55 protein-coding genes and 1 rRNA gene (1 of these 56 running past the window's edge) are annotated in these 57,671 nt (G+C 40.3%); 25 read left to right on the top strand and 31 right to left on the bottom strand.

Annotated features, from left to right (window positions below):
* Both ACFSKL_RS01750 and mltG read right to left on the bottom strand, forming a co-directional pair.
* Window positions 1–98: the beginning of an acyl-CoA thioesterase gene (locus tag ACFSKL_RS01750; RefSeq protein ID WP_376882916.1), read on the bottom strand. 310 nt of this gene lie to the left of the window's left edge; the window shows 98 of its 408 coding nt (coding positions 1–98); its start codon is at window positions 96–98; the stop codon falls past the left edge of the window.
* A 1-nt stretch (window position 99) separates the two neighbouring features.
* The gene (gene mltG / locus ACFSKL_RS01745) at window positions 100–1,143 is read right to left on the bottom strand and encodes an endolytic transglycosylase MltG (protein WP_376882913.1); all 1,044 of its coding nucleotides are present in this window, start codon (window positions 1,141–1,143) and stop codon (window positions 100–102) included.
* Between the two features lie 77 nt (window positions 1,144–1,220).
* On the opposite strand from mltG, the gene ACFSKL_RS01740 reads away from it, so the two are divergent.
* From ACFSKL_RS01740 to ctlX, 6 genes are all read left to right on the top strand, one after another.
* On the top strand, window positions 1,221–1,625 hold the full coding sequence (locus tag ACFSKL_RS01740) for a (deoxy)nucleoside triphosphate pyrophosphohydrolase (RefSeq protein WP_376882910.1): 405 nt from the start codon (window positions 1,221–1,223) through the stop codon (window positions 1,623–1,625).
* A 64-nt stretch (window positions 1,626–1,689) separates the two neighbouring features.
* Window positions 1,690–2,319 carry an L-threonylcarbamoyladenylate synthase gene (locus tag ACFSKL_RS01735; protein WP_376882908.1) on the top strand — a complete coding sequence of 210 codons (630 nt, stop codon included), beginning with the start codon at window positions 1,690–1,692 and terminating at the stop codon, window positions 2,317–2,319.
* Between the two features lie 273 nt (window positions 2,320–2,592).
* Window positions 2,593–3,213, top strand: a complete 621-nt coding sequence (locus tag ACFSKL_RS01730; protein ID WP_376882906.1) for a WbqC family protein — start codon at window positions 2,593–2,595, stop codon at window positions 3,211–3,213.
* 80 nt (window positions 3,214–3,293) lie between these two features.
* Entirely contained in the window at window positions 3,294–5,828 is a 2,535-nt protein-coding gene (locus tag ACFSKL_RS01725; RefSeq protein WP_376882903.1) for an ATP-dependent Clp protease ATP-binding subunit, read from the top strand.
* 160 nt (window positions 5,829–5,988) lie between these two features.
* Window positions 5,989–6,897, top strand: coding sequence for a hypothetical protein (locus ACFSKL_RS01720; protein WP_376882901.1), 909 nt, complete (start codon window positions 5,989–5,991; stop codon window positions 6,895–6,897).
* A gap of 24 nt (window positions 6,898–6,921) precedes the next feature.
* Window positions 6,922–7,857, top strand: a complete 936-nt coding sequence (gene ctlX, locus ACFSKL_RS01715) for a citrulline utilization hydrolase CtlX (RefSeq protein ID WP_376882899.1) — start codon at window positions 6,922–6,924, stop codon at window positions 7,855–7,857.
* Here ctlX and ACFSKL_RS01710 read toward each other — a convergent pair.
* Window positions 7,854–9,419 (bottom strand): SulP family inorganic anion transporter, encoded by a 1,566-nt coding sequence (locus tag ACFSKL_RS01710; protein WP_376882896.1) that lies wholly within the window; start codon window positions 9,417–9,419, stop codon window positions 7,854–7,856. The two genes, ctlX and ACFSKL_RS01710, sit on opposite strands and share 4 nt — an antisense overlap.
* Window positions 9,420–9,620: 201 nt before the next feature.
* Window positions 9,621–10,967 (bottom strand): adenylosuccinate lyase, encoded by a 1,347-nt coding sequence (purB, locus tag ACFSKL_RS01705; protein ID WP_376882894.1) that lies wholly within the window; start codon window positions 10,965–10,967, stop codon window positions 9,621–9,623.
* Window positions 10,968–11,303: 336 nt separating this feature from the next.
* Between purB and ACFSKL_RS01700 the strand changes: the two genes are divergently transcribed.
* Both ACFSKL_RS01700 and ACFSKL_RS01695 read left to right on the top strand, forming a co-directional pair.
* On the top strand, window positions 11,304–12,410 hold the full coding sequence (locus tag ACFSKL_RS01700) for a 2Fe-2S iron-sulfur cluster-binding protein (protein WP_376882892.1): 1,107 nt from the start codon (window positions 11,304–11,306) through the stop codon (window positions 12,408–12,410).
* Window positions 12,411–12,416: 6 nt separating this feature from the next.
* A complete protein-coding gene (locus ACFSKL_RS01695; RefSeq protein ID WP_376882890.1) occupies window positions 12,417–12,911 on the top strand; it encodes a hypothetical protein in 495 nt (164 codons plus the stop codon).
* 300 nt (window positions 12,912–13,211) lie between these two features.
* Here ACFSKL_RS01695 and ACFSKL_RS01690 read toward each other — a convergent pair whose 3' ends face one another.
* The 8 genes from ACFSKL_RS01690 to ACFSKL_RS01655 all read right to left on the bottom strand — a co-directional run bounded on the left by ACFSKL_RS01690 (window position 13,212) and on the right by ACFSKL_RS01655 (window position 20,947).
* Window positions 13,212–14,669, bottom strand: a complete 1,458-nt coding sequence (locus ACFSKL_RS01690; RefSeq protein ID WP_376882887.1) for an SLC13 family permease — start codon at window positions 14,667–14,669, stop codon at window positions 13,212–13,214.
* 527 nt (window positions 14,670–15,196) lie between these two features.
* Entirely contained in the window at window positions 15,197–16,138 is a 942-nt protein-coding gene (locus ACFSKL_RS01685) for a DUF4097 family beta strand repeat-containing protein (protein WP_376882885.1), read from the bottom strand.
* An 11-nt stretch (window positions 16,139–16,149) separates the two neighbouring features.
* A complete protein-coding gene (locus tag ACFSKL_RS01680) occupies window positions 16,150–16,944 on the bottom strand; it encodes a hypothetical protein (protein ID WP_376882883.1) in 795 nt (264 codons plus the stop codon).
* A gap of 40 nt (window positions 16,945–16,984) precedes the next feature.
* Complete coding sequence (locus tag ACFSKL_RS01675) at window positions 16,985–18,010, bottom strand: hypothetical protein (protein ID WP_376882880.1); 1,026 nt, start codon at window positions 18,008–18,010, stop codon at window positions 16,985–16,987.
* A 20-nt stretch (window positions 18,011–18,030) separates the two neighbouring features.
* Window positions 18,031–18,783, bottom strand: a complete 753-nt coding sequence (locus ACFSKL_RS01670) for a hypothetical protein (protein ID WP_376882878.1) — start codon at window positions 18,781–18,783, stop codon at window positions 18,031–18,033.
* Entirely contained in the window at window positions 18,776–19,345 is a 570-nt protein-coding gene (locus ACFSKL_RS01665) for an RNA polymerase sigma factor (RefSeq protein WP_376882875.1), read from the bottom strand. Before ACFSKL_RS01665 ends, ACFSKL_RS01670 begins: the two co-directional genes overlap by 8 nt.
* 293 nt (window positions 19,346–19,638) lie before the next feature.
* Complete coding sequence (locus tag ACFSKL_RS01660; protein WP_376882872.1) at window positions 19,639–20,028, bottom strand: hypothetical protein; 390 nt, start codon at window positions 20,026–20,028, stop codon at window positions 19,639–19,641.
* A 241-nt stretch (window positions 20,029–20,269) separates the two neighbouring features.
* Window positions 20,270–20,947, bottom strand: coding sequence for a ComEA family DNA-binding protein (locus ACFSKL_RS01655; RefSeq protein ID WP_376882870.1), 678 nt, complete (start codon window positions 20,945–20,947; stop codon window positions 20,270–20,272).
* A 234-nt stretch (window positions 20,948–21,181) separates the two neighbouring features.
* Here ACFSKL_RS01655 and hemA point away from each other — a divergent pair, with 234 nt between their 5' ends.
* The 5 genes from hemA to ACFSKL_RS01630 all read left to right on the top strand — a co-directional run bounded on the left by hemA (window position 21,182) and on the right by ACFSKL_RS01630 (window position 26,543).
* Window positions 21,182–22,450, top strand: coding sequence for a glutamyl-tRNA reductase (gene hemA, locus ACFSKL_RS01650; protein WP_376882867.1), 1,269 nt, complete (start codon window positions 21,182–21,184; stop codon window positions 22,448–22,450).
* Between the two features lie 103 nt (window positions 22,451–22,553).
* Window positions 22,554–24,119: a WG repeat-containing protein gene (locus tag ACFSKL_RS01645; RefSeq protein WP_376882865.1), complete on the top strand. Its 1,566-nt coding sequence runs from the start codon at window positions 22,554–22,556 to the stop codon at window positions 24,117–24,119.
* A 306-nt stretch (window positions 24,120–24,425) separates the two neighbouring features.
* Entirely contained in the window at window positions 24,426–25,187 is a 762-nt protein-coding gene (locus ACFSKL_RS01640; protein WP_376882862.1) for a UDP-2,3-diacylglucosamine diphosphatase, read from the top strand.
* Window positions 25,184–26,014, top strand: a complete 831-nt coding sequence (locus ACFSKL_RS01635; RefSeq protein WP_376882860.1) for a hypothetical protein — start codon at window positions 25,184–25,186, stop codon at window positions 26,012–26,014. Before ACFSKL_RS01640 ends, ACFSKL_RS01635 begins: the two co-directional genes overlap by 4 nt.
* 82 nt (window positions 26,015–26,096) lie before the next feature.
* Window positions 26,097–26,543, top strand: a complete 447-nt coding sequence (locus tag ACFSKL_RS01630; RefSeq protein WP_376882858.1) for a hypothetical protein — start codon at window positions 26,097–26,099, stop codon at window positions 26,541–26,543.
* A gap of 104 nt (window positions 26,544–26,647) precedes the next feature.
* Here the strand turns inward: ACFSKL_RS01630 and ACFSKL_RS01625 are convergent, their stop codons facing one another.
* Entirely contained in the window at window positions 26,648–27,076 is a 429-nt protein-coding gene (locus tag ACFSKL_RS01625) for an FKBP-type peptidyl-prolyl cis-trans isomerase (RefSeq protein WP_376882855.1), read from the bottom strand.
* 211 nt (window positions 27,077–27,287) lie between these two features.
* On the opposite strand from ACFSKL_RS01625, the gene ACFSKL_RS01620 reads away from it, so the two are divergent.
* Both ACFSKL_RS01620 and ACFSKL_RS01615 read left to right on the top strand, forming a co-directional pair.
* On the top strand, window positions 27,288–28,670 hold the full coding sequence (locus ACFSKL_RS01620) for a sigma-54-dependent transcriptional regulator (protein WP_376882853.1): 1,383 nt from the start codon (window positions 27,288–27,290) through the stop codon (window positions 28,668–28,670).
* Entirely contained in the window at window positions 28,660–30,003 is a 1,344-nt protein-coding gene (locus tag ACFSKL_RS01615) for a sensor histidine kinase (RefSeq protein ID WP_376882851.1), read from the top strand. Before ACFSKL_RS01620 ends, ACFSKL_RS01615 begins: the two co-directional genes overlap by 11 nt.
* A gap of 132 nt (window positions 30,004–30,135) precedes the next feature.
* On the opposite strand, the gene ACFSKL_RS01610 is transcribed toward ACFSKL_RS01615, so the two are convergent.
* A complete protein-coding gene (locus ACFSKL_RS01610; RefSeq protein ID WP_376882849.1) occupies window positions 30,136–30,594 on the bottom strand; it encodes a hypothetical protein in 459 nt (152 codons plus the stop codon).
* A gap of 210 nt (window positions 30,595–30,804) precedes the next feature.
* On the opposite strand from ACFSKL_RS01610, the gene ACFSKL_RS01605 reads away from it, so the two are divergent.
* The 4 genes from ACFSKL_RS01605 to ACFSKL_RS01590 all read left to right on the top strand — a co-directional run bounded on the left by ACFSKL_RS01605 (window position 30,805) and on the right by ACFSKL_RS01590 (window position 36,233).
* Window positions 30,805–31,671, top strand: coding sequence for a UDP-2,3-diacylglucosamine diphosphatase (locus ACFSKL_RS01605; RefSeq protein ID WP_376882846.1), 867 nt, complete (start codon window positions 30,805–30,807; stop codon window positions 31,669–31,671).
* A 4-nt stretch (window positions 31,672–31,675) separates the two neighbouring features.
* Entirely contained in the window at window positions 31,676–32,842 is a 1,167-nt protein-coding gene (locus tag ACFSKL_RS01600; protein ID WP_376882843.1) for a glycosyltransferase family protein, read from the top strand.
* Window positions 32,843–32,989: 147 nt separating this feature from the next.
* Window positions 32,990–35,659 carry an MGH1-like glycoside hydrolase domain-containing protein gene (locus tag ACFSKL_RS01595; protein ID WP_376882841.1) on the top strand — a complete coding sequence of 890 codons (2,670 nt, stop codon included), beginning with the start codon at window positions 32,990–32,992 and terminating at the stop codon, window positions 35,657–35,659.
* Entirely contained in the window at window positions 35,634–36,233 is a 600-nt protein-coding gene (locus tag ACFSKL_RS01590) for a ribonuclease HII (RefSeq protein ID WP_376882838.1), read from the top strand. The genes ACFSKL_RS01595 and ACFSKL_RS01590 overlap by 26 nt, the downstream gene beginning before the upstream one ends.
* Window positions 36,234–36,236: 3 nt before the next feature.
* On the opposite strand, the gene ACFSKL_RS01585 is transcribed toward ACFSKL_RS01590, so the two are convergent.
* From ACFSKL_RS01585 to ACFSKL_RS01550, 8 genes are all read right to left on the bottom strand, one after another.
* On the bottom strand, window positions 36,237–37,250 hold the full coding sequence (locus ACFSKL_RS01585; protein WP_376882836.1) for a threonine aldolase family protein: 1,014 nt from the start codon (window positions 37,248–37,250) through the stop codon (window positions 36,237–36,239).
* A 268-nt stretch (window positions 37,251–37,518) separates the two neighbouring features.
* A complete protein-coding gene (locus ACFSKL_RS01580) occupies window positions 37,519–38,478 on the bottom strand; it encodes a glycerophosphodiester phosphodiesterase family protein (protein WP_376882834.1) in 960 nt (319 codons plus the stop codon).
* Window positions 38,468–38,914, bottom strand: a complete 447-nt coding sequence (locus ACFSKL_RS01575; protein WP_376882831.1) for a DUF2721 domain-containing protein — start codon at window positions 38,912–38,914, stop codon at window positions 38,468–38,470. The genes ACFSKL_RS01580 and ACFSKL_RS01575 overlap by 11 nt, the downstream gene beginning before the upstream one ends.
* A 100-nt stretch (window positions 38,915–39,014) precedes the next feature.
* Window positions 39,015–40,121, bottom strand: a complete 1,107-nt coding sequence (locus ACFSKL_RS01570) for a hypothetical protein (RefSeq protein ID WP_376882828.1) — start codon at window positions 40,119–40,121, stop codon at window positions 39,015–39,017.
* 430 nt (window positions 40,122–40,551) lie between these two features.
* Window positions 40,552–41,370, bottom strand: a complete 819-nt coding sequence (locus ACFSKL_RS01565; protein ID WP_376882825.1) for an anti-sigma factor domain-containing protein — start codon at window positions 41,368–41,370, stop codon at window positions 40,552–40,554.
* Window positions 41,370–41,903: an RNA polymerase sigma factor gene (locus ACFSKL_RS01560; RefSeq protein WP_376882823.1), complete on the bottom strand. Its 534-nt coding sequence runs from the start codon at window positions 41,901–41,903 to the stop codon at window positions 41,370–41,372. The genes ACFSKL_RS01565 and ACFSKL_RS01560 overlap by 1 nt, the downstream gene beginning before the upstream one ends.
* Before the next feature lie 97 nt (window positions 41,904–42,000).
* A complete protein-coding gene (gene lpdA, locus ACFSKL_RS01555) occupies window positions 42,001–43,401 on the bottom strand; it encodes a dihydrolipoyl dehydrogenase (RefSeq protein WP_376882821.1) in 1,401 nt (466 codons plus the stop codon).
* A gap of 254 nt (window positions 43,402–43,655) precedes the next feature.
* Window positions 43,656–44,051: a GxxExxY protein gene (locus ACFSKL_RS01550; RefSeq protein ID WP_376882818.1), complete on the bottom strand. Its 396-nt coding sequence runs from the start codon at window positions 44,049–44,051 to the stop codon at window positions 43,656–43,658.
* 290 nt (window positions 44,052–44,341) lie between these two features.
* On the opposite strand from ACFSKL_RS01550, the gene fabG reads away from it, so the two are divergent.
* The 4 genes from fabG (at window position 44,342) to ACFSKL_RS01530 (ending at window position 47,829) form a co-directional block, all read left to right on the top strand.
* A complete protein-coding gene (gene fabG / locus ACFSKL_RS01545) occupies window positions 44,342–45,088 on the top strand; it encodes a 3-oxoacyl-[acyl-carrier-protein] reductase (RefSeq protein WP_376882816.1) in 747 nt (248 codons plus the stop codon).
* Between the two features lie 177 nt (window positions 45,089–45,265).
* Window positions 45,266–46,573 (top strand): peptidoglycan DD-metalloendopeptidase family protein, encoded by a 1,308-nt coding sequence (locus tag ACFSKL_RS01540; protein ID WP_376882814.1) that lies wholly within the window; start codon window positions 45,266–45,268, stop codon window positions 46,571–46,573.
* Window positions 46,574–46,752: 179 nt separating this feature from the next.
* Entirely contained in the window at window positions 46,753–47,601 is an 849-nt protein-coding gene (locus tag ACFSKL_RS01535) for an SPFH domain-containing protein (RefSeq protein WP_376882811.1), read from the top strand.
* Between the two features lie 57 nt (window positions 47,602–47,658).
* Window positions 47,659–47,829, top strand: a complete 171-nt coding sequence (locus tag ACFSKL_RS01530; protein ID WP_376883067.1) for a type II toxin-antitoxin system antitoxin — start codon at window positions 47,659–47,661, stop codon at window positions 47,827–47,829.
* Window positions 47,830–47,863: 34 nt separating this feature from the next.
* Here the strand turns inward: ACFSKL_RS01530 and ACFSKL_RS01525 are convergent, their stop codons facing one another.
* From ACFSKL_RS01525 to ACFSKL_RS01515, 3 genes are read right to left on the bottom strand one after another with little or no spacing between them, the layout of a single operon-like run.
* The gene (locus tag ACFSKL_RS01525; RefSeq protein ID WP_376882808.1) at window positions 47,864–49,351 is read right to left on the bottom strand and encodes a TolC family protein; all 1,488 of its coding nucleotides are present in this window, start codon (window positions 49,349–49,351) and stop codon (window positions 47,864–47,866) included.
* Complete coding sequence (locus ACFSKL_RS01520) at window positions 49,344–50,672, bottom strand: ABC transporter permease (protein WP_376882806.1); 1,329 nt, start codon at window positions 50,670–50,672, stop codon at window positions 49,344–49,346. The genes ACFSKL_RS01525 and ACFSKL_RS01520 overlap by 8 nt, the downstream gene beginning before the upstream one ends.
* Window positions 50,669–52,015: an efflux RND transporter periplasmic adaptor subunit gene (locus tag ACFSKL_RS01515; protein WP_376882804.1), complete on the bottom strand. Its 1,347-nt coding sequence runs from the start codon at window positions 52,013–52,015 to the stop codon at window positions 50,669–50,671. Before ACFSKL_RS01515 ends, ACFSKL_RS01520 begins: the two co-directional genes overlap by 4 nt.
* A 212-nt stretch (window positions 52,016–52,227) precedes the next feature.
* On the opposite strand from ACFSKL_RS01515, the gene ACFSKL_RS01510 reads away from it, so the two are divergent.
* Window positions 52,228–52,989: a class I SAM-dependent methyltransferase gene (locus ACFSKL_RS01510; protein WP_376882802.1), complete on the top strand. Its 762-nt coding sequence runs from the start codon at window positions 52,228–52,230 to the stop codon at window positions 52,987–52,989.
* A gap of 1 nt (window position 52,990) precedes the next feature.
* On the opposite strand, the gene ACFSKL_RS01505 is transcribed toward ACFSKL_RS01510, so the two are convergent.
* Genes ACFSKL_RS01505 through ACFSKL_RS01485 form a run of 5 tightly spaced genes read right to left on the bottom strand, consistent with a single transcriptional unit; the run spans window position 52,991 to window position 57,215 of the window.
* Window positions 52,991–53,962: a glycosyltransferase family 2 protein gene (locus ACFSKL_RS01505; protein ID WP_376882800.1), complete on the bottom strand. Its 972-nt coding sequence runs from the start codon at window positions 53,960–53,962 to the stop codon at window positions 52,991–52,993.
* Window positions 53,962–54,924 (bottom strand): glycosyltransferase family 2 protein, encoded by a 963-nt coding sequence (locus ACFSKL_RS01500; protein ID WP_376882798.1) that lies wholly within the window; start codon window positions 54,922–54,924, stop codon window positions 53,962–53,964. Before ACFSKL_RS01500 ends, ACFSKL_RS01505 begins: the two co-directional genes overlap by 1 nt.
* A 9-nt stretch (window positions 54,925–54,933) precedes the next feature.
* Window positions 54,934–55,455, bottom strand: coding sequence for a DUF4199 domain-containing protein (locus tag ACFSKL_RS01495; RefSeq protein ID WP_376882795.1), 522 nt, complete (start codon window positions 55,453–55,455; stop codon window positions 54,934–54,936).
* An 8-nt stretch (window positions 55,456–55,463) separates the two neighbouring features.
* Window positions 55,464–55,976 carry a DUF4199 domain-containing protein gene (locus tag ACFSKL_RS01490; RefSeq protein WP_376882792.1) on the bottom strand — a complete coding sequence of 171 codons (513 nt, stop codon included), beginning with the start codon at window positions 55,974–55,976 and terminating at the stop codon, window positions 55,464–55,466.
* Window positions 55,977–57,215, bottom strand: a complete 1,239-nt coding sequence (locus ACFSKL_RS01485; RefSeq protein ID WP_376882790.1) for a dihydroorotase — start codon at window positions 57,213–57,215, stop codon at window positions 55,977–55,979.
* 143 nt (window positions 57,216–57,358) lie between these two features.
* Here ACFSKL_RS01485 and ACFSKL_RS01480 point away from each other — a divergent pair, with 143 nt between their 5' ends.
* On the top strand, window positions 57,359–57,571 hold the full coding sequence (locus tag ACFSKL_RS01480) for a hypothetical protein (protein WP_376882788.1): 213 nt from the start codon (window positions 57,359–57,361) through the stop codon (window positions 57,569–57,571).
* On the opposite strand, the gene rrf is transcribed toward ACFSKL_RS01480, so the two are convergent.
* A 5S ribosomal RNA gene (gene rrf, locus ACFSKL_RS01475) occupies window positions 57,571–57,671 on the bottom strand; the annotation flags it as partial. The two genes, ACFSKL_RS01480 and rrf, sit on opposite strands and share 1 nt — an antisense overlap.

Genomic DNA, 57,671 nt, shown 5'->3' with positions numbered 1-57,671 from the left:
GCCACCTCAAAATACATGGCATAATTGCCATAATATACATAACCCATTTGATCAGTCTCTGCATACCTTACCCTGATTTGTGTCTCTGCTTTGAACATCTCAATATATTTTAGCTTGGTTCAGTGCGTTTTGGTACCTCCTTGCATTGTTTAGGTGCTCTGCCAAATTAGTGGCAAATGCGTGGTAGCCAGAGAAATCTTCTTTGGCACAAAAATACAGATAATCATGATCCTCATAATTCAATACTGCATCCAAGGCGGAAATCTCGGGAAGGTTTATCGGACCTGGAGGCAAGCCCAAATACTTGTATGTATTATATGGACTATCGATTTCCTTGTGGATGTTCAATACCCTCTTGATGCTAAAATCCCCTACAGCAAATACCAATGTAGGATCTGCCTGCAAAGGCATATTGATCTTCAATCTGTTCAAATACACTCCCGCCACCCTAGGCCTTTCGTCAGATTTTTGGGTTTCAGCTTGAACTATCGATGCCAAGGTGGAAACCTCGTTTTGACTTAAGCCTAACAGCCTCGCTTTCTCCTTTCTTTCCTCTGTCCAAAATTTACCATATTCCGTATGCATCCTGTCAAACAGATTCTCAGCACTTGTATTCCACCAAACTTCATAGGTATTTGGGATAAACATCGCCATGATCGTCTCTTCCTCAAAACCAAACTTCCTGATGTTGACAGAGTCAGTCAACAAGTCCAAAAACTGTTGCTCGGATATCTCGATCTTATTGCTGATTTTTTCTGCCAAATCCTCCTTTGTCCTCACATTGTTGAATGTGATCCTGACAGGTGTCTGATTCCCTGACCTCAGGAGCTTCACCAGATTCATATTGTTCATTCTGGGGTTGATTTTATAAAGTCCCGGCTTGACAGCTTCCTGATACCCCAACGTCTTGGCGACAAAACTAAATGTGATCAAATCATGGATTGTTTCATCCTTGTACAAGCTATCAGAAACCATCTTGAAGGTGGCATTGGTAGGTATTTTCAGCATGTATGGCTCTTCTTTTTCCAAGAGTACATTTGGGCTGAAAAAAGCCTGATAGAAATAAAATGACAACGAAGTCAACAACACCGAAAACGTGATAACCGCAATGAGATAATATTTGGTTTTTTTATCTTCAAGCATAATTTTTATGGAAAACTCTTTGATTGAGCGCAAAAATAGGGAATTTTGTTCATCAGGCTTACCAAAATTTAAAATTGATGCAAGCAATCATCCGCGTCACTTGTGCGATAATCATCGTCAACGATAAAATCCTTTGCGCACAAAGAGGCAAAAACATGTCCCATCCCCTTCTGTGGGAGTTTCCTGGTGGAAAAATCGAAAAGGATGAAAGCGCAGAATCATGCATCAAAAGAGAAATCATGGAAGAGCTGAATCTGGAAATCGGCATAGTACAAAAGCTAAAAAGTACACAACACAAGTACAGCGAGAACAAAGAAATCGAACTTATTCCGTTTATTTGTAGCTATATAAGTGGGGAATTGAAGCTCAAAGAGCATCATGAAGTCAGGTGGATATCAGCCTGTAGCCTAAATACCCTAGATTGGGCAGAGGCTGATCTTCCGATTGTGAGGAACCTGATAGAAAACAATTATGGTGATTGACCGATAAACAAATCACCGGCAACCGCTCTGGGGAAGCAATCAAGCCTATTAAACTACAGAAACTATGGCAGCAGAATTCATAAAATTATATCCTGAAAACCCGGACCCTAAAAAAGTCCAAAAAATTATAGATGTTTTGAGAAATGGTGGCGTGATCATTTATCCAACAGACACGGTCTATGGGATGGGCTGCGATATCCACAACCAAAGGGCAGTGGAAAGGATTTGCCAAATAAAAGGGATCAAGGCTAAAAAACACAACTTCTCATTTATCTGCTATGACCTGAGCAATATCTCTGAATATACCAGGGCACTGAGTACGCCGGTATTCAAAATAATGAAAAAGGCACTTCCAGGTCCCTATACATTTATTTTGGAAGCCAATAATTCTGTACCTAAAATCCTCAACAGCAACAAAAAGACCATCGGTATTCGGGTACCCGACCATCCTATCCCCAGGCTATTGGTCAAAGAATTGGGGCAGCCTATCCTTACCACATCCATCAGGGATGAGGATGACGTGATAGAATACAGTACTGATCCAGAATTGATCTTTGAAAAATACCAAAACTTGGTAGATATCGTTATTGACGGAGGGTATGGCAACAATGTCGGCTCTACTATTTTGGATTGTACCAATGATGAGATAGAAGTAGTAAGGCAAGGACTTGGAAACCTGGAAGATATCCTTTGATTTCCCGATCGAAATAAAAAATTGACTGGAGAAGTCTTTTGAAAGTAAACACATACATCTAAACGGGAAAATCGTTGCGTAAATAGTTTCAAATTGAGGAATCATTCAAGGGTTGACCTTTTGGTCTGTGAGGACACGAACCATAGTTTTTCTTGGTCTGTGGCGGCACAAACCAAGGGCTAGGGCTAATGGTCTGTAAGGACACAGACCAAGATCGTCTACATTGAAGGTTTTTCAGGCTAAAAGCGATTTTCCTGTACCTATAAATATTACATGGCAATTATTACTGAATTATTCTACTTACCCCCTATCGAATATTTTGTAGCCATCCAGAAAGAGGAAAAAATCTTATTGGATACTGGTGAAAATTATCAAAAGCAAACATACAGAAACCGCAGTCAAATAAGGTTGGCAAACAAGGTGGAAACCCTGAGTATCCCCGTGATAGGTGGCAACAAAAAAGTGAAAACCGGACTGCTTAAAATAGACCACCAACAGAAATGGATGAATGTCCATCTACGTGGAATTCAAAGTGCTTATGGAAAAGCCCCTTTTTTTGAATTTTATTTTCCCTATATTGAACAAGTATATCAGAAGAACATTGACTTATTAGCCGATTTCAACAGTGAGCTACTGACAGTTTGTCTGAAACTGTTACAATTGGACATCAAACTTGAAATTCTTGGCGAAACCGACCCAGATAGCCAATTAAATGACATAAGAGGCAAAATCAGCGCAAAAACAAGCTTTGAAGAAAGGAACATCTATCAGCCAGCACCGTATAGCCAATTGTTTGGCTTAGACTTTGTTCCAAACCTGAGCATAATAGATTTATTATTTTGCGTTGGGCCAGAATCAAAAAATATTTTGGCAAAGTCGCAAAAAATTCATTGAACAATCTCCAAAAGAATTGTGTTTTTAAAACAAATTCTTTAACATTAGTAAAGAATTCAAATCATTTAGAAAGGATATAAATGGAAGCAAAATTTTCAAACAGAGTCAAAGAGGTGATCTCCTTAAGTCGCGAAGAGGCTTTGCGCTTGGGACATGATTACATTGGTACGGAACACCTCTTGTTGGGTATGATTCGTGAGGGTGAAGGCGTGGCTGTTTCCATATTGAAAAAGTTAGGCGTTCCTTTGGACGAACTGAGGAATTCTGTGGAGCGTGCCGTAAAAGGATCCGCCAACCACAACGTAAAAAACCTTGCCAACATCCCATTGACTAGGCAATCAGAAAAAGTACTGAAAATCACCTATTTAGAAGCGAAAATATTCAAAAGTGCATTGATAGGCACTGAACATTTGCTGCTCTCTATTCTCCGTGATGAAGACAATATAGCGACACAGATTTTACAGAAATTTGATACCAATTACGATTCTGTGAAAGAAATGCTTGAGTTCCAAACCGATTCTGGCCCCCGCTCAAAAGCAGAGGCTGATGACCCAGATGAAGATGGAAGCAAATTGTTTGGATCATCATCAGGTGGTGGGTCTTCCAGCGGCTCATCCAAGCCAGGTGCTGAGAAATCAAGGACACCGGTTTTGGATAATTTCGGGAGAGACCTCACCAAAATGGCTGAGGATGACAAGCTTGACCCTATCATCGGTAGGGAAAAGGAAATCGAACGTGTAGCCCAAATCCTGTCGAGAAGAAAGAAAAACAATCCAATCTTGATCGGTGAGCCTGGGGTAGGTAAGACTGCCATTGCAGAAGGACTTGCCTTAAGGATCATCCAGAAAAAGGTTTCTAGAGTGCTTTTCAACAAGCGCGTGGTGACTTTGGATTTGGCTTCATTGGTGGCAGGAACAAAATATAGGGGACAGTTTGAGGAAAGAATGAAAGCCGTCATGAACGAGCTTGAAAAATCCCCAAATGTGATTCTATTTATCGATGAGCTCCATACGATTGTAGGAGCTGGAGGAGCAAGTGGCTCTTTGGATGCATCCAACATGTTCAAACCTGCATTGGCCAGGGGAGAAATCCAATGTATCGGTGCCACTACCCTGGATGAGTACAGACAATACATCGAAAAAGACGGCGCATTGGCGAGAAGATTCCAGATGGTGATGGTAGATGCTACCACTCCTGAAGAGACCGTTCAGATTCTAAACAATATCAAAGACAAATACGAGGATCACCACAATGTAATCTATTCCAATGAGGCTATAGAAGCTTGTGTGAAACTTTCAGACAGGTATATTTCAGACAGGTTCCTTCCTGACAAAGCCATTGACATCTTGGATGAAGCGGGTGCACGTGTGCATATCAACAACATCCATGTACCGGAAGAGATTCTCAAACTGGAAGAAGAAGTAGAGCAGATCAAGGTTGAGAAAAACAGGGTTGTCAAAAGCCAGAAATATGAAGAAGCTGCCCAACTGCGCGACAAAGAGAAAAAACTCTTGGAGCAACTGGAGACAGCAAAAGTAAAATGGGAAGAGGAAAGCAAATCCAAAAGGTATAGAGTCGAAGAAGACAATGTAGCCGAAGTGATTGCGATGATGACAGGGATTCCTGCCAAAAGAATCGCCCAAAAAGAAGGTGCAAAACTTCTGAACATGGCTGAAGAGCTCAAAGGTAAAGTGGTGGGCCAAGAAGACGCCATCAAGAAACTTACCAAGGCTATCCAAAGAACAAGGGTTGGATTGAAAGATCCCAAAAAGCCAATAGGTTCATTTATTTTCCTAGGGCCTACAGGTGTCGGGAAAACTGAATTGGCAAAAATGCTTGCCACCTATCTATTCGACAAGGATGATTCCCTGGTGAGAATCGACATGTCAGAATATATGGAAAAATTCTCCGTATCCAGACTTGTGGGAGCACCTCCAGGATATGTAGGCTATGAAGAAGGTGGCCAGCTTACCGAAAAAGTAAGAAGAAAACCCTATTCGGTAGTCCTATTGGATGAAATCGAAAAAGCCCATCCAGACGTATTCAATATCCTGCTCCAAGTATTGGATGATGGGATTCTGACAGATGGATTGGGAAGAAGGGTTGACTTCAGAAATACCATCATCATCATGACTTCAAATATTGGCGTAAGGGACCTGAAAGATTTCGGCGCAGGAATTGGTTTTGCCAACAAAGCCAAAACCGACAATATGGATGAAGTGATGAAGTCCACCATCCAGAGTGCTTTGAAAAAAGCATTCAGTCCAGAATTCTTGAACCGATTGGATGATGTGGTTGTATTCAACTCACTCGAAAAATCCCATATCCACCAAATCATCGAAATCAGCCTTAAAAAGCTGTTCGGCAGAATTACAGATTTGGGATACAATATTGAATTGACTGATAAGGCAAAGGACTTCTTGGCTGAAAAAGGATATGACCAACAATATGGCGCAAGACCTCTGAACAGGGCTATCCAGAAATATCTGGAAGATTCACTGGCTGAGGAAATCCTAAAAGGTGAACTTTCCGAAGGAGATATCATCACTGCCGACTATTCCGGTGAAGGAGAGGAACTCACCATCACAGTAAACAAAAAAGAAAAAGCTGAGTAAAACCGAGCTTAATAATCCATATATCAAAAGCAGCTAGAAATTCTAGCTGCTTTTTTTTGACAAAATGACAAGATTCCAGTAGCATATTTTGTTTAACAAGGTTTAACTTTACTTGCAATTATTAGGCTTGGGTTTTGCCGTCACCTCAAACATGAATACAATGATGAATTATCTATTCAGGGCTTTCTTGGTCATTTTCTCCATACCTATGTGGCTGGGACAGATCGCCCCACAGACAAAGAAACTCCCCCTCATCCCCATCTACCAAGATTCTATCTATTCCAACCCCCAAAAAATGGGAATACTGGAGAACAAAAAAATAGATGAAGCCAGCGGATTGGCATTTTCAAGAAAGCACCCCAACCTCATCTATACCCATAACGACAGTGGTGGAGAGCCCCATGTATTCCTGATCGACACTTTGGGAAATGATAAGGGAAAAATTATTTTGGAAGGTATCAAAAACAGGGACTGGGAAGACATTGCTGTGGGTCCGGGACCAGACAAAAATGCTTCCTACGTGTATGTCGGTGAAATTGGAGACAACCAAGCAAAATATTCCTCCATCAAAATCTACAGGTTTCCAGAACCCTCCAAGCTATCCAAAGACCAATCCATCAAACCAGAAAAGCTTACCCTGACCTACCCAGGTGGGGCGAGGGATGCTGAGACCTTGATGATTGACCCAATAGAGAACACCATTTATATCATTTCCAAAAGAGACAGCTCAAACACATTGTACAGGGCGCCGATCGATGCCTTCAAAGAGAAGGAATATGAACTTGAAGAAGTGATGCAACTCCCATTCACCATGGCAGTGGGCGGAGATATTTCAGCTGATGGCTCGCAAATCATTGTCAAAAACTATCTGAGTGTATTCTATTGGGAAAGAAAGACTGGCGAATCAATTGCAGAGACATTGAAGAATCCCCCTCTAAAACTTCCCTACAAACCCGAACCCCAGGGTGAAGCCATTGGCTTTTCCCCACAGGGAAACAGCTATTTCACATTGAGCGAAAAACGGTTCAATATCCAGCCAACACTTTATAGATACGAAAAAAACAGGTAAATTTAGGCTCAACCAAAATCCCCCATGCCTACTCAAACCACCTCCACCGTCCTGATGGTTCGGCCTGCCAACTTTGGTTTCAACCCTGAAACTGCGGCCAACAACTTCTACCAGCAAAATGATGACAGAGACAGTCAAGAAATAAACAAAATTGCACAGAAGGAATTTGATGGATTTGTCTCATTGTTGGAAAAGAATGGGATCAATACAATCGTGGTACAAGACAGTGCAGAACCAAAAAAACCAGACGCCATCTTTCCAAACAATTGGTTTAGCACCCATGAAGATGGCAAAGTGATCATCTACCCAATGTTTTCCCCAAACAGAAGGTTGGAAAGAAGGAAAGACATCATAGAAAAACTCATCCAAACAGGCTATCAAGTCAATGAAATCATTGATTTGGGTTTCTTTGAAGAGGACGAACAATTTCTAGAAGGCACTGGAAGCATGATATTGGACCGTGTCAATAAAATCGCCTATGCGTGCAGATCCCTAAGGACCCACCAAGTTCCCTTGCAGTATTTTGGAAGGCTATGTGGCTATGAAATCATTGATTTTGAAGCCAGCCAAACCATCAACGACATTTCCACTCCAATCTATCATACCAATGTGATGATGCATGTCGGTTCTGAGATTGCGATAGTATGCTTGGATAGTATAGCAAATACTTCTGAAAGGTTGGCCTTACATTCCAAGTTTGAAAATTCGGGCAAAAAAACCATCCCTATCACCATAAAACAGAAGTTTAACTTTGCAGGAAACATGCTGGAGGTTCACAATAGACAAGGCCAAAAAATCACCATTATGTCAAAGACTGCATTTGATTCCCTGAATAAATCACAAAAAGAGACCATCAGCAAGCATACCCAAATCATCACTCCCAATATCCCCACGATCGAAAAGCTCGGTGGGGGGAGCGTCAGATGTATGATGGCTGAGATATTCCTCCATAGGGATTAATGCAAGCCCCCAATTTTTACTGATTTGATTTTGATGGTATCTACTTCGATATCTCTTTCTTTTGCATTGATTTTGAAGTTTTCGATGACTTCCAAAACATCATAATCGATGATTTTGGAATTGGAACCATCTATTATTACATGTTTGCCATTTGGAATATCTTCCAAGGTTTTGATCAATGACCCTTTATTTAGGAAACTCACTTCCTCTGAGAGTACTATTCTGATGGAATCAGGGGAATCTTTGTTGTCTTTGACCATCAACACATGTGAATTCTGGAAATTCCTCAAAAGGATGTACACAATCGCTACCCCCATCCCCAATCCAATACCTATCAGCAAATCAAAGATCACTATGCCAAGGATCGTCACCACAAAAGGCAAAAACTGATCCCAACCCAACCTGGCCTGTGTCTTGAACAGGGATATTTTCGCCAGTTTGTATCCTACCTGCAAGAGGATCGCCGCCAAACATGCCAGTGGGATCAAATTGAGCAATCCAGGGATCAAAAGCACACTCAACACCAAAAGTATCCCGTGAAAAATCGCTGACATCTTTGTCCTTGATCCAGAAGTGACATTAGCAGAACTCCTGACGATAACCGCTGTCACAGGCAGACCTCCAACCAACCCATTGATGATATTCCCAGTTCCCTGGGCAAAGAGTTCCCTGTTTGGTGGAGACACCCGTTTGTAAGGATCAATCTTATCAGCTGCTTCCAAACTCAGAAGAGTCTCCAAACTGGCAATAATGGCTATCGTAAATGCGACTATCCAAACCTCCGAGTTCCCTATAGCCGAGAAGTCGGGAAAGGTAAATAAACCAGTAAAGCCATCCCAACTTTCAACTTGTGGCAAAACCACTTTATCTTCTGTATCCAAGTACAAGGAGGGAACAACAAACTTGAAAAACTTATTGATCCCAATACCCAATATGACTACCAGCAAGGGACCTGGGATCACTTTGGATAGCTTGCTTTTCTTTATAAATGGCTTATCCCATAGAATCAAAATCACCAAGGAGACAATAGTGATAATCAAAGCCCCAAAATCAAACTCATTTGCAAGGTTCTTCAAATCCATTACCGCCTCCCAATCATTGATAAAGGGGACATATTTTGCAAGGTTTTTTGTTTCATTCACCCCAAAGGCGTAAGGGATCTGCTTGATGATCAAAATAATCCCAATACCTGCCAGCATCCCTTTGATCACAGAAGTTGGGAAGTAATATCCAATCACACCCGCTTTGATGATTCCCAATATGATTTGGAATATACCGGCCAATACTACCGCCAACAAAAACACATCAAAAGCCCCTAAATCAGCAATTGCATTCAATACGATCACCGTAAGTCCCGCAGCAGGCCCAGAGACTGATGTATTTGATCCTGATAGATATCCTATGACTATACCCCCGATAACCCCAGCAATAATCCCAGAAAACAAAGGCGCACCAGAGGACAATGCGATCCCCAAGCACAAGGGTAAGGCAACCAAAAAAACTACCAAGCCAGCAGGAAGGTCTGAACCGAGGTGGGAAAAAAGGCTCTTAGGTTTATTCATAATTCATAGGGTAGTATTGATTGGGTAAATTCCAATTGACCTCTGAATATCAGACTCAATTATTGTAAAAATAGAATAATTCAGTTACCCAAAGCTTTTTTTAGCAAAAAAAATTTAAGAATATCCAATTCAAAAAATAAGGTCTTGCCTAGATTGATACGTAGATTCAAAATAGACAAGACCCTTTTAATCCCGGCAATATCAGGCTATTCCGGTATAGTTGAAAGGTGTTATTCTTTTCAATTCAGCCTTGATTTCATCACTTACCTGTAGCGTTGTAATGAATTCTGCAATAGATTCCGCTGTGATTTTTGTATTAGTCCTTGTAAGGTCTTTCAGCGCTTCATATGGCTTGGGATATCCTTCTCTTCTCAAGACTGTCTGCAAAGCCTCTGCCACTACAGCCCAGTTTTCTTCCAAGTCTGCCTCTATCGCTGCAGTATTCAGTTCAAGTTTGTTCAAGCCTTTGTTGAGAGACTCAAATGCAATCAACATATGTCCCAAAGGCACTCCGATGATTCGCAACACGGTGCTGTCTGTCAAATCCCTTTGGAGTCTGCTTATCGGAAGTTTCGCAGACAGGTGTTCCAGCAAGGCATTGGCAATCCCTAAGTTCCCTTCAGCATTTTCAAAATCAATCGGGTTGACCTTATGCGGCATCGCAGAGGAACCAATTTCTCCGGCTTTGATTTTTTGCTTGAAATAATTCATCGCCACATACTGCCACACGTCTTTGGATAGATCCAAAAGGATCGTATTGATCCGCTTCAGCCCATCAAAAAGGGCAGCAAGGTTATCATAGTGTTCGATTTGTGTCGTTGGATAACTTCTTTCCAGCCCAAGATAATTGGCAACAAAGCCATTGGCAAATCCCATCCAGTCGATTTCAGGATATGCCACATGGTGCGCATTCATATTCCCTGTCGCTCCGCCGAATTTTGCAGCGTAAGGCACTTGTTCCAAAAGTTCCAGTTGCTTTTCTACCCTTACCACAAAAACTTGGAATTCCTTTCCCAACTTGGTTGGGGAAGCTGGTTGCCCATGGGTTTTGGCTAGCATAGGGATCTCCCTCCACTCTTCTACCCTACTTTTGAGATTTTCCAAAACCTCATTCAATACCGGTAAAATGACTGCACCAAGACCATCCTTGAGCATCAGCGGTGTAGATGTATTGTTGATATCCTGGGAAGTCAGGCCAAAATGGATAAATTCCTTGTATGCACCCAAATCCAATCCATCAAATTTCTCTTTCAAAAAATATTCGACAGCTTTTACATCATGATTGGTTACTTTCTCCGTCTCTTTGATAGTTTCCGCATCAGCAGTGCTGAAGTTTTCTACCAAATCCCTCAATGCACCAAACATGTTTTTGTCAAAACCTTTTAATTGGGGAAGTGGGAGCTCGCAAAGCGCTATAAAATATTCTACCTCTACGTGAACTCTGTATTTGATCAGGGCAAATTCTGAAAAATACTGTCTTAATGGTGCAGTTTTGCTACCATACCTACCGTCAATTGAGCTTACGGCTGTCAGGTTAGTCAAATTCATGGGATTAGCTTTTGTTTTGAAGGTGCAAATTTAGCCTTTCTACGTTAAAATCTTTGTTTAATCTTTAAAATTATAAAGGCAGAAATCCCCAAGCTCATGAACCTCTTCCAGATTTTGTGAACTGGTTAAGGTTTCTTTCAGTACATTTGTAAACCAAACTACCATTGGGGAATTTATATTTCAAGGAATCCGACAAATACCTCGAAGTAAACCAAACCTTTTGCTATGCAATTGTAGTTTAAAAACAGTAAACAAAAATAATGAGGTCAGAATTTTCCGTTTCCCAAGAAATCTTGAGCTTAGGAAAGCTGATTGAAGTGTAAAAAGAAAGCAGGAATGTTTAACATATTCAAAAAGAAAAAAACAGAACCTTCTAAAGGTGTACAATATTTATCTCTCAAAGTAAGGGAAGTGGTCAAGGAAACTCCAGACACAGTTTCCATCTTCTTTGAACAACCGGAACCCTATTTAGACTACAAGCCGGGTCAATTTATCACAGTAATCTTGGAAATCAACGGAAAAGAAGAAAGAAGGTCTTACAGTCTTTGCACTTCCCCTTTTGTGGATCCTTACCCTGGGATCACAGTGAAGCGTGTGGACAAAGGACTGGTTTCCAACTACCTCAACGACCACATCAGACCGGGAAAAACCATTGATATCATGAAACCTATGGGGAATTTCACCACCCCATTCCACTCCAAAAACAAGACCCAGTACTTCATGGTCGCCGGAGGAAGTGGCATCACCCCGATCATGGGAATTGCCAAATCTGTCTTGATCAATGAGCCTGAATCGAAAATCACACTCCTCTTCTGCACAAGATCAGAGGAACAGATTATTTTCAAGAAGGAATTGGAAGCACTCACAGAAAAGTATGCCGATAAAATAGAAGTCATCCACAATCTTAGCCAGCCGAGTGCCGATTGGACAGGTATGAAAGGCAGATTGGACTCCACCAAAGTGAAGGAAATCTTAAGTTGGAGTGAGGATAAGGCAACCGAAAGCAAAAAATATTTTGTCTGCGGCCCAGAAGGCTTGATGACTACGACCTTAAACACGTTTAAAGAGCTGAACATATCTTCTGAGCTGATCTATGAAGAGAGTTTCTATACAGATTTGGATGCTAAGGAAAGCGCCCTCAAGGCCAGTGGGGAAATGGCTCCATCCTTGACTAGGGAAGTGACTGTAAGTGTAGAAGGGCAAGAATTCACCTATGAAGTCTCTCCCGAGAAAACAATTCTGGAAGCAGGGCTAGACAACAACATAGACATGCCATATAGCTGTCAAAGTGGATTATGTACTGCCTGTAGGGGCAGGTTGGTATCCGGAAAGGTCGCTATGATCGAAGATGCTGGATTGAGCGAAGGAGAGATTGCTGAAGGATATATCCTATGTTGCTCCTCAAAACCTGCCAGTGGTGACATTAAAATAATCATTGAATAAACCATTTTGGAAAAAGACCCGATCAGAATCATCTATGAAAAATTGGAAAGAAACACGCTTATACTTATAGCGTGCTCCATTCCAGTTTTCGCAGTAGTTTACCTATATTCCCAAAGTGAGTCAATCAGCAGGTCAGCCACAGAACTGCCTGAATTGTTGGATTTCATCTTGTTGGGATCGATATATGGTTTGCTGGCTGTTCATTATTGGAATTTCCACAATTCCATCAAACAAATTCTTCAGCACAATCAAGAACTGGAAACCAAGATCCAGCTTTACCAACAGGCAACGATCCGCAGATTTTGGATTTTGTTGTTCAGTAGCATTTTGTGTTCGTTGGGCTTGTTTATTTTTGAAAACAATGGCTACATCATTGCCTATGCCTTGACGATTGTCTTTTTGTCCCTAGGTAAACCTAGTCCTGACAGGATCGTGAGACTCCTCCGGCTAAAAGGCGAAGAAAAAGAAAGGGTCATTCAGATCAAGACTAGAGAAAGTTAAGGGAGAGAGGCAAGAAGCAAGAGACAAGAAGCAAGACTCAAGACAGATCTGACAAAAGAGAAGTGAGATGCGATAAAATCAACCCCGAAGAGCCTGTCCCGATCATCGGGAGGTTGAACTTCTTCAATGTATAAAGAAAAAGTGTCAAGCAAAATCAGGGAGTGGACAACGAACCAAAACCTCCCCTGAAGGTTGTCGAATAGACAAGCTAAAAGGATAAGAAAACGGGATTTTTTGGAATCCTCCCAATTTCCAATGTCTAAGCGAACAGTTTTTTTACTGAAAAGATTACCTGAAGGGTTATTTCCTAAAAGCTTCTGGTAAATCAAACAAATCAATACCCCATACCAAAGGCATTACATAGTAAATAAAGAGCGTAATCAACAGAATCGAGATAATATTCAGGACAAAACCGGTTTTTGCCATGTCTCTAATGGTGAAAAACCCTGAACTGAACACCACGGCATTCGGTGGAGTAGCCACTGGAAGCATAAAAGCACAAGATGCCGACAGGGTTGCCCCTATCATAATACCGTAAGGATGTATCTCCATACTAGTGGCCAGAGCTGCCAGAATAGGTAAAATGATGGTTGTAGTGGCTAAATTCGAAGTCAATTCCGTTAGAAAATTGATAGCCCCTACCAAAAAAAGGATGACCAAGATCAAAGAAGCCCCTTCCAAAAGTGTGAAGTTGCTGCCTACCCACATCGTCAAGCCACTCTCTTTGAACCCTTCTGCCAATGCCAATCCACCCCCAAACAAAAGGATGATACCCCAAGGGATTTTTATGGCATCTTTCCACTCCATCAATGGGATTTTTTTTCTCCCTGGCACTATAAACATCAGCAAACCTCCTATCACGGCAATAACCGTATCGTTGATCCCACTGAAGTACTTTTCCAATAAAAACGATTTGGTAATCCAACCCAATGCGGTGAGCAGAAAAATCCCAGCCACCAACTTTTCTTCATAGCCAATCTTCCCCAACTTATCCAGTTCTTCTTTGATTGTATAACCTCCTCCTGATAGACGTTTATTTTTCACTCCGAAAACCTGGATCAGGTAAAACCAGCAAACAAACAAGAGAAGCATACTCAAAGGAAGCATCAAAAGAAACCAATCTAAAAAGTTGATTTCAACGCCATATAATTCTGAAACTATTGCCACCAACACCAAATTTGGCGGTGTACCAATCAAAGTGGCAAGCCCACCAATCGAGGCACCATATGCAATACCAAACATAAGCACCATACCAAAATTGTTTTTCTGGGCTACACTTCCCGCTTGGTTTTTTTCAAATTGTGCTGCAATAGCGAGACCTATAGGTAGCATCATAACACTTGTAGCCGTATTGGATATCCACATAGACAATAATGCTGTAGACAACATAAACCCCAAAACAATATGGCTAAGCCTGTTACCCATCCACAACAAAATAGTAAGAGCAATCCTTCTGTGCAAATTCCATTTCTCAATCGCAATGGCAATCAAAAATCCCCCCAAATAGAGGAATACTATATCATTGCCGTAATTGATGGTCGTACTTTTGACATCCATGATGCCTGTTAGCGGAAATAGTACAATGGGCAGAAGAGAGGTGACCGGTATCGGTATCACTTCGGTGACCCACCACAAAGCGATCCAAATTGTCGCTCCCAAAACAGCCTGTGAAGAATCCGTCAATCCTCCAACCGGATCTATGATCAGTGACAGTGCAAAGATCAAAGGGCCTAAAATCATGATGACAATTTTACCCATGGCAAAGTATTCCTATCCCTGAGTATATAAGTTCTCTATAACTGGATTTATTTATTTTCATCATTTTCACTTGATATTATGTCTCAAAGGTCCTTGCTTCTATGAATTTTGATCTGGAGCAGCCCCTCCAACTAAACTACTATCGGCTAAAGACCGATAGGTTTGGTTTCGCCTAAAGGTGACTAAAGTGCATCCAAGACTTAATGTTCTTTGTGAAAAACTTGGTGATCTTAGTGGTTATAATTTTTACTACTAAGATCACCAAGTAAAAACACTAAAGTCTTCGCCTCAAGGCAAGGGATTTCCCCCAGAGTGAGACATTAAGCTATCCTTCAATGTATTTACCAAATATGCTGTTTTTATGAAATAAAATCCCAACAAGCAATATAGAAATTCTCAATTGGTGTAAAAAATATATGATTATCAGCTACCCTTACTGTCTTGATATACCTGTTTACAAAAAAAGCACGAAGAACCTCTTTGTGTTCCCCGTGCTTCCTTTGGGTTCTTTGTGGTAAAAAATAACCTTAATTCTCTATCGAAATCGATCCTGAACTCACAGAACCATTGACCATATTAGAAGAACCATTGTTGATCTGCAGGGTCTTTCCTTTCCTATTATTGCCTACCCTCAAAGACCCAGAGGTAGCTTTTAGGTTATAGTTATAATCATCCAGGTTGGAATTCGTATTGATTTTGATACTTCCGGAAGAAGCTTTCAAATTCGTCATACTGCTCAACCCAGCTTGCTCTGCCTTAACTGATCCAGAACTAACAGATACAGATCCTATCTGTCCAACATTGGATAGCTTTGCATTTCCAGAGCTCAGGGAAAGGGACAATTGCCCTCCTATATTCTCGGCTTTCATACTTCCACTGGAAAAGGAAATATTTGCATCCCCAGCCACATGGGAAAGGTTGGCAGAGCCTGATCCCATTCTCAAATTGACATCCCCATTTGTATTTTTTATATTAATGCGCCCTGAACCTGCATGCGTGTTCAAAGAACCGGAAACATTCGAGATATCCAGGTTTCCTGAACCAATCTTCAAAGTAGTCAAATCTGAAGAGACCCCGTTTACGCTAATTTTGCCTGACCCGCCTGCAAAGTTTAATTGGATATTTTCAGGACCTTTGATTTTGATATGGCCTTTTGTCTGGTTTACCCCCCAGCTTATACTTTTGCCGTTTTGTTGGTAAGAGATTTTCAATATCTCACCCAAACTAACAAAAACGATATCCTGATTGTCTTGTGTAGATTCCAAATATGCCTCCACGGTCAGGTCATTTGTGTTTTTGCTCCCAATGTACTCCACTTCCAAAAACCCGCTATTGACTTCTAGTCTATTGACTCCTTCAAAAGTCTTCTTGGTATCTACCAATACTTGTCTCTGCGCATACAGTTGCGAACTGAACATCACCGCCAAAAGCCCGATGATAAAGCTGATCTTCATTTTTGTAGTTTTCATATTTTTATGTTTTATAAAATCAAGCCAAAACTCAAGGCATTCACTTTAGGTCCCTTGTCCTTTTCAAAAAACTCGTTCAAATCATAGTTGAGAAACAAGTCTACATTGGAAACTCCCAATACAAGTCTACCTCCATATCTTAGGTTGTTTGCAAACATATTTGATTTCTCAAAGAGTTTCCTTGACCTGCCATCTTGGTCATCATAAACGAATTTACCTCTTCCACCTATTCTTAAGCCAGCATATGGCCCCACTCCAAACCTGAACTTCCCATTGCTGCTATGGACTATAGGTATCAAACTCAAATTCACATAGGAAGCTGATATCTTAGACTTCGTGCCAATTCCATTTGAAAAGTCTTGAAAATCTACGCCTCCTACTTCTTTTACAGCAATCAGGTTTCTGTCTTCAAACTTGAAATTATACCAACTCACGCCCAATGCAGGATTCAGGGAGAAATTTTTACCAAACTTATATTGATGCTGATAATTGATCCCCACATTCCAACTTCCCCAAGGTTTGATCGCTGGTGCGGTTTCATCGTTTACCCAAGTATTGATCCCCAAATCGAAATTGAGAGACCTTTGGTACCTGCGTCGCTTTTTTTGACGTGAGATGTCAATATCTCCATCATTTGTAATTAATGTAAAAGACTTGTCATCATATTTTTCATAGTGCCATTCACTCCCGAAAAGCTTGAAATCTTTGGTCTTTATGACTTCTTTGTTTTCAGAAGTCTCATCTTGTGCAGCCACAGTTCCCAGAAATGCAACCAGCAAACCGATAGTAATTAAAGCCTTTTTCATATCTTTAGTTATCTCTATATTGTACAAATGATTTATTCAGTTAAAATATCACCCCAAAGGTAATTGGGTTCAACTCCGGACTAACCCCATCTTGGAAAAGCGTATTCAGGTCATAGGTTGTGAAGAAATTGAATCTCCCTACTCCCACTTCGCCCCTTACACCATACCTGAAATTGTTGAGATACACGCCTGTATTTTGCTTGGATTTTCTTCTTCCCCCGCCATCAAGCTCCCTATAGACAAATTTGCTTCCACCTCCAAGCCTATACCCCATGTATGGCCCAGCGCCTACCCGCAGGCCTCTTTTTCCATTGTCATTCATTTTTCCAAAATCCAGCTTCAATAATGTCTGGGCAGTCAGGTATGAAGCGGAAATCTTACTTTTGATACCATTGACATCTGTTCTTTGGAGAAATTCAATCGTCTCATCCCCCCTGACAGCTTGGAAATCCCTGTTTTCAAATTTGAAATTGTACCATTGAACACCCAATCCAAAATCCCAGTAAAATCCCTTGGCGATTTTTTGGGATGCCATCCAGTTCAGCCCGACATTCCAACTCCCCCAACCTTTGGTCGAGTGGGCTTCGCTTGATGATGGGAAATTGCCATTTTCAGTCAAATAGGTATTGATCCCCAAGTCAAGGTTAAAGTATGTCCTGAATGGTGGGTCTTTACGTTTCTTCTCTGTCGTCTCCACCTTAACCTTTGTGTTTCCGCCAGATTCATCTACGATCACTTTTACCCTTCCTATAGAAACTTCTGTTTCAGGACCATCTTCCCTGACTCTGACGATTTCTTTATTCCCGGATTTGTTTTTGATCTCTACTACGGTCAACTCACCTGTCTCTTCATTGAGCTGCAGATCCAACTCCTTTACAATCTGGTTGATATCCATGGATTTCAACCTCTCAAAATCTTCCTTATTGTCAACTATCAACACAACTTTTCCTGATTTTCCAAACTCTACGATGATACTATCCTTCTCAGCGAGTGCCGGTTCCAAATGACTTCCAAATGCGATATTCACAATGGCCATCAAGCTAAATAATAACAGATATTTTTTCATATTCTTGAGATTCTAAAATGTTATTTACTTCTTTCTTTTTTAGAGGTTATCGAGGCAAAGAGATTGTTTTTTGCATCCTGCAGTTCTGCAAACCCCTGATCTACTTTACTCAACAATCCACCGATTTTTTCAACTTTATTTTCTATTCCATCAATCAATCCGCCTCTTTCCGGCTCTGAATCTGAGATTCCCTTGCCGACAATTGTGATCTTATATGAAATTTCTTCTTCTGCGCTTTCTACCGGTTCATTGAAAGCGACTGATTGATTCAGATCCAACTCCGGCAAAACAACTTCCGGAAGACTTTCTATTTCTGAATTCTCTTCAATTTTGATAGTTTCCGCTACCAATTCATTTGGCTTTGGCTCTTTTACTATTTCTTTTTGCTGTTTCACCTCTGGTTTAGGACCTTTCTGTACAGGTGCCCCCCCCCCTTTCTCTTCCTGCGGATTTGATTCGGATTTTTCCGCTTCTAGCTCAGCCTTTTCCAATTCAGGAAGCTCCTTTTCTACTGGTTTTTCAAAATTCTCCTGAACCTCTGCCATCTTGGGAGCTTCAGGTCCCAACCCACCTGAGATAAACCACCCCAAAAACCCAAGCCCCAAAAGCAGGGTAATGGATGCCGCAATCTTCAAAAATGGATAATACCCACCTTTTTTGTCTTTTGGCAGCTTGTTTTCCAATCTCTCCCAAGCAAGGGATGATGGTTTTATTTCATGATTTGAGAGCTTGTCTCTAAACAGCTCGTCAAAATTTCTATCTTCATTAGCCATTGATTCTCCTTTCTTTAAGTTGTTGTTCGGCTATTTTTTGCTTTAATAAATTCCTGGCCCTATTCAATTGGGATTTTGAAGTGCTTTCAGAAATCCCCAGCAAATCCCCAATCTCCGCATGGCTATATCCCTCCACTGCATACAGGTTGAATACCGTCCTATAGCCTGTTGGCAGCTCTTCGATCAGATCCATCAAATCATCTGCTTCCAAACTATTCAGTTCGTACTGATGGTTTCGGAAATCTGTTCCTTCTTCCATATTGACTTCCATGGCGAGTCTCTTATTGTTTCTCAAAGTCAGTAAGGATTGGGTAACAATGATCCTCTTCATCCAGCCTTCGAAGCTTCCTTTAGATTCATACTGGTCCAGTTTATCAAATATTTTCATGAAAGACTCAATCATCACATCCTCTGCAATCTCCCGGTCTTTGGTGTAGCGGACTGCGATTGCGAAAAACTTACTTGAATACCTTTCATACAGATGTTGCTGGGCTTTCCGCTCCCCTTTGAGGCAACCTTCTATAATGTCAGATTCAGAATTAAAAGTTTTTCTTGTGAACATGCTTTTTGTGGCTTTCAAATAGGTAGATACAGTTTGACAAAAATAGGTTGCACGTATTGTGAAAAAAAGTTAAAATAATTTTCTGTTGTTCAAAACAGAAACTTTTGGAGTATGTGGTTACGAATATACGGAATGAAGCCAGTAATAAAATAAATGACTGAATTTCAGCGGATAACCATCAATACTTGAGGACGTGTCGAAGAAAACTGTTGACAGGCAACAGATGTATTAAATTAAGCTCACTTTTTTTTATTGATGACTGACAAGTAAGCATATATTCAACAAAAAACTCCTTAAACAGTGTCATCATCCGGATTTCCAAAGTAACCAAACGAAACTTCGACCCAATAATCATCGATAATTTTAACTGCAAAATCATAACAGCATTGGTAAATCCCCCCATTGTAATCTACCATCGTATGGGTATGGTATACAAAATTATATCCCATCATGGTCAGATAGCTTTTAGAAACTTTTGAGCCGGGACCATATTTGAGATAGATCTTCTTCAGCATTTCCCTATTCTTCTTTTGAATCCTGGAGATCAAGGTATACAAATCGTACTCTTTCTCTTTTTTAATTTCATTGTAATGGGCGCTTCTACAACCATCACAACAATATAGCTTGTCAGAGCGTCCCAAAACAGGCCTCGTACAGGTAGGGTATTTGCATTGTCTTTCCATAATATCCTCAAAAAATTAAAAATCAATTATTGAAACTAAGAACAGCTGAATAAATATAACTACTTTTGCTTTTAAACAAAAAACAATTGACATTTTTATGATTATCAGACACTTCACCTGTTTTTAGATCAAAAAGAAAAATGTGTCGTGTGATTCCCAACTACCACCCGGACTGCTAGAACAACATCATGCGCTATCATCAAAAGTGCAACAAGAAAAATTGCAATGCATCAACATGCTATCAAAAATCCAAATAGGGTGCTATAATATCCACCCATTCCTGATTGAATATCCTAACTTTTAACAAATCAGCAGCAGAATTGTACACTCCATGCTGGTCTCTATAGGCTACGATAACCTTCGCCACCCCATAATTGATGTATGGATGCTTGGCCAGGGTATTCACATCTGCAGTATTAACATTGATTTTCTTTTTGATGCCAGGTTTGAACTCGAAATATTCAAATATACGCTCCATTACTTCCGGACTCATCCCATATACATCCAGCAATTGATCGGCTTGATGCATCCCTCCGATTGCATCCCTAAACTTCACAATCCTACCTGCAGTGGCAGGGCCTACACCTGGCACCACTTGCAATACAATGGAGTCCGCCTCATCAAAGGGAATCTTATTGAGCCGGGCAAAATTCCTTTTTTGGAAATTTGGGCTGGATCTGCCTGAATCCTGTGCTGAATAGCTGACACTTATTCGATTCCAACCGGATTTTTCCAAACTATCCATCTTGATCAAATATGATTCATACTCCAACTGGCTATTCCGGGCAACCATTTTGTTGTAGATGACAGGTATTCCATATAAGAATATCAAAACTGGAAGTAGCATTACAAAGCCCCTCGATTCCCTATTGGAAAACCCAAGAAAATTCTTGAGAAAAAACCTAATCTTTGACACCATGATAGATTCTTTAAAAGTTCAAAACAAAAATATAATCCAGTTTGGCCTGATAGATCGTATCTATGGTTCATAAGTTAATAATATTGGCACTACTTTCCAAAATTGTCGATATTTGCAAAAGGTAAAAAAAGTGAACCTCTCTTATTTAGACAGGTTTTAAATTGCAATGAGTTTATTCAAAATTTTCTTTTGCTACGCTTTATAAATTAAATTTGTACCCGAAAGTCAACGAAAATGCAAAACAAGTTTAGAGCAATCAGTTTATCACATAAAAGTGCTCCTGTAGAGATTCGGGAGATCATCGCTTTAGACGAGGCTACTATACATGCACTTTTGGTGAAATTAAAAGATTTTTTCAGTGTTACAGACACATTAATCCTTTCTACTTGCAACAGAACCGAGTTATATTACTCCCATGAATTGGATTTGAGTTCTGAAATCATCAAGTTGATCGGTCTGGAAAAAGGCCTCTCCTCTATCATTGATTATTTGGAGTATTTCAAGATCTACAACAATGATAGGGAAGCAATCAGCCACCTGTTCAAAGTTTCTATGGGACTTGAAGCACAGGTAGTCGGAGACATGCAGATCTCAAACCAAGTGAAAAGGGCATATCAGGCATCTGCGGATTTGGGTATGGCGGGTCCTTTCCTCCATAGATTGATGCATACCATTTTCTTCACCAACAAGCGGGTGGTTCAGGAGACCGCCTTCAGGGATGGTGCAGCTTCTGTTTCATATGCAGCTGTAGAATTGATAGAAGAATTGACCTCCAACATCTTTGAACCAAGAATCCTTCTGATAGGGGTTGGCGAAATCGGCAAGGATGTTGCCAAAAACATGGTTCATCTTCCTAATGCCAAAGTAACAATTGCCAACAGAACTCTTGATAAAGCTGAAACATTGGGATCATCTATGGGTTTTGATGTCATTCCATTTGAAAATGTCGTGGAAGCCATGAGGGAATCAGATGTCATCATCTCTTCTATCATGAAATCGGAACCTTTTATCACAAAAAACCTTGTCAAGACTTTTGACATATCAAGCTATAAATTGTTTGTTGACCTATCCGTACCGAGAAGTATAGAAACTTCAATCGAAGATGTACCGGGAGTATTGCTATACAATGTTGACAACATCCGAAGCAAAGCTTCAGAGACTTTGGAAAACAGGTTGGCTTCCGTGCCAAAAGTGGAACAAATCATCGAAGAGAGCATCGACGAGTTTTACAATTGGAAGAAAGAAATGATGGTATCACCAACCATCAACAAGCTAAAAAATGCCTTGGAGCAAATCCGTCTGGAGGAAATGGAAAGATTCCTGAAAAATGCAGACCAAAAGGAAATCGAAGTGGTCGAAAGAATCACAAAAAGCATGATGCAAAAGATCTTGAAAGTGCCGGTAGTACAACTAAAAGCCGCCTGCCAAAGAAACCAAGCAGATGGAATGATAGAAATATTATCAGACTTGTTTGATTTGGAGAAAGTGAATGAGAAGAAATAAAAATACACAAAAAAATAATATCAAATAGATGTCAGAAATGGCATCTATTTTTTTTGAATTGCAGTTCTAAAGCACTTATTTTACTTTTCAAATTACTTTATACATGAAATTAATCAATTGTTCCAAGAAAATATTTTTGATATGTTGCCTACTTTTTCCAATAATGGGGTCTTCCCAAACTTGGGAGGTCTACGATCATAATTTCAACTTAAAATCAAGAATAGCCTACGACCAGATCAACATCCTAGGTGAGTCGGTAAGGGTCAGCACAGCGAATAACGAACTTCACCTTTTGAGCAAGGAATTCAAGCCTTTTCTGAATCTAAAAGGCACTTCTGTCCACCAATACCTAGAGCCTTGGATCATTGTCAAGGGACCAAACGGAATGGGGGCATTCCATGAATATGGAGAGGAGATCTTCACTCCTGAATATGACGACATCCAAATGTTCTACACAAGGCTACTTGCCAAAAAAGGGGATAATTATTGGGTCTATGATCGGATGAGTAGGACAACAGAGATGATCGGAGCATACGAACAAGCCATCCTAGCCAAAAATGGGCAAGTCATTGCGAAAACTGCCCATGGTTACTTCCTGCCTATCTCCAGCAATCCCAACAAGATGTACAATGACCTAAGAGAGGTCAATGAAAACGTTATTATTTCGCATGAAACCACAGGGTATGGTTTGATCAATAGGGAAGGAAAATACATTCTCGAACCGATCATCGATGAGATGCAATACCTGGAGGATGATTATTTCTATGCTTTTGACGGAAACCAGTACATGCTGATCCTCGCCCGTGAAGAGCGTGCGGATATCAAATACACGAGCTATCACAAGATTACCTTAGAAAACAGCTTGATGCTGGAATACATCCATGGGAAACTCCGCAGGGTGATGAAAAAAGATGGAATCCTATTGGACATGACAGGGATGGAAAAAGTGAAGCTGGTAGGAAAAGAAAAGTACAATGTATATTCCAGGGAAAACAAGGTAGGACTTCTCGGTATCAATGGCTGGGAAGTGAGTCCAAGCCCAAACCTAGAAACCATCCTACCTGGAAACGAAAATCTATTCCCATCCATCAAAACAGGTAAGTTTGGATTTATTGACAAACATGGCTCATGGGTAATCCAAAATGGTTTTGAAGAAGCCTTGCCTTTCCATGAAGGATTGGCTGCGGTCAAGAATGCGGGGAAATGGGGATACATCAATAAACAAGGGCAAACTATTATCAACCATGAATATGACGGGGTCAGCAGATTTCACAGAGGGTTGGCGGTAGCAAGGAAGAACGGAAGCAGCTACCTGATAGACCAAAACGGAAATATCCTAATGGACAAGGGATTTGACAGGGTATCCCTTCTTCCTGACAATTATTATATCACTGAAAGCAACGGATTTTTTGGGCTGGTCAATGCTGCGGGCAAAGAGGTGGTTGATCCCCAATTTGATGAATTGAGAAAAGAAGACACCAATATAATCCTAGTCCGAAAAGGGAGTAAATATGGCATAATCGATGAAAATGGCAATTACATCCTTCCCTTGTATTACAAAAACATCTTGTTTGACAAAGCATCAAAACTGATTTTGGCCGAAGATGAATACACATTGCCAAAAATTGAGATTGAGGAAAAAAACAGCAAAAAGAAAAAAGCAGATTAGGTAAAAACAGATAGCCTTTCTGCTTCATTTCAGTACATAGGAATATTGAATTGGATATTGCCAATTTGTAACATTTATGCCCCAATCCTTGGAACAAACTGTGGCAAAGGGGGAAATTGTCTTCATCCAAAAAACCATTCGAGGATTTGGACTTAATCACCATTGACCTGTGTCCCCACTGATCAAAATTAGACAACCCTCGAAGTTTCTCCCTTTGAAATTGTTAAAAGCGATTTCCCTGGGGGTGGCAGATTAATTCAGTTTGCTGAGGAGATTTTTTTATATTTGAACCCTGAACTATAAACAATGAATATTCAACTGCATCAAAAGAAAGTGTTCTTTGCCTCAGATTTCCACCTTGGAGCACCAGACGAAACCACCAGTGCCATTCGTGAAAAAAAAATCGTCCGCTGGCTCAACACTATAGAAAATGATGCCGCAGCAATATTCCTCGTAGGGGACATTTTTGATTTTTGGTTTGAATACGACAAAGTCATCCCAAAGGGCTTTATCCGTTTTATGGGAAAAATCGCAGAACTCAGAGACAAAAATATTCCGATCATCTTCTTTACCGGAAACCATGACCTCTGGATGAGGAACTATTTCACCCAAGAATTGGGAATTCCTGTCTATCACCATCCGATTGAGTTGGAGATCGAAAACAAGAAATTCCTCGTCGGGCACGGGGATGGCCTGGGGCCGGGAGATGAGACATATAAAATCCTCAAAAAGTTTTTTACCAATCCATTCTGCCAATGGCTATTCAAATGGCTCCATCCAGATCTGGGAATGAAAATTGCCCACAAATGGTCAAGCAGCAGTAGGATATCCAACAACCAAAAGAATGAAAATACCTTCAAAGGCCAGGAAGAATGGCTTTGGGAATATTGTAAGGAGCTGGACAAAAAGCAACATTTTGACTATTACATTTTTGGCCATCGCCACCTTCCCTTGGAATTGGAAGTGGGCAAATCCTCAAAATACATCAATCTTGGGGAATGGGTAAACCAATATACCTATGGTGTATTTGATGGAAAAAAAATGGAACTCAAAGCATTTGAACAATGAAAAGGGTTCTGGCTTCACTTTTCACCCTGTTGTTTTCAGCTAACCACACCTTTGCACAAGAAGAGCTTTGGGGTGATCCCATCGAAATCAAAATTGAAAGGATAAGCCAAGTCTCTTTAGATAACCAAGGCTATTTATTCATTGCAAACCAAGAAGGAAATATCTTCCAATATTCGGAGAAAGGTGAGTTTGTCAATAATTTCTCCCCTTCCAGACAAGGGAAAATAGACCAAATTGAAGCTGCTTGGACGGTGAATATATTTACCTTTTCCATGGATTTACAGGAATTCAGAATCCTCGACAGGTTTTTAAATCCGATATCCGAAAACAAGATCCAACAAAATGGAATCAATCTCGCCCGGGCAGCCACACTCGGAAACAACAACATCATTTGGATTTATGACGAATCGGACTTCAGCCTGAACCAATTTGACCACCGGAGAAACCAAGTTTTGCAAAAACAACCGCTGAACATGGTTTTGGGCAACTCACTATTGCAAATACAGGAAATAAAGGAATATCAGAATCTGGTATTCCTAAAAATCAAAGATGAAGATGTGGTTATCCTGGACAACCAGGCAAACCTGATCAAAAAAATAGATGCCGCCAATGATTGCAGATTGAGTTTTTGGAAAAATAATCTCCTATCGGTAAAATCCAATAAACTGAGATTTAAAAATTTCCAAGATGGCAAAACACAGGAATTCCCAATCCCGGAATATCTTGATTCCCACCAAGTAACCCTCTCCAATCGCTCTGTTGTCTTTTATGATCCCCACACTATTTATATTTTCCCAAAGAAAGACAGCCCAATCGCGGATCTATGAAATGAGAAATAATTCAAAAAAATGTTAAATGCTTGCTAAAAATGCTGATAAAATGGTTTGATTTTTGCAATTTTGCAAAAGCATGAATAAACCTATAGACCGAAAGTACATTTTAAACATTTCAATACTTTTCATCATCCTGTTGATGTCAAGTTTTTCCTTTGTTTCCAATGCACAGATTTTTAAAAAAAGGACTAAGGTAGAAGCAGAAATATCCTTCCCGGCAGATTTGAACAGGGAGCGCGTATCATTCGATTTGAAAGCCGATGGGATCAAAAAATTCTCAATCGTCCTTGACAAAAAACCAGTTGAAATAACCAAAGTCAAAGTCTTCGATACACTTGGAAACCTACTTTTTGAAGACAGGATCATGCCTGACGATGACATCAAAAAATCTTACGACCTCAGCCACATCCAAAGCCAGCTCTTTGTAGTGGAAGTGGGCAACTCCAAATACAACATCACAAAAAGCATCTATGCAATCCCCCCGGGAAGCAAAAAGAAAACAGATGTCCAGGTAAACAAATAGAAAAAGTCGCTGAAATCAAATTCCAGCGACTTTTTGTTTTATAATAGAACCCTGCCTTTTCTTTTGTAGACGAATGGCAGAATTGCGGTCTATCAAATCTTTGATTAGTCGATCTCCACCAAGGTGATATCAAATATCAAATCTTCACCCGCCAATGGATGGTTTGCATCCAATGTGATTTTCTCTTCATCTACCGCAACCACTTTCACAGGCATAGGCTGGCCTTGTGGCCCTTGCAATGTCAAATCCATCCCAACTTCAGGAGAAATATCAGCTGGTACTTCCGCTCTTGGGATATCTACCATCATATCGTCTCTCTTCTCACCATAAGCTTCGTCCGAAGGTATAGTTACACTTTTGGCTTCTCCTATCTGCATGCCATGTACTGCTGCATCAAAACCTTTAATCATATTCCCATCACCCAGAACAAACTGAAGAGGCTCTCTGTTTTCTGAAGAATCGAAGACAACCCCACTTTTCAATTTCCCTGTGTAGTGAACTTTTACCGAATTTCCTTTACTTGCTAAAGACATATATTTTTTATTCTGTTTTGTAAAACATCAAAGTTAAGGATTTTTGATAGGGATTAAAACCAAAGTAAAGGACAAGTTTAAAACTGTCCAAAACTGACCAAGTATCGTTCGTTTTTGGACACAATTTATTGTAGATTTGTCAAATATGTTCAAAATCAGACCCTTTCTTGAATGGCATCATTTTGACTATTACTAATGAAAAATGTTTACTATGGACAATCAGCAGTTAGGAAAGATCCTCATCATCGACGATAACGAAGACTTATTATTTGCAGCAAAAATGCATCTAAAAAAGTATGCGAAGGAAGTTACAATTGAAAAAGACCCCAGAAGGATCCCTTTTTTGGTTAACAACAACAGTTATGATGTGATACTTTTAGACATGAATTTCACCGAAGACACCACTTCGGGAAAAGAAGGATTCCATTGGCTGAAGCAAATCAAAGAAATCGATCCCAAAGCAGTGGTAATTTTGATTACCGCTTTTGGAGATGTGGAAATGGCAGTAAAAGCGCTCAAAGAAGGCGCTACGGATTTTATTCTAAAGCCTTGGCAAAATGAAAAACTCCTTGCTACCCTGACCTCTGCCAGCCGCCTGAAAGACAGCTATGATCAGGTAGACAAGCTCTCCAAAAAACAAAAACAACTTCAATCGGACCTCAAAAAGCCCTACTCTGACATCATCGGAACAAGCGCTTCCATGAAAAACATATTCTCCATCATCGACAAAGTGGCGCAAACGGATGCCAACGTGTTGATTTTGGGAGAAAATGGAACCGGTAAGGAACTTATCGCCAGAGCTATCCACGATAGGTCATTGAGAAAAGATGAGATATTTGTAGGTGTAGACATGGGGTCTATCACCGAGACTTTGTTCGAAAGTGAGCTTTTCGGCCACAAGAGAGGTGCATTCACCGACGCAAAAGATGACCGTGCGGGAAGATTTGAGATTGCAGACAACGGTACACTCTTCTTGGATGAGATAGGCAACCTCAGCATGCCACTACAGTCCAAATTGCTAACGGTATTACAGAAAAGAGAAGTGACAAGAATCGGCACAAACAAATCCATCCCGGTTGACATTCGGCTGATCTGTGCCACCAACATGCACGTACATGAAATGGTCATGGACAACACCTTCCGTCAGGATTTGCTCTACAGGATCAATACGGTAGAGATTTTCCTACCGCCATTGAGGGAAAGACAGGACGACATCCCATTGTTGGCAGACCATTTCCTAAAGGTATATGCCCAGAAGTACCGCAAGGACTTCAAAGGGTTCAAAACATCCGCCATGCAGTTGCTCCAGCAATACAATTGGCCTGGAAACATCAGGGAACTGCAACATGCTATAGAAAGGGCAATCATCATGGCTGAAAGTGACGAATTGGATAGCCGGGATTTCTTTTTCCTTTCTTCAAAACCAACAAATGACAAAGTAGCATCGACAGCTTCCTTCAACTTGGACGAGGTGGAGAAAAATGTCATCCAAAAAGCTATCGACAAAAATGGAGGAAATATCTCTAAGGCAGCAAAAGAACTTGGCTTGACAAGAGCTTCATTGTATCGAAGATTAGAGAAATATGGATTATAAAATAGGCTTGGTCGGTAGGATTATCCTACTGGCTATATCAATATTTTTTTTGAGCTACTTCATTCTCAATGGTGCAGGGGTATTTGCAATATCCCTGTTCATCATTTTGATCATGGCACAGACCATCTTTCTGTTGAGCTATGCAGAGAGTTCTTTCAAAAAAGTGCGCCTTTTTCTGGACAATATCAAACAGGATGATTACACCACTTTGTTTCCTGTGAAATTTGACGGTACAGAGACAGATGACCTGCATATAGAATTCAATGCCATTTTGGCCAAACTGAAGGAAGACCAAGCTGAAAAAGATGCCAATTACCAGTATTTCCGATCTGTATTCCAACATTTGAGCATTGGCTTGATCACTTTTGAGGAAGATGGAAAGATCCAGATTCTCAATACAGCCGCCAAAAGAATGCTCAACATCCATCTATTGCATAATATCTCAGAGATCGAAGATGTCAACAAGGAGCTTCACCAGGCAATCCATAGCCTGAGGACGGGAGGTAGTGAATTGATCAAGATAGCACACCCTGATGGCATCATGCAGCTATCAGTCTATGTGATTGAACTTTTGATGCGGGATGTGAAAATCAAGCTCGTATCTCTCCAAAATATCCAAAGTGAACTGGAGGAAAAGGAAATGGAGGCATGGCAAAACCTGGTAAAAATCCTGACGCATGAAATCATGAATTCCATCGCCCCAATTTCCTCTTTGGCCGCTACCATCAAGGGGGATATTGAACAAAAAATCGATGAGCACGAAAGCATCCCTCCCGGTGACCTGGAAGATTATCTTATGGGAATTGGGACGATAGAAAAAAGAAGTGAAGGACTCATCAATTTTGTAAGTGACTTCAGAAGCTTGGCACATATTCCTACGCCAAAATTCCAGACAATCAACATCAAAAAGCTGTTTGCCCAGTTGGAGACCTTGATGCAACATCAGTTTGAATCCAACCAAATCATCACAAAATGTACTGTCACCCCTTATGATCTGATTCTGTTTGGAGATCAAAACCTCATCGAACAAGTCTTGATCAACCTGATCCACAACGGGATACATGCCATGCAAGACTCCGTCACAAAAGTACTTTCAATTGATGCTTTTATCGATGAATCCGGAAAAATCATCATCGAAGTATCAGATTCAGGCAAAGGGATAGAGGAAGAAGCTTTATCCAAAATATTTATCCCATTTTTCACTACCAAGAAAAAAGGATCAGGGATAGGCCTAAGCCTTTCCAAACAGATCATGAGAAGACATAAAGGGAATATTCAGGTAAGGTCAAAAATCGGTGATGGGACAACCTTCAAATTGATATTCAATGCCTAAGCATTTAGCAATCTTTTACAATACCACCTGTTTTGGAGGCCATCGATTGGGAGGATTGGATTACTTTGGATGTTGACCTTATGATCTCATATAATCACAACCGGTTACAAAACCCCAGACATCCTCTATGGATCATTGTTTCTTTTGATAAACAAAACTAGGTCCGTCGCATGGCGTCCAAGAATTGTTGATCAGTTTGTTTTCTTTGGTCAGCACCAATGTTTCAACATTTCCTCCACAGTTGGCTGCCATCCCCATATTTGTCTCAAAAGTCAATGTCAATTCGAATACATTGTCAGAATCTTTCAAAGATACCGATTCATACACCCCCAGTGCTTGTGCTGGCTCATTCAGACGCTCTCCAGTGCTTTGATTCCGGGTAGAAAACTTGATAAAAGTCCCGTCATCATTAAAAATATAGCGTTCTTGAAACTCAATTTTTTCCCCAACCAAAACTTCATTAGTCCAACCGGTATTGATACTTGAGATATTCCAATATCCCAGCACATTGAAATGAGGCTCTTTGTCATCCCGATTACATCCAACCAAAATAAAACACAGAAGGATCAAGTAAGTAAAGTATCTTTTCATTTTTTTTCTCTCATTAAAGCCTGTAAGCTAATTACGGGGAACTTGGTTTCAAAGTTAAGCCTAGAATATTTTAAGACAACACTTTTAATACACCCTTAACCAATATTTCACATCAGCGACAAACTTAATGCTAAACATCTCATTATCATAACATCCAATACATCATCAGTTCATATACCTGCTTTATATTGCAAACAAAACTGATAGACTTTGAAAACACATTTCAAAACAATCGTTATCTCAGATGTCCACCTCGGAACTAAGGGATCAAAAGCCAAAGAAGCCTCAAGGTTTCTCAAGCAATACAGTTGCGAAAACCTCATCCTGAATGGTGACATCATCGATGGTTGGCAATTGAAAAAATCCGGCACTTGGAAAAGGAAACACACGAGATTTTTCAATAGGATGTTGAAAATGATCGAGCAGGAAAACACAAAAGTTTTTTATCTGCGTGGAAACCACGACGATTTTTTAGACCAAATCCTACCATTGCAAATTGGAAACCTTTCCATTTTGGCAGATATGATTTATGAATCAAATGGTAAGAAGTACTTTATTACCCATGGCGATATTTTTGACAGCATTACCACAAATCTGAGATGGATCGCATACCTGGGTGATATGGGCTATACATTTTTGCTATGGCTGAATAGACTCGTAAACTACCACAGGCGCAAGAGGGGGTTGGGCTATTTTTCCCTCAGCCAATATGTCAAGGGCAAAGTGAAATCTGCCGTTTCCTACATCGATCAATACGAGGAAGAATTGGCAAAAATGGCAAAAGCCAAAAATTGCGATGGCATCATCTGTGGACATATCCATAAAGCGGAAAACAGGATCATCGACGGTATAGAATATCTCAATTCAGGTGACTGGGTGGAGACAATGAGTGCTTTGGCCGAAGACCACGAAGGAAATTGGCAACTGATCTATTACAATGAAATGGACTTTAGCCAAGACAAGACCGATTCTGTCCAATTGATCCCAGATACAGCTCCGACAGAAAATGTACGGGAATTGAAGACTGTGGCTTTCAATAAATTAAACGATGGCCTAACCCCTCCAAATTTCATGTAAGCTAATGAAGTTCTTATTCATAGTCCAAGGAGAAGGACGAGGGCATATGACCCAAGCTGTAGCTTTATCCCAAATCCTGGAAGGAATGGGACATGAAGTGGCCGCTACCTGCATAGGAAAAAGCAAAAGAAGAAATATCCCCGAATTTGTAATCAAAAACCTGAAATCGCCTGTCCATTCAATAGAAAGTCCCAATTTTGTCTCTGACAAAAACAACAGAAAAATCCTCTTGGGGAAAAGCATTCTTTTGAACCTAAGCAAGTTTCCCGTTTTCCTAAAGAGTTTAAGAAACATAGATGAAGTAGTGAAGCATCACAACCCAGATGTCATCATCAATTTCTATGACATTCTAGGTGGGCTTTACAATTTACTTTACCGCCCCCAAGCCAGTTGCTGGGCTATAGGCCATCAGTATTTGATTGACCATCCCGACTTCCCTTTTGCGAAATCGCATGGCCTGGAAAAGTTACTTTTTAAGATCAACACGAAGATTACGTCCATGGGTACCGATAGGATATTCGCTTTGTCATTTAGGCCATTAGCATCCAATACCTTTTCAAAAGTCAGGATAGTCCCTCCCATTCTTCGAAAAGACATTTTTGAATTGAACCCCAGTGAGGGGGATTTCATTCTCAGCTACATGGTCAATCCAGGATATGGAGAAGAAGTTGTCAAATTTGCCAAAAGACATCCGAATATCAAGATAGAAGCATTTTGGGATAAAAAAGGGGTTGGCAAAACCCACCATGCACTTCCCAATCTCACATTTCATCAAGTTGATGACCAATTGTTCTTAAGCAAGATGGCCAGCTGCAAAGGACTCTTGAGCACAGCAGGGTTTGAATCTATCTGTGAAGCCATGTATCTGGGCAAACCTGTCATGATGGTTCCCGTAGCAGGGCAGTATGAGCAAGCCTGCAACGCCCTGGATGCTATCAAGTCTGGAGCTGGAATCAGCAATAAGAACTTCGATTTCAAATTTTTTCACGACTACTTAAGCGCTTCGCTATTCCAACCAAGCCAAATGGATACGTGGGCAAAAATGACAATTGGCATTATGGAAGAAGAAATCGGGATGTTACAAAATGTAAAAAAGCGAAATGTGAACTATGGCAATCAACTTGGGCATGAATATCAGACCTTTCATTTCAATTTACCCAAAAAGTCCTAAATCAATATAGTTTTCCCAAATCCCTAAACCCTCTCTATGCGTTTTTAAAACGATTTCGGGATTTTTTTCTCATAACAAACCCATAGAAACCAATATCATCTCCCAAAAAATAGTAAATTTCGAATTGTTAATTGGCAATCGAAGTTCATGAATATAGAAAAGCAAAGACTCAAAGAGGATAGGGAGAGAAAGAAACACTGGAAAAAATGGGGTCCATACTTGACAGAAAGACAGTGGGGGACAGTTCGAGAAGATTATAGCAAAGATGGTTCTGCGTGGGATAACGTGACCCATGAAGACGCCCGGAGTAAAGCATACAGGTGGGGGGAAGAAGGGATCGCTGGAATCTGTGACCATAAACAAAAGACCTGCATCAGCTGGGCTTTCTGGAATGGCAAAGACCACATGATCAAGGAAAGGCTTTTTGGACTTACCGGTAATCAAGGCAACCATGGTGAAGATGTAAAGGAACTCTATTATTATTTGGATAGTACGCCATCCCATAGTTATATGAAGATGCTGTACAAGTATCCGCAAAGTCAGTTCCCATATGAAGAACTCGTCGCTGAAAACAGAAAAAGGGGGAAAAGTGACCGGGAGTTTGAGCTGATTGACACTGGTGTATTTGACGAGGATGCCTACTTTGACATATTTATAGAATATGCCAAAAATGATGCAGAAGACATCGTAGGAAAAGCTACAGTCTTCAACAGGGGAAAGGAAGATGCCGAAATCTGGGTGATGCCCACTATTTGGTTCAGAAAAACCTGGTTTACGGGACATGAACCATTTATGCCTAAGTTGAGTAAAATCGATGACAATCAAATCAAGGCATTCACTCCCAAAAACGGGAATTATTTTTTCACATTCGATGGAAAACCTGACCTGAAGTTTTGTGACAACGAGACCAATAGGGAACGGTTGTATCACATCCCAAATGAAAAAAGCTTTCTAAAGGATGGTATCAATGACTACGTTGTCGATGGGGATGCGACCCATTTAAATCCTGAGGATTATGGCACAAAAGCAGCTGCGATATACAAACTTACAGTTCCTGCCGGTGAAAGTGTAGAAGTCAAATTCAGGATGATGCACCAAAGTGCAGAAGAGGCACTTCAGGAATTTGATGAAATCCTAGAGACAAGAAAAAAAGATGCTGATGACTTTTATGGTGAAATCCAAAAAACCATTGAAGACGAAGACTTAAAAAGTATACAGCGTCAAGCATTTGCCGGAATGATGTGGGGCAAGCAATTCTACTATTACAATGTAGAAAGATGGCTTGATGGAGACTCGGGAAGATATGTCCCACCTGTAGAACGGAAAAAAGGCAGGAATTACCATTGGAGGCACTTACAGAATTACGACATCATCTCCATGCCGGACAAATGGGAGTATCCTTGGTATGCCGCATGGGATTTGGCCTTCCACTGTATCCCAATCGCCAGGGTTGATCCCGATTTTGCAAAAGACCAGCTGATCCTGTTACTCAATGAATGGTATATGCATCCCAACGGTCAAATCCCCGCTTACGAATGGAATTTCAGTGATGTCAACCCACCTGTACATGCCTACGCTGTAGAGAGAGTCTACCAGATAGACAAAAAGATGAATGGAGGGGTTGGTGACCAAGAGTTTTTGGAGAGAGCACTTCACAAACTCATGCTCAACTTCACATGGTGGGTCAACCGGAAGGACAATGAAGGCAAGAATATTTTCGAGGGTGGATTTTTGGGCTTAGACAATATCTCATTAATAGACCGAAGCCATGCAGCCCTATACAAAGGCAAGCTGGAACAGGCAGATGCCACCTCGTGGATGGCTATGTTCTCATTGAATCTATTGAGGATTTCCTTGGATCTTTGCGAATTCAACAAAACTTATCAATACACTGCCACAAAGTTCCTTGAACATTTCCTTTATATCGCTGGGGCAATGAACAACATCTCCGGCGAAAATATCAGCCTTTGGGATGACGAAGACGATTTCTTTTATGATATATTCCATGTCCCGGGCAAAGACCCAAAGGTCATGAAGGTAAGGTCAATAGTCGGTATTATCCCATTCTTTGCAGTTGAACCTATCAGGGAAGATATGTTTGAAAACCTGCCCGAATTCAAAAAGAGAATGGAGTTTTTCCTGAAAGAAAAGCCAAAATTAGCTTCATTGGTGACCAGCTGGACCCATCCGGGACAAGACAAAAGGAGGCTTTTTGCATTACTGAGAGGACATAGGATGAAAAGTATCCTTCAAAGGATGCTTGATTCTGACGAATTCTTGAGTGAGTTTGGTATCAGGTCACTGTCCAAATACCACAAAGACAATCCATATTCGATGAGTTTAAATGGAAATGTTTCCACTATTTCATACATTCCTGGAGAATCAGACTCTTTGATGTTTGGAGGAAACTCCAACTGGAGGGGACCGATCTGGTTCCCTATCAACTACCTGATCATCGAATCACTCAAACGTTACGATTTCTATTACGGAGGTGAATTTTCGATAGAATACCCTACAGGCTCAGGAAATTTCCTCACCATGGACCTGATAGCCAAGGAGCTATCCCTAAGATGTATGAAAATCTTCATGAAGGATGAAAATGGCCACAGGCCCTTCAATGGAGATAATCAGAAAATCCAGGAAGACCCGCACTTCAAGGACCATATTCTTTTCTATGAGTACTTCCATGGAGACAATGGGCGAGGCTTGGGAGCTTCCCACCAGACTGGCTGGACAGGATTGGTAGCTGAGATGATTTATAAATTCCATAAAACAGAAGATAAAGACCATCATGCTTCTCCCCTATTTAGAATCTGACAGGCTCGAGGCGGGATGCGATGAAGTAGGCAGGGGCTGTCTATGCGGCCCTGTGGTCGCTGCAGCTGTAATCTTACCTGCTGACTATGCCGATGAATTGATCAATGATTCAAAAAAACTAAGCAAATCCAATCGGGAGTCTTTGGCATTGGAAATAAAGAAGTATGCGATTGCCTGGGCTATCGCAGAAGCAAGTGTTGAGGAAATTGACCAAATCAATATCCTCAACGCTTCATTTTTGGCTATGAACCGAGCGATAGAATCCCTTTCTACCAATCCAGAGCATCTTCTGATCGATGGAAACCGATTCAAAACCAACAATTCGATTCCCTATAGCTGTATAATAAAGGGCGATGGAAAATATGCAAGCATAGCTGCAGCATCGATCTTGGCTAAAGTATATAGGGATGATCTGATGTGTGAATATGCAAGTAAATATCCAGGATATAGTTGGGAGAAAAATGCCGGCTACCCTACCCTTGCCCATCGTGAAGGAATCAGAAAATTAGGTTTGACCCCCATACACCGAAAATCTTTCAAGCACTTGCCCGAGCAGATAAAGTTTGATTTTTAAAAGCTATAACTCCATTATTCTTTTCCCAAACTCGGCCAACATCGCATCATCAAAATCCAAATGCGTCACAAACCTGACTTGATCCTTTCCGAATCTGACTGTCTTGATATTTTTGTTTTCCAACTTTTGAAGCATCTCAGTCGGATCGATCCCAGACAATTTGGCAATGACGATATTGGTATTCACAGGTAAGACTTCTGCCACCAATGGGTGATCCATCAACATCCTCCCCAAACTTCTCGCCCTGCTATGGTCTTCCTTCAATCTATCGATATGATGATCCAGCGCATAAATGGCTGCAGCAGCCAAAAATCCAGCCTGACGCATCCCTCCGCCGAAAGCCTTCCGCACTTTTCTAGCCTTTTTGATATCAGCTTTGTTCCCCAATAGCACAGATCCTACCGGACATCCCAATCCTTTGCTCAGGCAGATGGAAATGGTATCAAACATGGCTCCCCAACCTTGGGGACTTTCCCCTGATTCTACCAGGGCATTGAACAAGCGTGCCCCATCCAAATGCAACTTCAATCCATGCTGGTCGCAAATCTCTTTGATAGGTTTGATTTCGTCTAAGGTGTAAATACTTCCTCCACCCTTGTTCATAGTGTTTTCCAAAGAAACCAAAGTAGTCTCTGCTGCATGTACATCATCCGGGTTGATGGAATCCAACACATCCTGAGGACTGATTTTACCAAATGCCCCATCCAGTAATTTGACAGAGGCATGGGAATTGGACATGATCCCCCCACCTTCATAAAGGTAAATATGGGAGTTTTTGTGACAGATAACTTCTGTTTGCAATCCTGTGTGTAGCCGAATGGCAATCTGGTTGGTCATGGTGCCTGATGGGCAAAACAACCCCGCCTCCATGCCAAACATGTCTGCTAGTTTTTCTTCCAAAGCATTTACAGTAGGGTCTTCCCCAAACACATCATCTCCAACAGGTGCAGCCCACATGGCTTGGAGCATATCGGGAGTTGGTTTTGTTAGCGTATCACTTCTTAGATCAATTACCATAAGTTGTATTTATAATATTTTGGTGGAAATATGGTTGATATAAACTTCGCGAAATATGCCTCTTTCTTGTGGAAGACATGTTTGGTGAAATATTGTTGGAATATACTCGGTGAAATAAAATAGAAAAAAGTTATTTGAAACAAGGTTGGAATATTTCTACTCTATTTCGGCGAAGCCTTATTTCTACAATATTTCACAAAGCATATTTCTATCTAATTTCAATTGTATTTCGACCCTATTTCAATTGTATCCCCCCAATATGTCTTGCCTATTTGAAATATCTAAATTTCGAACTTTCCGAAGGGATCAAATGCCCAATTGCTTTTGCTGCTTCAATAGGTCTATCTGTAGCTAGGATATCAGCACCTTTTTGGATGAATTCTGCATAAATCTGATCACCTTTGGCTATGGCACTTTTATCTAGGTTACCAATTACCCCAAGTATTGTGAACACACCTTTTTCATGAAGCAGCTCATTGAATTCCTTTGATCTCTCGGATGTGCCTGTGAATGCAATCCAACGATCAACCGGTATTCCTGACGCTTCAAACCTCTGTAACTCTTCTTCATTTCTGATGGTGACAGAAAGCATCAAATCTGGGTGGAGTCTATGGAGTTTTTTGGCAGCCTCCACACTATAAGAAATCACTGCAGCATACGGTTCTGCCTGATGCTTTTTGATAGCCTCAATGATCATTTCAAATGGCACTTCCCTTTTGACATCTACCGTGAGCAGCACTTTCCCGCGAGACCAATCCAATACTTCCCCAAAAGTTGGGACTTTGAATGCGGTCTCATTCCCATCCATATCCAGAAGGTTCAGCTCCTTTATTTCCTCATAAGTCAAATCACTGACATTTCCTTTGCCTGTGGTAGTCCTATCCAAGGTGTTGTCGTGCATCAGTACCAAAACCTTATCCTTGGTGATCGCTACATCCAGTTCGATAATGGCAGGCGTATGGGAAAGGACATTCTGAAATGCTTCCAATGAATTCTCTGGGAAACCCGGATAAGGTCCTCCACGATGGGCAGAGACCATGGGAATCCTATCTTCTGACCATGTGTAAAATAACTTGGCATCCTCAAAAGAGTCAATGCTAATGTTAAAAGCACTTTGGGGTTCTGTTTTGCTTTCTGTATCTGAACTACTTTGGCTTGAAGGGTTACAGGAAAACAAAAACAGCCCTGAAACCAGAACCAAAAACAATCGATACACCTTATTCATCATTTTTATCTTTTTTAAACCAAAATCCACTGGATCTATTTTGAAGCAAAGTCTCCATGTCCTGCAATTCCAGGTTGAGTGCCTTCGTCGAAATCAATATTTCCACCAAGGAAATTCCCAGTGAAATCAACAAAGCCAACATGCTTCCAATAAACACATAATTGGCAGCCGGCTGTGCATCGATAAATATCAAATACATACAGACTACACAAAGCAGAAAGCTGAGCACACCACAAAGCTGCATATATTTGATCATGCCCAATCTTCTTTTGAGATTGTGAATTTGCTCAATGATAATGTTTTCATCAGGGTTTTCGAGATATTTTTTATGAAGCCCCCGAATCAGGCTTGCAATGGCCAAAAACCGATTCGTAAATGCCAGCATCATCAATGTGATGGCCGAAAACAAAAGTGCCGGGGTTGAAAGTTGGAGTTCCATAAGTCTTAGAAATTTGAAAGTCCAAGTTGGGGAATATCCGTTAAAAAAGAAAACCGAAGGGGATTCCTTCGGTTTTCTTCTTTCAAATGGTTATAGATATTCATTCCATAACCGCCAAATTGATGTATTTCTCATCTTTGGTCACCACTGCAGCATCTAAATAAACCAACTTTCCGCCAGACACACCTGCAAATGCTCCAACATCATAATAATCAATTGGCTCACTTTGAACATACCACTTCATTTCAGTTAAATCAAGTTTAAACACTGATGAATATTCTCTATAGCGATCATTATTCTTATTATCGTTTATAGCAAAAGATACATGCAAATAGCTTTCATCAACAATTAAGTTGCTGACTTTTGCTGAAATCTGACGGTCTTGGGCAGGTATTTCACTTGGAAGAAATTTATTTGGAATAAAGATCAAATCCAATTCCATGTAATCAAGTCTTGGAATGGGAATAGATTGAAAACTCTCCCACTTTGAATCGAGGTCATAAACCCTGATTGATTTCTCAAATGGAAAACATATATACATTTTATCATTATGAAAATCTAAAGAATAATAGTTAGCAGGCACAAAATACCCAATGGGATTCGTCAATTCCTTTGGATAATCAACTATTCTTCTCTCAAGAGAACCGTCAGAGTCAAATACACCTATAAATTTACCCGAATTTTTGTAATAATTAGGATCTAGCATTGGAGTTCCTACAGGATTGAGTTCTACATAATACTTCCCTTTGTAACTTTTAAACTTTCCTCCTAAAATTCGAATAGAGGTCCCTGACTCAATATTTAGTGGAATCTCTTTTACAAATCTTCTCTCAAAATAATTATATACATAAACTTTGTTTTGTCTTGCCTCTAGCAAATAAATATTGGATAAATTATCCGCATCAAATGATGAAAAAAAAAGAGCTCTTTTTGGATTACTTCTTGGATCAACATAATCAAGCTGTTCTCCAGTAAATACATTATAAATTGACAAACCAGAAAACCCACTAAATGCAACAATAATTGAATCTGAGACTAGATTGACTTTATCTATTTTTTGAAAGAATCCAAAATCTTCTTTTAATTCGGTCGATGTATCAACACTCAACTTAAATTTCAAATATTCTACTTTATCCTCTTTATCATAGTTACAAGCCCAAGCAAGTATAGCTATTAAAACAAAATAGAAAATACAGCGCTGTATCATTTTTAAATTAATGTTGCTCTTCTTCGCCACAAATCAGCATACCTCCACTAGAACCGCATGCCCACATAATACAACTCCCACAATCATAAACATCACAACCACTACTATCTGCAACCCAGTCACAATCGACTGATTGAGCATTAATTTGAACTGTGGATAATAGAGAAAAACCTAACAGAAAAAAGGTCAATCCTAGGCTATAAAACAAATTTTTCATAACGTAAATAAATTAAAGACCCATTGCAAAACGCGGGCAGGATCGTGAAACCCAATCAAAAAGATACCGGTAAAATTGATCTAAACAATTATAGAAAAAAAACAATAGTTGTCAAGCTTTTCATTAGTTTTTATCCAAAAAACACTCATCATCAATAACTTGAAACAAAAAGGCCCGACTTCACAGTCGGGCCTTTTTGTTTCAAGTTTATTTTTAAGCCACAGGTCCCAACACCACCAATTTCTCCAAGGTTGGGCTTTCGCTGCCTCCCTTTGGTTCTATGGTGATGGCAAAGGCTCCTGCTGCAGCTACTGCTTGCATTTGTTGCAGGCTGAATTTCTTGTCTGCATTGACCAAACCAATCCCTACAGGACCATCGTCGCCGATTGCCCAAAGTTGGTAGTCAGAGTTTTCGTCCAGTTCATTGAGCGTATTGACAGAGATAAATACACTCTCAGCAGCTTTATCCCACCATACATCTACCTGAGCATCCTTCTGCATTTCAAAACCATCCCCTTTCATGGGAACCCTTTCAAAGTTCCCTGCCAAGAGTGTCTCCAACTGTGCGTCAGTTTGCTCAAAATTCACCTTGTACTGATCCAATTCCTCGGCTAGTACAGCCCGTTCTTCCACCAAAGTAGTGAACTTTTGGTCTACATCATAATAACGCGTCGCAAAGTAAATTGCAAACACCGAAGCTACTACGGCTATAATCGATGCTGCTGCTGCATAGGTCTTCCATGGCTGCATCGCAATTACTTTTGTTTCTTCCTTTGGCTTTCCCTGAGGCTTAGAAGTCGCTTTTACTTCTTTTTCCCAGGTATCCAAAACCTTTTCTTTCACAGAATCAGATGGAGCATGTCCTACCACGTTGTCAAAAGCAAACATGGCCTCCTCTATCTGCTCAAGTTCTTTCTTGATCTCAGGATATTGTTCGGCCATTTTCATGACCTCTTCCTGCTCCCTCACACTCAAATCTCCCAATACAAAGAGTTCGAGTTTCCCAGACGATATATATGCTTGTATATCCACTAAATTTTCTCTAAGTTCTTTTTTAACACATTTACAGCGGCTCGAATACGTGATTTGACCGTACCCAAAGGAATATCATATTCTTCCGATACCTCGGAGTGTGTATAACCTTTAAAGTAAATACATTCAACCACAAACCTTTGTTCCTCATTGAGGGCGGTCAAGAGCTCTTTGACCCCAATCCCATCCACAAGCTCCAAAGTACCCGATTCGCTTTCAATTCCATATACGAAATCATCTATCGTATTGGTCTTACTGCTCTTTGAAAATTCTTTAGACCTGGTTTTGTCTATCGCAGAATTCCGACAGATGTTTGCCATCCAAGTGTAAAGCCTTCCCTTAGATTCATCATAGCCATCGATTTTCCGGGTTATTTTGATAAAAGCATCATGGAATACCTCTTCCGCAATGTCTTTATCAATGATAATCCTGGAAATGACAGCGAAGAGTGCTCTTGAGTATTTATCATATAGATACTCCACCGTCTTGCGGTCTTGCGCCCTAAGTCCTTTAATCAACTGTTCTTCTTCCAAAAGATGCCTTTTATATTGTTTTCATTTTGTCTTAAAAAGAAAGCACAAGACAATATACTCGTCTTGTGCCTATAATATTATAATATATTCTTAGAAATTACAAATGAATCACTTCTCCATATGCAGCAGCAGCAGCTTCCATCACTGCTTCTGACATGGTTGGATGGGGATGGACTGTCTTGATCAAGTCCATTCCGGTAGTCTCCAGCTTACGGACTGCGACTATCTCTGCGATCATTTCGGTCACATTGGCACCTATCATGTGCGCCCCAAGCAACTCCCCATATTTGGCATCGAATATCAATTTGACAAAACCATCTTTTGCTCCGGCGGCTGATGCTTTTCCAGATGCAGAGAATGGGAATTTGCCAACTTTCAATTCATAGCCTGCTTCCTTCGCCTGAGCCTCGGTATATCCTACAGATGAAATTTCCGGAATACAATAAGTACATCCTGGGATATTGTTGTAATCCAATGCTTCTGGGTGATGTCCGGCAATTTTTTCAACACAAATAATCCCCTCGGCAGATGCAACGTGAGCCAATGCTGGACCAGCCACTACATCACCGATTGCATAATATCCCGGCATATTTGTTTTGTAATACTCGTCTGTTTTGATCTTGCCTTTTTCCACCAAAATCCCAACATCTTCCAAACCAATATTCTCAACATTGGATACCACACCGACGGCCGAAAGGACTACATCACACTCAATTGTAGATTCCGCCCCTTTTTTATCTTTCACAGTTACTTTACAGCCTTTTCCTTTGGTATCTACAGCAGTCACTTCTGTGCTGGTCATGATTTTGACGCCTGCCTTTTTGTAGATTTTTTCCAATGCTTTGGATACTTCTTCGTCTTCATTCGGAACAATCCTATCCATGAACTCTACGATCGTCACTTCTACTCCAATCGAGCTGTAAACGTAAGCGAATTCAACTCCGATTGCCCCAGAACCGACTACGACCATTTTGGAAGGCTTTGAGCCCAAGCTCATGGCTTTTCTGTACCCGATGATCTTTTCATTGTCGATCTTCAATGCAGGAAGCTCCCTAGCTCTGCCGCCTGTAGCAATGATGATATGCTCAGCTGCATAGACTGTCTTCTTGCCATCCTTATCTTCAACTTCCACTTTTTTGCCTGGCTGAACTTTCCCCCAGCCCAGCAGTTGGTCGATTTTGTTCTTTTTGAACAAAAATTGAATCCCTTTTGACATCCCACCTGCTACATCTCTGCTTCTTTTGATCATGGCATTGAAATCTACTTCTGCATCTTTCACCTTGATGCCATAATCCTCTGCATGGTTGATATATTCAAATACTTGAGCACTTTTAATCAATGCTTTGGTAGGAATACAACCCCAGTTCAAGCAAATACCACCCAATTCGGCAGCTTCTACCACTGCGGTTTTTAGACCCAATTGGGATGCACGGATCGCCGCCACATACCCTCCAGGTCCAGACCCCACTACAATCACATCATATTTCGTTGAAGACATATTTTTAATGTTTTATTTTTCAAATAAGCTACGCAAAAATAAGCTTTTTGTGGAGAGAAAAAAATTATGTGGGAGTCAAATGAAGGGGATCTCGCAAAGGTGCGAAAAGGTGCAAAGACTACAAAGAATCAATTATAATTTCAAAAATTCAAGAAAATAGAACAACCAAATACCAATCCATCCAAAAATGCCCGCAATACAAATATCTTCAAAAACAAACTTTGTCATTTTAAGAAGTTTACATTATAATTCAATCACCAATCGTAATCATCTTTCAATCCATTGACAACCCTGTGAATTCCATTTTTTAATAAGTTGGTTTTGAAGTTGATTATTAGCCCTAGTTTAAAATCAGAAAGTTTCAAGTATGTCAGTAATTGAGAAAAGTGAACTTTAGATACTTCTTCAACACATTTCAATTCAACAATCACTTTTTTTTCTATCATCAGATCAATTCGATAAGCTTTACCAATCTCTAAGCCATCCCATTCAACTGGCAACAAAACCTGCATTTGGACTTCTACACCTTCCTTTTGAAGTTCGTGTGCTAAAATCCTTTCATAAGCACTTTCTAGTAATCCTGGTCCAAGCTTCCTGTGAATATAAATCGCCTTACCAATAACAATCCTTGAAATCTGATTCTCTGTCATAAAAAATTATTGAAACAAAAAACTAATTTACTTCTCAAGTTAGTAAACTTTAAATTCAAGACAAAATTGAATTTATCAAAAATCAGTAGCCCCTTAAAATACTCCCAACAACTGTTCTATCAAACTTCTTGACCGTTGACGATTATCTAATTACTACAAACAATATCTCAACTATTTAAAATTCTTTTATGCGTTTCTCTGCTCCTCCGCAATCTTTGCGAGCTAACTTCCCTCTCCAACATATTTTTTTCTTAATTTTAAACTTTCAATTTAACTTTAAAATTTAAACCATGGGATTATTAAGCGGGAAAACAGCTCTGATCACGGGAGCATCAAAAGGTATAGGTAGAGCCATTGCCATCAGATATGCACAGGAAGGTGCAAACGTGGCTTTCACATATTTGTCAAGTGTGGAAAAAGGCCAAGCTTTGGAAAATGAATTGGCTGCCTTCGGCGTCAAAGCCAAAGGGTTCAAGTCCGATGCTTCCAACTTTGCTGCTGCTGAGGAACTGGTAAATGCTGTCATCACTGAATTTGGCGCATTGGATATCCTGATCAACAATGCAGGCATCACTAGGGACAACCTGCTCATGAGAATGACTGAAGATGCATGGGACGAAGTGATCAATGTAAACCTTAAATCCTGCTTCAATACCGTCAAAGCTGCAACACGTACCATGATGAAGGCCAAATCAGGTTCTATCATCAATATCACATCGGTGGTCGGTATCAAAGGAAATGCGGGCCAAGCCAATTACGCTGCTTCCAAATCTGGAATAGTAGGTTTCACCAAATCTGTAGCTTTGGAATTGGGATCTAGAAATATCCGTTGCAATGCTGTAGCTCCAGGTTTCATAGAAACAGAGATGACGGCTGTGTTAGATGAAAAAACCGTCCAAGGCTGGAGAGATGCCATTCCTATGCGACGTGGCGGTCAACCTGAGGAAGTAGCAAATGCATGTGTTTTCTTGGGATCAGACATGAGTTCTTACATCTCAGGTCAAGTGCTGCAGGTGGATGGAGCGATGTTGACGTAATTTGAGTGTACAAAGTACGATGTATAATGTACAAAGTCTAAGTAGTTATCTCACCTTGAAATTTATAGGTAAAAACAGAATCCCTGCTCAACATTATTGGGTAGGGATTTTGATTTTAGTAAAGTTGCGGTCATTACTTTGAAAATTGTAAGCATGGTTATTGATCATAAATAAAGTATGAAAGCCAGATCATTATTACAACTACTACTTCTCCCTACCCTTCTATTCTCTTGTAATGGCACCAAAATAGACAAGCTTCTAGGCTCCTCAAGCCCATACAAGGACTATGAAAACAGCTTAAAGAAAGCAGGAATGGAAGGGTATGCGTTGGGAAAAGACTGGATTGAGGCGGGTGAAAATGCACTTTCAAACCCATCCTCCATTTCCTTGCCTTACCAGGAAGTTACCCGATTTGAGAACGCAATACCACAGGCTATTTTCTTGGAATATAGCGTAACAGAAGGTCAGGAAATTGAAATAATTGTAGAGCAAGTTTCCCAACAAAGCGGAAAAGTGTTTATCGATGTTTTTGAAAGAAAGGAAGAAAACCTTAAAAACATCCATTTCGCAAAAGAAGGGACTTCGCTGACTTACCAAGTCTCAAACTCAGGTGTAAATGGCGTTAGGATTCAGCCAGAACTATTTCACGGGGGAATCATTCAAATAGCCGTCACCTATAATGCCTCCCTGACCTTTCCTATAGAAGGAAAAAACCACCAATCCATAGGCAGTTTCTTTGGAGTAGCTAGGGATGGCGGAGCAAGAAAACATGAAGGTATTGATGTTTTTGCTCCCAAAGGTACTCCTGTGGTCGCAGTGGCAGAAGGAAGGATTTCTAGGGTTGGCAGCAATAGGTTGGGAGGAAAAACAGTCAGCCTTTCTTCTGGTGGTTATTCATATTATTTTGCACACCTCGACAGCCAGTTGGTCAGTATAGGACAAAAAATCAAGCCCGGAGACACGCTTGGATTGGTTGGAAATACAGGGAATGCAGTTACAACACCCCCACATTTGCATTTTGGCATTTATAAACCGGGAAGAGGCGCTGTCGATCCCTTTCCTTTTTTGGCAAAGGCCAAACAACTGCCTGAACCAAATATGGGAGACAGCATAAACTTGGGGACGCTCCACAAAATCATTGTCCCAAAAGCAAACCTAAGACAAGAGCCAAGCACTCAGTCTTCAGCTATTTCACAACTTCCTACCAACACAGTAGTCATTGCATTGGCGAAAACATCAGACTGGTTCAGAGTAAGATTGCCTGATGGAATGAATGGGTATTTGCATCAAAATTTGATCAGTCCGGATTTGACCTCTTTGGCAACAATAGCCTTGGACAATGCCATAACACTCAAAGAAGGTTTTTTGGATGGGAATTCCTTTCCATCCAACCTGATCGGCAAGGAAGCAGAAGTAGTCGGTGAATTTGGCTCCCATAGAATGCTGAAATCAGAATCAGGGGCTTTTTATTGGGCTTTGGATTGATTTAAGCCCTCTGTATTCCCCTTAATTTAATTAGTCTTATGATCGAATAAAATATACCCGAAATCGGTATAAAAAGTAAAACCAGATATTCGATAGTTTTAAAATAATATCGCAAAACACACAACCTATTCTAGAAAAACAAGTATATTGTAATGATATCAATTTAATATCATTACAATATGGAAAAAATAATCAAACCCCTCTCTGGCTATTTAATGGTTTTGGTGGCGATAGCACTGATTCCTGCCACAGCATTCTTTATCGTCAATGGATCAAAAATCCCAGGCATACTCACAATTGTAGGATTTATCTTTATCCTTCCGGGATTTTTCACACTCCAGCCCAACAAGGCAATGGTCTTGATCCTTTTCGGTGCATACAAAGGCACGGTAAAAGCCAATGGCTTCTTTTGGGTAAACCCATTTATGACCAAAAACAAAATCTCACTTCGGGTAAGGAATTTTGAAAACAAGCCATTGAAAGTAAATGATAAAATCGGTAATCCAGTAATGGTCGGAACAATTGTCGTTTGGCAGGTAGAAGATACTTTTAAGGCTACTTTTGAAGTTGAGGATTACGAAAATTTCATTCACCTCCAATCGGATGCAGCGGTAAGAAAGATGGCGGGGAAATACCCCTATGATGATTTTGAAGCTGAAAATGCCGAAATCACTTTACGTTCTGGTGTAGAAGATGTCAATCATTCTTTGGAAGCAGAGATTTCAGAACGCCTACACCATGCAGGCATCAAGGTGATTGAAGCAAGGATTTCCCATTTGGCTTATGCATCTGAGATTGCATCCGCTATGCTTCAAAGACAGCAAGCTACAGCCATTGTCGCCGCAAGAAGAAAGATTGTAGATGGAGCAGTTGGAATGGTAGAAATGGCTTTGGAAGATTTGAAAATCAAGGGCATTATCGAATTTGAAGAAGAAAGAAAAGCCGCCATGGTTAGCAACTTGATGGTGGTCCTATGTTCAGACCGCTCTGCAAGTCCAGTATTGAACGTAGGTACATTAAACCAATAAGAAATGAAATCTTGGACAAATGACCAAGAAGGGATGGGTTCATAAATGAAAAAGGAAATGCCAAGTAAAAAACCATTTGCATTGCGTATTGACGAAAAACTCATGAAAGCTGTTGAAAAATGGGCTGAGGATGAGTTTCGTAGTACGAATGGTCAGATAGAATGGATAATCTATGAAGCTCTGAAAAAAGCAAAGAGATTACAAAAACAAAAAGACCAAGAATCTTGAGAATCTTGGTCTTTTTTTAGAACACATAATATAATCAATCAACTTCTTTGGGGAGATATAATAGCTTTTTATTCTCAAAATCATATAGAGTCAATGCCCTCATCTCATAATAAGCGGTCCAATAATCCCTTAATGATTGGATAAAAGCTCTTTTATTGCTATCCTTTTCCTGTTGGGCAATATTCAGATCAGTGATGGTCACATTTCCGTTTTGATATCTCTGAAGTGATATCTCATATCTTTTGTCAGCTACTTCATCCGAAAGTTTGGTGATTTCCATTCTGTCCTTGAGCATTTGGAAATTCTTCACTTTTGTGAAAATCTCCTGCTCAAAGTTAATAATCTCTTGATCTATCGTATAATCAACCAGTTTTTTGGAAGCATGAGCTTGACCCATTCTAGCTTTGTTTCTCCCCCAATCCAATACTGGGATATAAAATCCCAGATTGACTAAAGTTTGCCTGTTTGGGTCTGTGTAAATATCCCTCCATTCCAAAGCTGCATTATTAAGTCCATATGAAGCATTGATTGACATATCAAACCGCTGACCACGCGCTCTCGCCACTTCCGAATCTGCCTCTATCCTTCTCCTATCAAAACCTAAAGCTTCTGCCCTATTCTGGTAAGCCCTTTCCAAAGCCTCATCAACAGGCACCTCGAATGAAGGTATCTCCCTTGGGGCAACCAACACCAAATCGGTAGCTTCATTGAGCCCTACGTATGACTTCAACCTTAAAGACCGATCTTCCATATCCAATTTTGCTTGCGCTAGTTGTTGCTGAGCCTGCAATACTTGAAGTCGGACCTGGAGTAACTTATCTTCATAAGTAGTCCCTATATTATATCTTCCCTGCTCTATTTTATAAATATCTTCAAAATTCTTTAAATTCTTCGTTGCAATCTCAAGATTAATCTGAGCATCTAGATAATCAAAAAACAAAGAAGAAACGAACCTACTTATCCCTTCCATTTCTTCTACAAATTCCCTTTTACTCTCCTCATATCTCAATGGCTCTATTTTTTTATCCCATTTTAACCTATTGAAGTTAAAGATAGGCTGACTAAGCCTAACATTTACAGGCACGCCTGTCCATTGTGTCTGGGGTGTACCTGTAGGGGCTATAAAGTTATCGAATCTATTTGTAGAAGAATTTATGGAAATTGTACCACCTGTTGCCGCTATCTCCTGCTGCACACCAACCTCAAGATCCATAAAGTTTTGTCTAATCTCACGAGGCACATAAGTTCCATCTGGCTGTTCTACATTGCTGAATGCTTGTGTAAAACCAGGTATCGTACCACCAAGCCTCAGTTGAGGGTTATAATTAGATTTAAAAAGCCTATACTGCCAGAACCTATTTTCTTTTTGTGTTTCTGCTCTCAATGCTGCAGGAGATTGACTTTTGGCTCTTTCCACTATTTGATCTAGTGTATATTCTAGTTGTTGTTGAGAATACGCCAAATTGTTTGATGATAGGAATACCCCTACGAAAATGGCACAAAGAATTAATTTTCTATTCATATCTTAAAGAAGTTATTGGATCCTGACTTGCTGCTTTTTGGGCAGGCGCAATCCCAAATATCAAGCCTACTGTAGCAGCTACGCCGAAGGAAAGCAAAATGGAAGCAAAGGAGACAACCGTTGGAAAATCACCAAAGACAGAAACCGTATAGGCCAATATCACCCCCAATATCACTCCTATAATACCTCCAGATACACTGATCATAATAGACTCAAAAAGGAATTGGTTAACAATATCGGATTTTTTCGCACCTAACGAAAGCCTTAGGCCAATTTCTTTTATTCTTTCCATAACAGATGCCAACATGATATTCATGATGCCTATCCCCCCTACCAGCAATGATATACCTGCTATAGCCCCAAGTACAATATTAAATATGTTTTGGGTCCTTTGCTGTTGTTTCAAAAGGAGCTCAGGAATGGTGATTTCAAAATCCACTACTCCATTATGGCTTCTTGCCAAAAGTTTTGAAATAACCTCAGCGGTGGGATTCAACGCTTCACTTTCCCCTACCTGCACCACCAGTTTGTCTATTTGGTGATAATTTGGGTTTTTCTGGCTTGCCTCATTGGACTCTAGATCATAACCAGTGACCAAATCGCGGTTTTTGAACCTTACAAGCATACTTTGTACAGGGATGTAAACATCCATATTGAAATCCCTTATTCCAAGTTTTGAAATACTCTGTTCGGAGACAAGCCGTTCCTCCATAATCCCAATTATTTCCAACCATTGGCTTCCACTTTTAATCTTTCGTCCTATGGGGTTTTCCTTCGGGAAAAATTTGCGCTGTACCCCCTTTCCAATGATGCACACTGGATCACCTTTGATTTCGTTGGCCTCACTGAACAACCTTCCCTCATCCAGTTTGAAATCCAGCACTTCAAAATATGCCGGAGTGATCCCCACCAGCTTAGCAGACCTTCGAATACCGCCATACACAATATTGGTTTCCAATACTACCTCAGGGCTTATCCTTGCTATACCTGGAATGCTCTTTTTGATAGACTGGACATCTATCAGCCTAAGCCCAGGCGAAAACTTCTTCCTTTCCTTTCCCAAATCAGAGTCTTCACTGATATTTTCTTCAAATTGCTCAACAATAGGCTGTATCACTATATTGTTGACCCCCACAAGTTTGATCTGTTCCAGTATCTCCTGTTGTGCCCCGTTGCCAATAGCCAACATGGCAATCACCGCAGCAACACCGAATATGATCCCCAAAGCTGTCAAAAAGGACCTCAACCTGTTTGCGATGACAGCTTCCAATGCAATGGAAAAATTAGCGAGTAACCTCTCGTCGATCACTGGTCTTTTCACTGTGCTCTCCCCCTTCTTCTATTTCCCCTGGGAGCCTCCTCCTTCTCTTCTTCTTCCTCTATACCCGCAGCTTCATTGAAAATCTCCATCCTTTTCCCATTCAATTCTGCCATTAATTTTACTGGGGCATTTTTTGCAAAATCAGGCGTGGATAAATAGACCCTCTCCCCTTCGTTCAACCCCTTCTCGATGATGATGTCATTCAAATTGGACATCCCCAAAAGTACTTCTTGCTTCGTGCCATTCTTCAAAAAAACATAATTGATACTGTCATTATGGACATTGATTGCCTCCAATGGCACATATAAAACATCTCCGACCTTGTCTACTATAATCATATTACTGGTCGTCATAGCCGGTCTCAGTGAAGGATCGCTTTCATTGACTACTATTACTACTTCAAACACCTTCGCATCAGAGTTAGGCCTTTGTTGTCCAATATTCGCAACTTTTTTTACCGTACCTGTAAGCTTTTTATCCGGAAAAGCGTCCAGCCCGATTTCGACTTTCTGCCCATTTTTAATTTTCCTAATGTCTACTTCATTGATATAGGTAACACTTTGCATCCTGCTGAGGTCAGGCAATGTAGCTACGATAGGATTCCATGCACTTATCTGAGAACCTTCCTTAATCTTCATCCCCCTTCCCGATTGGTATATAACCATCCCATTCTGGGGAGCCCGAACTGTGAATTTCTCAAGAACTTCCTGCATCTGCACAAGTTCATTTTCATATTCCCTTACTCTTGCGGCCACTTCTACCATTCTTGCTCTTTCTTGGAGGATCTTCACCCGATATCTGTCCTTTGCCTGCTCCAAATCCCTTTGGGCCTTTTCTACATTGTACTCATTTTGCTTGACTATAGCCGGTGGCTCAAATTGGGACTGTTCAACCACCAATTTCCGCTCTTCAACTATATATTCCAGATTTGTAATATTATCCCTTTCTTGTCTCAATACCAGTGAGGTATCCAATTGAATTTGTTCATATTGGGCTTTGCTCTGCTCGAGATCCAATCTGCGGTCTTCTATCCTTCCAAAAAGTTCCGATTTATCCAGTTCGGCGATGACATCCCCTTTTGATACCACTGTCCCTTCATCTACCATGCTTTCGATTGTCATATTGTTGACACGAAATCTTCTGGCTTCAACCGGTCCCAACACTTCCACTGAATTCAACGCTTCCAACTCACCTGAACTGGTTATCTCTACCCTAAAGTCACCTTTCTTGGCAACGGCCATGATCTCGAAACCCTCACCTGTCTTTACCGAAAAAAATCTCCAGACAAAAATCAGCACTACAAAAACTATGGCAAGTATTATATATACTTTCTTGTTTTTCATTATATTATTTTGGCGTTTATTTATTTTACAAATTTAGTGTATTGAATTCCCTTAGTTCCCCCAACAATAATAAAATATTACCACTAACATAAAATCAGTCAATTATACCAATGATTACAATGACTTCAATACTTTTGCTCGAACATTGCTTAAATTGCAAATCAATTAGAAATTTATTGCTAATTTCATTACTTCCAAAGTAACAGAAATCCATGAAGTCTATCATCAGTTTTGTAATCAGATACATCCCCAGAAAATACCTACAGCTTGTTTCCCATATTTTTTTGAGGATTTTAGCTGTATTTTATAGAGGGGATCAAGTTTCTTGCAATGTCTGTGGTCACACTTTCAGAAAATTCCTTCCCTATGGAAGAAAAGCAAGGGAAAATGCCCTTTGCCCCAATTGCTTGGCACTAGAGAGGCACCGCTTGATGTGGCTGTTTCTACAAGAAAAAACCAATTTCTTCAAAGATCAATTGAGAGTCCTCCATATCGCCCCGGAGCTTTGCTTTATAGACCGAATGGATGCTCTCTCCAATTTAGAGTATATTACTGGCGATATAGAATCACCACTTGCCAAAGTAAAGCTTGATGTCCATCAAATCCCATTTGAAAACGAATCTTTTGATGTAGTCTTTTGCAACCATGTAATGGAACATGTAGATGATGATACCTTAGCATGCTCAGAGATCAATCGGGTCTTGAAAAAAAATGGATGGGGGATCATTCAATCGCCGGTGTATGACCATGAAACCACTTTGGAAGATACAAACATCACAGATCCTGCCGAAAGGGAAAGGATGTTTGGGCAACGTGACCATGTTAGAAAATACGGCAAGGACTATGCTGTCAGGTTGAGCGCATCTGGGCTTAATGTTCAAGAGAACCTGTTTGTAAAAACTTTGTCCCAAGAGAAAATCAAAGAACACGGGCTTCCTGAAAATGAGATAATTTACTTTTGCCAAAAAGGTTGAACTATCCTTTCAACAATTTCCTAAGACTTTCGACAATCAAGCCCAAGCCATAAGCAGACAGTTGCCCGAAGGATGTGACTACAGAAACCAATCCGATTATTATCGATTTATTGACAAGGGTGGAGTCCAAGAATACGGCAACTTTCCAAATAGCTAAAGTAAAAACCCCACCGATCAAAATTATACTGTCACTTTGCAAAACAAACACAGCTATTGCCAATGCTAATACAAAGAGCAAAAAAACAGCAGGCAATACATGCACCAATTTGATAGCTTCGGGGTGATACCTGCTCACATTGACCCTATTCTGTCCAAACGAATAACTTTGTTTGAAAAAACCCCAAAGTGTATTTTTCCTTCTGTGGATGACATATGCCTCTTCGACCAGTTCCAGCTTCATCCCTAGCTTTTTCAACCGGATACTCAACTCAATATCCTCGCCTTTATTTGGATCTATAAAGCCTTCAGATTTCTCAAATGCCTCTCTTGAAAGCCCCATATTGTATCCTCTGGCTTGGTACTTGCCTAGATTCTTAAGCTTCCCTCTTATACCACCTGTGGTGAGCTTGGATGTCATACTGTAATTCATTGCTTTTTGGACAACCGAAAATCCCGAATCAGCGGCATCTGGACCACCAAAGGCATCTAGGTTTCTGGTTACAATTGCAGATTTCAGCGAGGAAAAATAATTCGGAGGGATAATACAATCTGAATCAAACATGACCAGAAAATCGCCTTTGGAATTTCTCATTCCATAATTCCGTGCAAACCCCTGTCCAACATTTGGAATAAAGAAGTAATGAATATCCAGTTGTTGTTGAAAAACAGGAATCAGGTGCTTACAGGTCTTTTCTGAACCATCTTCAACAATGACAACTTCAAAGCCCCTATCTTCTTGCAATACCAGACTTTGAAGAAGTTCTTCGATTTCATCTGGTCTATTGTAAACGGGTATGATGACTGAAAAGAACATCAATCATTCATGTTAATTTGTCCACTGATATTGTAATCAGCCTTCTTGGAATTGTTGGATGTCATCATTTCTGCCAAGAAACCAGTCAAAAATAGTTGCACCCCTACGATCAATGCTACCAAAGCCAAGAAAAACAAAGGTTGCTCTGTAATCTCTCGCACCTTCGTTCCCAAATACAGGCCATAGACTTTTTGGAAAATAAGCCAAATCGTGATCAAAAAACCAGAAGAAAATGAAATCGTCCCCAGCAATCCAAAGAAATGCATTGGCTTCTTTTTGTACCTATTTACAAAAGAAACAGATATCAAGTCCAAAAAACCGTTCAAGAATCTCTCAATACCAAATTTGGTTTCTCCGTATTTCCTTGCCCGGTGTTCCACCACCCTTTCACCAATCTTGGCAAATCCATTCCACTTAGCTATCAAAGGGATATATCTATGCATCTCACCATAGATATGGATATTTTTCACCACTTTTTGTTTGTAAGCTTTCAGACCACAATTGAAATCGTGTAATTTGATACCAGAAATCCATCTGGTGACACCATTGAAAAATTTAGAGGGAATGGTCTTTGAAATAGGGTCAAAACGCTTCTTTTTCCAACCTGACACGATATCATAGCCATCAATCGTAACCATATCATACAACCCTGGTATTTCATCTGGGCTATCTTGCAAATCCGCATCCATCGTGATCACTACTTCACCTTTGGCCTTACTGAACCCCATATCCAAAGCAGCTGATTTACCATAATTACGGGTAAAATTCACGGCTTTGACATTTGGATTCAACTCCGATAATTTTGAAATGATGTCCCATGAATCATCTGTACTCCCATCATTGATAAAAATGATTTCATAAGAAAAGCCGTGATCATGCATGACCCGGCTAATCCAATTGTTCAATTCTGGTAAAGAATCCTGTTCATTGAAAACAGGCACTATCACGGAAATTTGAATCATTTTGATTTCTTAGTAATCTTCTGTTCGTTTATTGATTGCAACAGCTATTAGACCTAAAATCAGGAATCCAAAAACAGCACCTATAAATGACGCTATTCCCATAAATTCCTCTGTCTGAAAAAATTTCATGAATTCAGGAAGAGCATCAGGATCATAAGTTGCTCCCATTTTTTCTTGTGCCTCAATCTGAGCTTCCAATACTCGATCCATAAATGTGGTATCGATAAATTTGATATAAATGTAGGTGCCCACTGCCCTGATCACGCCACCAAGCAAACCTACCAATGCGACAATCTTAAAACCTTGTCCAAAAGACAAGAGCCCATCATTTGAATCCCTATATTCTTTTGTGGCCAAAAAATAGATAGTAAATGCAATGGCTATATTTATCAAACTGGCAATAACTGACCCTGCAGTACCCATTGTGCTTAAATCGAAAATAGCAGATAGGATAGCTACTATTAAACCAATCAATCCATACATTAAACCCCATTTCTTAACAGAGTCTCCTAAAGTAATTTTTTCTTCCATGTTTGTAGTTATTTAAAATTTCTTCTTAAAATTATGGAAATTATTATTGTAAAAAAGAGTCCTGGTATAATTTTCCAAATAAAATCATTGGATCCTATGTCAAAAGCAGACATTTCAAGTAGATTTTCATAGGTAATGTCAAACGATTCTATTCCGAGTTGCTCCACTATCAATTCTTTATTTTCGATCAGCATTTCCAGCTTGCTGACCTTTACTTCTTCGAATAGGCTTGGAGACAATAGCAAGATTACCCAAATACCCAACCCGGAGACAGCTGCGATCATAGAATAAATCAAAAACCCGACTGACATTCCATCAGAAAAACTCAAAAGTCCTCCATTGACTTGATTCCGGTAAAACCTAATTCCGATAAACAAGAATATGGGAATCAAAAAGTACCCAAACAACATGCTCATTTTCGTTGGATCGATGCCCATGAGTTTGAAAAGCACAAACGCAAGTACACAAAACACACCTCCTATCAACCCGAATTTATAAGATGCTTGGATTCTGTTGTTCATTTAGAATTTGATAAATTTGGATCCGTTGATTACATATTTCACTTTCCCTACCAAGTCCTTCCCAAACCATGGCGTGTTATTGGATAGTGACAGATTTGTTTTGTGGTTAAAAGTCCAAGATTCACTTGGGTCGAAGATCGTCAAACTATTGTCAGCAGAATTTGCCAAATCCAAAACAGCAGCAGGTCCGGACGTGATTTTTTGGATCAATAGAGGCCAAGACAATTCTTCTGACAAAGAAACCAATGCCGGTAAAAAAGTCTGTAAACCGATCATTCCAAAAGAAGCTAAGTCAAACTCCATATGCTTGGAATCAAAATCCTGTGGCTGGTGATTTGACACAATGGCATCAATCGTTCCATCCTTCAATCCTTCAACAATCGCCTTCCTGTCTTCCTCGCTCCTAAAAGGTGGTATCACTTTCAGGTTTGAATCAAAACCTGAAAGATCACTGTCATTGAAAATCAATTGATAGATAGAAACATCTGCCGTCACTTTCAGTCCAGATTTTTTGGCCTCTCGAATGAGGGCTACAGAATTCCCGGAACTGATAGTCTGAAAATGAAGCTTTCCACCTGTATACTTTAGGATCTCGATATTTCTATGGATAGCAATCTCTTCGGATATATTTGGGATCCCTTTCATGCCGACCATGGTAGAAACCTCACCTTCATGGATCTGTCCAAATAGAGCCAACAAAGGGTCATAGGAATGATCAAACAATACTCCATTGAATTTTTGAAGGTATTGCAAGATCTTCATTAACCGGTCTGGATTCGACAAAGGATTGATACCATCCCCGAACACAAACACTCCTTCATTGTTGATATCAAGAATTTCAGTAAAATCTTCCCCCTTGTTATCCCTAGTCGCAGCAGCCTGGATAATCAACTCAGTAAAAAGATTTGATGCTTTTGCTTTTATGAACTGAATGTCATTTTTTGATTGGATGGCCGGTACAGTATTGGGCATTATGACTGCTTTGGAAAATCCACTTATAGCCAAAACTTCACCCAAACTTTCTATTGTCTCCTTATATTCCAGGCCTGGCTCGCCCATCATACACCTCAAATCAACCCATCCTTTGGAAGCATACAGTCCAGTGCAGTCAATCTCCTCCTTAATAGCTAAATTATCAGGTCTTGATGATACAATTTCACCATTTTCAATTATATAATCTTGAGCTGGATATATTTTTTCAGAATCAATAAACTGGAGTGATTTCAATAAAATTGCCATGAAGAAAATTGTTTGTGCAAAACTGCAACTTTATTCCCTAAAAAGGAAATTGAAGGTTGGAAGATTTGTTGCTAAACAAGTTTTAATGTTGCAGGGGTTGGGGTTTCAAAGTTGAAAAGTTACAAAGTTGGAAGGTTACAAGGTTGAACCAATCTAAGGTTGGTGTTTTTGTGGAGATTGAAAAATTACAAGATTGGAATATTGTAGAGATCCCCTCCATAGATCTTGGTCCATTTGATTCCAATCGGCCAGCCAAGACGGGCTTTCCATCGGGGCAGATTTTGGATTCTATGTCCCAAAAAGCCCAAACGCAAAAAAGCCAGTCGCGAATGCTATCGGGACTGGCTTTGGTATAATGTGGCGGCGACCTACTCTCCCGGGTGTAACCCCAGTACCATCGGCGCGGCAGGGCTTAACTTCTCTGTTCGGGATGGGAAGAGGTGGGACCCCTGCGCT

This window comes from Belliella marina, from assembly GCF_042682445.1.
Taxonomy (GTDB): domain Bacteria; phylum Bacteroidota; class Bacteroidia; order Cytophagales; family Cyclobacteriaceae; genus Belliella; species Belliella marina.
The sequence above is the reverse complement of the archived record's forward strand: the minus strand, read 5'-3'. Positions and strand labels throughout refer to the sequence as shown.

Coding starts and splice junctions, on each gene's coding strand:
- ACFSKL_RS01655 (WP_376882870.1), bottom strand. CDS start 20,947: ATGGTGTCAAAGATTAGGTTTTTTCTCAAGAATTTTCTTGGGTTTTCC.
- ACFSKL_RS01665 (WP_376882875.1), bottom strand. CDS start 19,345: ATGTTCACAAGAAAAACTTTTAATTCTGAATCTGACATTATAGAAGGT.
- purB (WP_376882894.1), bottom strand. CDS start 10,967: ATGAATTTGACTAACCTGACAGCCGTAAGCTCAATTGACGGTAGGTAT.
- ACFSKL_RS01485 (WP_376882790.1), bottom strand. CDS start 57,215: ATGGCAATTTTATTGAAATCACTCCAGTTTATTGATTCTGAAAAAATA.
- ACFSKL_RS01590 (WP_376882838.1), top strand. CDS start 35,634: ATGCTTCTCCCCTATTTAGAATCTGACAGGCTCGAGGCGGGATGCGAT.
- ACFSKL_RS01535 (WP_376882811.1), top strand. CDS start 46,753: ATGGAAAAAATAATCAAACCCCTCTCTGGCTATTTAATGGTTTTGGTG.
- ACFSKL_RS01635 (WP_376882860.1), top strand. CDS start 25,184: ATGAAAAGGGTTCTGGCTTCACTTTTCACCCTGTTGTTTTCAGCTAAC.
- ACFSKL_RS01680 (WP_376882883.1), bottom strand. CDS start 16,944: ATGAAAAAGGCTTTAATTACTATCGGTTTGCTGGTTGCATTTCTGGGA.
- ACFSKL_RS01540 (WP_376882814.1), top strand. CDS start 45,266: ATGAAAGCCAGATCATTATTACAACTACTACTTCTCCCTACCCTTCTA.
- ACFSKL_RS01685 (WP_376882885.1), bottom strand. CDS start 16,138: ATGAAAACTACAAAAATGAAGATCAGCTTTATCATCGGGCTTTTGGCG.
- ACFSKL_RS01730 (WP_376882906.1), top strand. CDS start 2,593: ATGGCAATTATTACTGAATTATTCTACTTACCCCCTATCGAATATTTT.
- ACFSKL_RS01670 (WP_376882878.1), bottom strand. CDS start 18,783: ATGGCTAATGAAGATAGAAATTTTGACGAGCTGTTTAGAGACAAGCTC.
- ACFSKL_RS01610 (WP_376882849.1), bottom strand. CDS start 30,594: ATGAAAAGATACTTTACTTACTTGATCCTTCTGTGTTTTATTTTGGTT.
- ACFSKL_RS01500 (WP_376882798.1), bottom strand. CDS start 54,924: ATGATTCAAATTTCCGTGATAGTGCCTGTTTTCAATGAACAGGATTCT.
- ACFSKL_RS01505 (WP_376882800.1), bottom strand. CDS start 53,962: ATGTTCTTTTCAGTCATCATACCCGTTTACAATAGACCAGATGAAATC.
- fabG (WP_376882816.1), top strand. CDS start 44,342: ATGGGATTATTAAGCGGGAAAACAGCTCTGATCACGGGAGCATCAAAA.
- ACFSKL_RS01515 (WP_376882804.1), bottom strand. CDS start 52,015: ATGAAAAACAAGAAAGTATATATAATACTTGCCATAGTTTTTGTAGTG.
- ACFSKL_RS01645 (WP_376882865.1), top strand. CDS start 22,554: ATGAAATTAATCAATTGTTCCAAGAAAATATTTTTGATATGTTGCCTA.
- ACFSKL_RS01625 (WP_376882855.1), bottom strand. CDS start 27,076: ATGTCTTTAGCAAGTAAAGGAAATTCGGTAAAAGTTCACTACACAGGG.
- ACFSKL_RS01660 (WP_376882872.1), bottom strand. CDS start 20,028: ATGGAAAGACAATGCAAATACCCTACCTGTACGAGGCCTGTTTTGGGA.
- ACFSKL_RS01570 (WP_376882828.1), bottom strand. CDS start 40,121: ATGATACAGCGCTGTATTTTCTATTTTGTTTTAATAGCTATACTTGCT.
- lpdA (WP_376882821.1), bottom strand. CDS start 43,401: ATGTCTTCAACGAAATATGATGTGATTGTAGTGGGGTCTGGACCTGGA.
- ACFSKL_RS01600 (WP_376882843.1), top strand. CDS start 31,676: ATGAAGTTCTTATTCATAGTCCAAGGAGAAGGACGAGGGCATATGACC.
- ctlX (WP_376882899.1), top strand. CDS start 6,922: ATGCCTACTCAAACCACCTCCACCGTCCTGATGGTTCGGCCTGCCAAC.
- ACFSKL_RS01725 (WP_376882903.1), top strand. CDS start 3,294: ATGGAAGCAAAATTTTCAAACAGAGTCAAAGAGGTGATCTCCTTAAGT.
- ACFSKL_RS01490 (WP_376882792.1), bottom strand. CDS start 55,976: ATGAACAACAGAATCCAAGCATCTTATAAATTCGGGTTGATAGGAGGT.
- ACFSKL_RS01525 (WP_376882808.1), bottom strand. CDS start 49,351: ATGAATAGAAAATTAATTCTTTGTGCCATTTTCGTAGGGGTATTCCTA.
- ACFSKL_RS01495 (WP_376882795.1), bottom strand. CDS start 55,455: ATGGAAGAAAAAATTACTTTAGGAGACTCTGTTAAGAAATGGGGTTTA.
- mltG (WP_376882913.1), bottom strand. CDS start 1,143: ATGCTTGAAGATAAAAAAACCAAATATTATCTCATTGCGGTTATCACG.
- ACFSKL_RS01735 (WP_376882908.1), top strand. CDS start 1,690: ATGGCAGCAGAATTCATAAAATTATATCCTGAAAACCCGGACCCTAAA.
- ACFSKL_RS01595 (WP_376882841.1), top strand. CDS start 32,990: ATGAATATAGAAAAGCAAAGACTCAAAGAGGATAGGGAGAGAAAGAAA.
- ACFSKL_RS01530 (WP_376883067.1), top strand. CDS start 47,659: ATGCCAAGTAAAAAACCATTTGCATTGCGTATTGACGAAAAACTCATG.
- ACFSKL_RS01700 (WP_376882892.1), top strand. CDS start 11,304: ATGTTTAACATATTCAAAAAGAAAAAAACAGAACCTTCTAAAGGTGTA.
- ACFSKL_RS01690 (WP_376882887.1), bottom strand. CDS start 14,669: ATGGGTAAAATTGTCATCATGATTTTAGGCCCTTTGATCTTTGCACTG.
- ACFSKL_RS01615 (WP_376882851.1), top strand. CDS start 28,660: ATGGATTATAAAATAGGCTTGGTCGGTAGGATTATCCTACTGGCTATA.
- ACFSKL_RS01510 (WP_376882802.1), top strand. CDS start 52,228: ATGAAGTCTATCATCAGTTTTGTAATCAGATACATCCCCAGAAAATAC.
- hemA (WP_376882867.1), top strand. CDS start 21,182: ATGCAAAACAAGTTTAGAGCAATCAGTTTATCACATAAAAGTGCTCCT.
- ACFSKL_RS01740 (WP_376882910.1), top strand. CDS start 1,221: ATGCAAGCAATCATCCGCGTCACTTGTGCGATAATCATCGTCAACGAT.
- ACFSKL_RS01575 (WP_376882831.1), bottom strand. CDS start 38,914: ATGGAACTCCAACTTTCAACCCCGGCACTTTTGTTTTCGGCCATCACA.
- ACFSKL_RS01640 (WP_376882862.1), top strand. CDS start 24,426: ATGAATATTCAACTGCATCAAAAGAAAGTGTTCTTTGCCTCAGATTTC.
- ACFSKL_RS01580 (WP_376882834.1), bottom strand. CDS start 38,478: ATGATGAATAAGGTGTATCGATTGTTTTTGGTTCTGGTTTCAGGGCTG.
- ACFSKL_RS01675 (WP_376882880.1), bottom strand. CDS start 18,010: ATGAAAAAATATCTGTTATTATTTAGCTTGATGGCCATTGTGAATATC.
- ACFSKL_RS01630 (WP_376882858.1), top strand. CDS start 26,097: ATGAATAAACCTATAGACCGAAAGTACATTTTAAACATTTCAATACTT.
- ACFSKL_RS01710 (WP_376882896.1), bottom strand. CDS start 9,419: ATGAATAAACCTAAGAGCCTTTTTTCCCACCTCGGTTCAGACCTTCCT.
- ACFSKL_RS01720 (WP_376882901.1), top strand. CDS start 5,989: ATGATGAATTATCTATTCAGGGCTTTCTTGGTCATTTTCTCCATACCT.
- ACFSKL_RS01620 (WP_376882853.1), top strand. CDS start 27,288: ATGGACAATCAGCAGTTAGGAAAGATCCTCATCATCGACGATAACGAA.
- ACFSKL_RS01550 (WP_376882818.1), bottom strand. CDS start 44,051: ATGACAGAGAATCAGATTTCAAGGATTGTTATTGGTAAGGCGATTTAT.
- ACFSKL_RS01585 (WP_376882836.1), bottom strand. CDS start 37,250: ATGGTAATTGATCTAAGAAGTGATACGCTAACAAAACCAACTCCCGAT.